This is a genomic window from Thermococcus indicus (genome assembly GCF_006274605.1).
Classification (GTDB): Archaea; Methanobacteriota_B; Thermococci; order Thermococcales; family Thermococcaceae; genus Thermococcus; species Thermococcus indicus.
Map to the genome: position 1 here is coordinate 1,988,438 of NZ_CP040846.1, position 54,036 is coordinate 2,042,473.

Consider the following 54,036-nt stretch of genomic DNA (forward strand, 5'->3'; position numbering starts at 1 on the left):
AAAAAGCTGGAGAAGTACTTCAAAATAAAACTCATCGAGACCGAAGGTGGGGAGGTTCTGGAGAAGAAGAGCATTCCAAGGGACTACGAGCCGACGCTCGGGGATATAGCCAACATTAGGATACGAAAGCGGAAGAAGAAGTGAAAGTTTAAATCTCCTTTCGTTTTAATTCTTCCTAGGTGGTCTCATGGGCGAGATAGTCGTGAAGGTTCCCCCTTGGATGGAGCGAATCCTCAGGAGGAAAATTGAGATTCTGGTCGAGAGGGAGCCCGGAAAAGGGCTGAAAAGGGATGTTTTCTCCAAGTACCTCGGCAGATTCAAGGGGGATGTAAATAAAGAAGAGTGGTACCTCCAATGAGTTAATCTTCGTGGATTCATCCCTTTTAATTGAGGGCCTGAAAGGTAATCCCCTGGCGGTCTCCTCTTTGAGGAGATTTTAAACAATGGTATGGTTCCCCTCATTAACGATATAGTCTTCAACGAGTTCCTTTTTCATTACATCGCCCTTAAGACCGGACGTTCGCCGTTTACAATCAAAAAGCGCGGGGAAATAAGCGCTGTGATACTTTCCGACGAGCCAAGAGATTTCATTGAACAGTTTCACATACTGCCTGCAGATGACGAGTTCTTGGACTCTCCTATGAGCTGATGCGAAAGCACAACCTACTTCCAAACGACGCTATAATCCTCGCTACATGCATTGTTTATGGGGTTGATACTCTGGGAACATTAGATGATGACCTTAAAAACGCTGGAGAAAAGGAGGGTCTAATGATCCTTCCCTAAAACTCCTCCAATCCTTCGTTCTCCATCTCTTTCTCGCGCTTCTTCCTTAGCTCCTCCGCCCGGGCCCTCTTTGGAGGGTGGAAGCCTTTGAGCTTCTCAAAAGTTCCCCAGAGCCGCATTATCTCTTCCCAGACTTCGGTATCGGGGGGAATCACGAGAACGTGCGCGGGTGGATGTATGTCCATGAGCCTTCCTATCGCCTTCGCTGGCGCGAGGTCTATCTGGGCGATCACGTGGGCCCTGAAGCGTCTCCTCGGCCTCTCACCGCTTATCTTCTCAAAGGCCCAGTCGGAGAGGGCGGGGGGAATAATCCTCGGGTCGCCGCGTATCTGCATTCCTCCGTAGCGCACCAGGTCAGCCAGAGCGATGCTGGCCTTCTGAAAGTTGTCGGTCCTTACTAAAACCATCGTGTTTCTCATGGTCTCACCACCCCCAGCTCTGCCCAACACCTTTTAAGCCTTCTTGATTTTTAGTTACCCTCTCTTAAGAAAGTTCCGACTCCTGCCTGAACACTTGTGTGCATTTTCTCCGCTCCCCCGGCCATCGTGACCTAAACCTTTAAAAACTCAACCCGCCTCATTTATAAAGGGTTTTTAAACCCACCATCTGGAGGTGTAAGCCTTGGTCGACATGAGCAATGTAAAGCTCAGGATTGAGAACATCGTCGCTTCTGTGGACTTGTTCACCCAGCTCAACCTTGAGAAGGTCATTGAAATCTGCCCCAACTCCAAGTACAACCCCGAGGAGTTCCCCGGCATAATCTGCCGCTTCGAGGAGCCCAAGGTGGCGCTCCTTATATTCAGCTCCGGCAAGCTCGTCGTCACCGGCGCCAAGAGCGTCGAGGACATAGAGCGCGCCGTCAACAAGCTCATTCAGATGCTCAAGAAGATTGGAGCAAAATTCGGCCGCGCCCCGCAGATAGACATCCAGAACATGGTCTTCAGCGGCGACATCGGCATGGAGTTCAACCTCGATGCCGTTGCCCTCAGTCTGCCAAACTGTGAGTACGAACCCGAGCAGTTCCCCGGCGTCATCTACCGCGTCAAGGAGCCGAGGGCGGTTATACTGCTCTTCTCCTCCGGAAAGATAGTCTGCTCCGGAGCGAAGAGCGAGCACGACGCCTGGGAGGCCGTCAGAAAGCTCCTCCGCGAGCTGGAGAAGTACGGCCTCATCGAGGAAGAGGAAGAGTGGTGAAACCCTCTTGTCCCTCAGAATCTTTTACTCCCCTTTTTGGGTCCATCTTAGAAACACGTTGGTTGATCGCCTGGTTTCTGGGCCTTCTGCATTTCTGGAACACTGTGGATCTGAGGGATGTTGGCTTACCCGGGGGTAAGGAGCTTACCCCGGGGTAAGTTATAAGGGTTTTGGCGGATGTTCGAAAAGGGTTGTCAAGAAAGTGCACTCAGAATAGTTAAAAATAGGGGCATCAGAGCCCCAGCATCTCTTTTGCGGCCTGGACACCGAGGTCGAAGGCCTTCATGTTCACATCGACGGCCTTCGGCGGGACGCTGACGCGGATGACCTCCTTGACGTGCTCCGCCGAGAGCGGGAAGCCGGGCGTCTGGGTCAGCGCGCCTATGAGGACGACGTTGGTCGTTATCACGTGGCCGGCCTTCATGGCCAGCTCCTCGGCGTCGAAGGCCATGAACTTGGCCTGGAAGTCCTCCTCGACGACCTTCTTTATCTCATCGAGGCTCGGATAGCTGGCCAGGCCCATCGAAACCTGAACCGGCGGTATCGGCCTCGCGTTGGTGAAGACCAGCCCGCCCTTCTTGAGGTAGTTGATGTAGCGGAGCGCCTCGACCGGCTCGAAGGAGAGGATGACGTCGGCCTTTCCCTCGGGAACCATCGCGCCGTAAACCTCCTCCCCAAAGCGGACGTAGGCGATGACCGAACCAAAGCGCTGGCTCATTCCGTGGACCTCTCCCATCCTGACCTTGTGGCCGGCGCGGAGGGCGGCCCAGCCGAGAAGGTTGGCGGCGGTGAGGATTCCCTGGCCGCCAACTCCGGTGATAACGATGTTGTACTCCTTCATATCTCTCCCTCCCTGACCTTCTCAAAGGCGTCGAACGGACAGACCTGCGCACATCCGCCGCAGCCCCAGCACATGAGCTCGTCTATCTTGGCCTTTCCGGTCTCGGCGTCCCAGTAGATTGCCGGACAGCCGTAGGCGTTGATACATATCTTACAGCCGGTACACTTCTCCTCGTTGACCTGGTAGAGCGGCCACTGTATCCTGGCCCTCCTGAGCTCGCCTATCCTGTGGAGGGCACAGACGCGCCTGGTGACGACAACGCTCACTCCTTCGACCTGGAGGGCCCTCTTCATGGTCTCGACGGTCGCCTTGATGTCGTACGGGTCGACGACCTCGACGAAGTCCGCACCGAGGGCCTTCGCAACTTCCTCGATCTTTATCTGCTTGCCGGGTCCGTGCGGTGTATCACCGGTTCCCGGGTTCGGCTGGTCGCCGGTCATTGCAGTGACGAGGTTGTCGACGACGACTATGAGTACGTTGGAGCGGTTGTAGATGGCGTTGGCCAGAGCCGGGAGTCCCGTGTGGAAGAACGTCGAGTCGCCTATCGTTGCCACGATGACCTTCTTCTCCTTGCCGGTCTTTCTCTGCTCCTCCGCAACGGAACCGTTCAGGGCTATGCTGAGGCCGTGGGCAACTCCGATTGAACCGCCCATCGCGACGGTCGTGTCAACGGCCTTGAGCGGCGGGAGGACACCGAGGGTGTAACAGCCTATGTCGCTCGGGAATATGGCGCGCGGCGTGGCGGCCTTCTTTATGGCGTAGAAGGTGTTCCTGTGCGGGCAGGCCGGACAGAGGCTCGGCGGCCTCGGCGGGACCATCCCCTTGACCTTCTCGTACTTCTCGTCGAGCTCCCCGAAGTCTATCGGGGTCTCAAGGCCGAGGAACTTTGCTACGGCCTCGACGGCCCTCCTGGTGGTCATCTCGTAAACCCTCGGCACGAGGTCCTTTCCGTGGATCGGGATCTTCAGGCCCCTGTCGTAGGCCCAGGTCTTGACCTGCTCCTCGACGACCGGCTCGAGCTCCTCAACGATGAGAACCTTCTCGAGACCGTCGAGGAACTTCTCAAGCAGGCCGTACGGGAGGGGGAACGGGGTTCCGAGCTTGAGGACCTTTACGTTCTCGACGCCGAGCCAGTGGAGGGCCTCCTTCACGTAGGAGTATGCCAGTCCCGGGGCGATGATACCGACCTTGGCGCTCTCGTCGCCCTCTATCCAGTTGAACGGGCACTCGTTGAGCTCCTCGCGTATCTTCTCTATCTTCTCTAGTATCTGCGGGTGGAAGCGCCTCGAGTTGGCGGGTATGTCGACGAACCTGCTCGGGTCCTTCTTGAAGTTTCCGAACTTCCTCTTGCCCTGCTTTATCTCCTCGGGCAGCTCTCCTAGGATGATGTCTCCCCTGGCGTGCGACGTTCTCGTGGTAGTCCTCAGGATGACGAAGTGCTTGAACTTCTCGCTCAGCTCGAAGGCGTACTTCGTCATCTCCTTGGCTTCCATCGGGTCGCTGGGTTCGAGAACCGGGACGTTGGCGAACTTCGCGTAAACCCTGGTGTCCTGCTCGTTCTGGCTGCTCCACATGCTCGGGTCGTCGGCGACCATTATGACGAATCCGCCCTCAACGCCCATTCCGACGGCGCTCATGAAGGTGTCTGCTGCGACGTTCAGTCCAACGTGCTTCATGGCCGTCATGGCCCTGAGGCCGCTCCATGCCGCCGAAAGGGCGGTTTCAAAGGCGACCTTCTCGTTGGTGGAGTACTCCATGTAAACGCCGGCCTTCTTCGCCACCATCGCCATCGTATCAGTGAGCTCTGAACTCGGGGTTCCAGGGTAGGCCGCGTAAACCGCTATGTTGGCCTCCAAAGCGCCACGCGCTATGGCCTGGTTGCCGAGGAGTATGACCTTCTCCCCGGGCTTGTCCCACAAAACCATGTCCGTAACCTTCGCCATCCAAAATCACCTCATTCCTCCTTCAAAACTCCCTTAGCCTTTGCAAACTCAACGAGGGCATAAGCCGCGGCGGCCGCGTCCTCCGGCCTCTCGTAGCTCGGAATGCCTGCCTTTTCGAGGACCTCCTTCGCGGGCTCGCTCACGTAGCCTGCCATGAACAGGCCGAGAACCGGCTTGCCGTTGTTGACCTCCTTAACCGCCCTCACGACGCCCTCCGCGTGCTCGGTTGGCGTCATACCCGCGAAGGTCGGAACGACACAGATGCTTATGAGCATGTCAACGTTGGGGTCCTTAAGGAGAAGCTTTGCGGTCTTGTAGTAGTCTTCCCCGCGAGCACTCGCGATCATGTCAACAGGGTTCTTGACTGCCGCCATCGGCGGAAGGAACGAGCGGAGTCCCTCGATGGTCTCTTCCTCGAGGTTGGCCAGCTTCAGCCCGCGCTTGTCTATCTCGTCCGCGGTGAGGACTCCCGGTCCACCGGCGTTGGTCATTATGGCGACGCGGGTTCCCTTCGGAAGGGGCTGTGTGAATGCCCTCGCCATGCTGAGCATGTCGTCTATCGTGTCCGCGACGATTATGCCGCTCTGCTTGAATGCCGCCTCGTATATCTTGTATGAGCCTGCTAGGGAGCCCGTGTGGCTCGAAGCCGCCCTCGCCCCGCTCTCGCTCTTGCCTGCCTTGAGAACTATGACGGGCTTCTTCTTGGTAACGCGCTTGGCTATCTCCATGAAGGCCCTTCCGTTCTTCAGACCCTCTATGTAGAGCGCGATTGCCTTGTCCTCCTCGGTGTCTGCCAGGTATTCCATGAACTCGGCGAAGTCCACATCCGCCATGTTACCGATGCTCACGAACTTGGAGAAGCCTATTCCTTCCTTGACGGTCTTGTAGATTATTCCTGCCCCGAGGGCGCCGCTCTGGCTTATGAAGGCTATATCGCCCTTCTTCGCGTCCATCACGAAGGTGGCGTTCATGTCGTTGTGGGTGTTCATTATTCCTACGCAGTTGGGGCCGACTATTCTCATACCGTACCTGTGGGCTATCTCGACGAGCTCGCGCTCCTCCCTCTTGCCCTCCTCGCCGACCTCACCGAAGCCTGCCGTAATCAGGATTATTCCCTTGACGCCCTTCTCGCCGCAGTCCACTATGGTGCCCTTGACGAAGCGCTTCGGAACGACGACGACGGCCAGGTCGACCTCGTCCGGGATGTCCTTCACGTTCTTGTAGGCCTTGACGCCCTGAACGACCTCGTCCTTGACGTTCACAGGATAAACCTTGCCGTCCTTGTAATCCTTGAGGTTCTTGAAGACCTCATAGCCAAGCTTGAGCGGGTCGTTGGATGCTCCGATAACCGCTATAGCCTTTGGCTTGAAGAAGTAATCAAACGTCATCACATCACCGGCCTAAACTCGGCGGAATTCTATATAAGCTTTCCTAAAAAGGACAGCGAGGTAAATATGGGCATGGTGGGGGAAAAGTAAAGCCCCGATGGGCTAAAAAGGACATCAATGGATAAAAACAAAACTCAGGCGGTGGTGGCTGCCTCCTTGGGTTTAAGGGCGTAGGTCGCTATCACCGCAACAACCGCCGTCACGATGAAGGTCATGAGCCTTGCCGAGACGACCTTCTCAAGCCCCGAGCTGATCCAGAAGATTGTGAACAGCAGCCCCGTTACGATGGTCGGCGGGACGGCCCTTCCGTGGAACCTCTTCCAGAACAGCGTCATTATGACTATCACCGAGAAGGTGTCGCCTATTCCTGCCCAGGTGTAGCCGACGATGGTGTAGATGAGCTTTGACGGCACGAGGTAGGCGGTAACGAGTGCTATGACACCCAGGGCGACGGTGGTGATTCTCGAAAGCTTGAGGCTCCTCTTGGGGTCGAATTCCTCCTTGTAGACGAAGGGCTTGAGCAGGTTCTCCGAGAGCTCGGTGGCGGAGAGTATGAGAAGTGAATCAGCCGTCGAGAGCATGGCCGCTATCGCACCGGTTATGAATATCGCGGCTATGAATGGTGGGAACAGCTTCAGCATAACCTGGGGCATCACCGCTTCCTGGTCCTCGAGGCCGGTCGGGCCGAAGATGGCTATTCCAATCCACCCTATGAGGAGGGCACCGATGTATGCCAGTATGGTCCAGCTGACGCCGACGTTCCTGGCGAGTTTGGCGTTCTTCTCGTCCTTGATTGCCATGAACCTGATGCTGAGCTGGGGCATTCCACCGAGGTAGCCGAAGAACCAGGAGAACTCGGCTATGACAAAGACGAACGCCGCACCACCAACGAGGCCGCCGAGGATCGTGGAGTACTCTGGCCCGGACATCTCTAGGGCGCTGGAAACGGAGTGGGCGAAAACATCCGGGTGGTTGGCGATGTATATGAGACCCACTATCGGGGCTATGGTGAGGGTGAGTATCATGACTATCGCCTGGACGGTGTCGGTGTAGGCGACGCTCTTGAGGCCTCCGAGGACGGTGTAGGGCAGGATTATCACCGCGGTTATCAGCATTCCTATCTTTGGATCAACGCCGAAGAGGGCGTTCAGCGTCTTTCCGCCGCCGAGGAACTGGGCACCGACGTAGAAGAAAAAGAAGAACACCACGGTAACGCTGCCGAGGATTCTTATCCACTTCTCGGCGTCGGAGTGGCGCCTGGCGATGTAGTCGATGAACGTTGTCGCGTCGTACTTCTCGGCCTCCCTCCTGAGCCTTCCGGCGAAGACTGTCCAGGCTACGATGATACCGGCCACACATCCAACCGCGACCCATATCGCTGAGAGACCGGCGGCGTAGGCGAAGCCGGGAAGTCCCAGGAGAGCCCAAGCGGATTCACCGGTGGCGCGTTCTGATAGCGCCGCTATCCAGCCCGGAAGCTGCCTGCCTGCGATGGCAAAGTCCTTGCCGCTCTTTGCCTTCCTTCCCTGATAAACTCCGAACCCTATCAAAAACGAAAGGTACAGAACCAGAACGATCAGTATTTGAGTCTGGCCCTCCACTATTGAATCACCGCTCATATTCAACACTGTTCATGTTTATAAACCTTGCCCTTTTTTGTACAGGAATGCATTTTTATGTCCTATTAAAGCGCGTTCTGTTACATTGTACTTCAGTTACTACCATTACAATTATACTCTCCAGTCCTCGTAATTTGAGATGAGGGGGAGTGGTCGTACCGTTTGGTGATGTTTGTTCCGGCCACAACCCGAAAGACTTAAGTTAGTCCGGGTTATTATATCCGCGGGGGTGGTTTCATGGTGAAGGTGAGGTTTCTGGGCCACGCTGCCTTTCTGATAGAGGGGAGCAAGAGGATTCTGATAGACCCGTTCCTGACGGGCAACCCGAAGGCCGCGGCGAAGCCGGAAGAGCTTGAGGCGGACCTGATACTCGTGACCCACGCACACGGCGATCACATCGGCGATGCGGCGGCGATAGCCAGGAGAACCGGGGCGAAGATAGTCGCCATGTACGACATAGCCAACTACCTCGTTGAGAGCGAGAGCGGCATAACGACCATCGGCATGAACTACGGTCCGACGGAGGTTGACGGGGTCAAGATCGTCCAGGTTCCGGCCTGGCACTCCAGCAGCGACGGCAAATACAGCATAGGAAGCGCTTGCGGTTACATAATAGAGCTCGATGGGGTTAAGATATACCACGCCGGCGACACATTCGTCTTCAGGGACATGGAGCTCTTCGCCGAGCTCTACGGGCCGATAGACGTTGCCCTGCTTCCCATAGGCGGCCACTTCACGATGGGACCGCGCGAGGCGGCTAAGGCGGTGGAGTTCCTGAGGCCGAAGAAGGTCGTGCCGATGCACTACAACACCTGGCCCCCGATTTCAGCCGACCCCGAGGAGTTCAGGAGGCTGGTCGGGGACAAAGCGGAGGTCGTAATCCTCGAACCCGGCGAAACCCTGGAGCTTTGAAAAACCTTTTAAGGGCCTTTTCCTACCCTTTTTTCAGGTGATGGAATGGTTAAACGGGCCGTTGCTCTGACGCTCATCCTGCTGGTGTTCTCATCCTTCATGCTTCCGCTCTCCTCCGCACAGGATACGAAGGAGGGGCCAAAGTACGACCTTATAATAGTGAGAAACGATGATTTAATCGATTATATCATCGCTCTACCCTACGCCAAGATGCTGGACGTCCCGATACTGCCCGTGAACCGCGAGGAACTCGATCCCGGAACAATCGCCCAGCTCCAGAGCTACGCCCAGTTCGGCTGGAACCACGTCCTTATAATCGGTGACTCCCAGGCCATCAGCGACAAGGTTCAGGATGAGCTCCTTGAGATGGGCTTCATAGTCGAGAGGATAGGCGGTGCGGTTAGGACTGAAACGGCGGCAAAGCTGGCGCTGCACTTCTATCCCAACGGACACGACACGGTCGTCGTCGCCAGCTCCAGCGACTACGGCTCCGCTTTGGCGGCCGCGAGGTGGGCCATGATATACGGATACCCCTTCCTCCTGACCCAGGAGGATGCCCTCTCTGACTCAACCGCCGACGCCATACGGAAGCTCCACCCGGATCTCGTCGAGCTCATGGGCGCCGGCATGTCCAAGGACGTCCAGAAGAAGATAGAGGCGATGGGATACCAGACCTACTGGGTCCGTGAGAACCTTGAGATAGAGATACCCGCCCAGCCCAAGGAGACCAACTGGGTGATGATAGCGGCCGCGGTGCTGCTCTCACTGGCCGTGGCGGTTCCGGTTTCGCTCTACTACGCCAAGAAGAAGTGGTCCGCCAACAGGGTGCCCATTGAGGTGCTGACCGAGAAGGAGCGCATAGTCGTGAACGCCATACTCGAGAAGGGCGGTACGGTCAAGCAGGAGGAGCTGCCGGAGCTGACGGGCTACTCGAGGCCGACGATAAGCAGGATCATCCAGGAGCTGGAGAAAAAGCAGCTGGTCGAGAGGGAGAAGGTGGGGAAGACCTTCATCGTGAAGCTCACGAAGGAAATAATAATCCGGGATTAGCGGTCGGAAAGCCCTACCGCTCATCACTTTTTTCAGCCCTGGCCGTTCTCCTCATCCCGCGGGATGTTAAAGAACCGAAACTGGGGAAAATGGCGGGAGAATAGGAGATCACTTCCGGAACAGGTGCCCGTGGGCCCTGTTCACGTGCCTTGTGTAGTCCTTGGATGTTCTGAAGAGCATTCCACAGCGCGGGCAGCGGTAGTAGCGGGTGCCGTCGCGGTCGTGGAATATAACCGCCTTCAGCTCCGCCACTTCCACCACCTCCAGACCTAGGTGAGAAAAGTCCTTTTAAAATTTTACGGAGGGATAGGGGAGGAGAGGGGAATCAGACCCATATCCTGTTGCCCTTCACCTTCAGGTAGCCGAGGCTCTGGAGCTCCTTGAGGAAATCCTCTATGGCATCTTCGTCGAAGTATATGTTCACCCTCTCGCGCTCGCCCTCAACGACTATCGGCTCCCTCTCCATTATGGCATCCATCAGTTCGTTCTTGCGCCTGTGCCTCTCGGCCAGCTCGAGTATGACGTCCGCCAGAACCGAGCGGGCTATGCCGTCGAACATCGCCTCGACAACGCTTTCCTCCGTGGCGTACTCCTCCGCTATCTCAAGCGCCGCCTCGACCAGCTCCCTATCGACCTCAATAACCTCGACGAAGTACCTCTTTTCGAGGGTGTACTCCGTCACCATGCCCGTTTTGAAGCGCTCCTCGATGTCCTCCAGGTACTCCTCGATATCGTCTATGGGGAAGCGCAGCTCCACCTTGAGGACGTCCAGGGGCACCGTTTCGTTCAGAACGAGCGTTCCGTCTTCCTCGGCAACGGCCCCGGCTTCCATAAGGGCAGTGACCACTATCAGCTTTCCGAGGTCCGACTCATCAAAGAGCCTCTCCAGGCTCTTCTTCTCCCCCACATTCCAGTCCCTGGTTATCTCTTCGTACGCGAATCTGAGCTCATCCAGGGCGGCCTCAACGGGCTCTATCCCCTCCGCTTTCTCAAGGAGCTCGGCGTAGGTTCCCTCTATGACGACGTAGTGTGATATCTGGGGGGAAACCTCCTCCCGGGTTCTGTTCATTATTCCCGCCCTGCTCAGCTCCCTGGAGAGGGCGTTCATATCCTCCCTGCTAAGGACTTCCAGCCTCAATCGCCTCACCGGAGGTAAAAACGGTGGAGGAGGTTATATATTTTCCTCCGAAAAGCCGATTAACTCCCCACCAGCCCCGACAGGAGCGCCCTGAGCGGCCGGTTGTTCAGTCTTTCGAGGGTTTCCCTCACCTCGTCTTCGAGCTCCGGGGAGTAGTTTGAGTAGAGGTAGAGTGCGTAGGCCATGAGCTTCGGGTCTCCCTCGGCCATCTCCTCCACAGAGCCCGCAAGAACCGGGTTGTTCAGTAGCTGCTCGGCTATGGCCCGCATCATCTCCCGATCATCCCTTTCGACGGCCTCCCTCAGCGGCCGGTAGAACAGCGTTAGAACGTCCCTTGCGAGCCGCTCCCTCTCCTCAAACTCCTCCATCGGGGTTTTCGGCTTCTCCCTCCCGCTCCATAGCAGGTACACCGCGGGCGCGGCCAGGAGGACCAGGGCGATGACGATGTAGGGGAGCAGGGGGACGTTGAAGTAGTAGGGGAGGCGGTTCCTCATGAGGAGCAGAGCCAGAGTTCCAATGAGCATCCAGACCCCCATGAAGATAAGGTAGTACACCGTGTAGTCCTTCCTCTGGAGGGCGCGGTACCTCACGGGAGCGCCTATCTCCTCCAGGTATCTAATCCTGTCCTCTGCCATTTGAATTTCCGCTTCGAGGCGCTTTATGCGCCTGTCTATCTCGGCGAGGACTTCTTCCTTCCCCATTATCATTCACCCACCAGCAGGCGGGCTATCTTCTCGCTCACCACGCTGAGTATGGCCTCCCGTTCTGGTTATCCGCTACTTTTGGAACTTGCGAACCAATCGTAGCGGATAACCTTCCCCACTCCCATCTTCATCGTGGGGCTTTCGGGGGGAACGGGGACTCCCCACATCTTCAGGGCTCTCAAGCGGATATTCCAAGAGCCGATAACGTCCCTATCGGCCTCAAAACCACACTTCGAACACTTCAAAACCCTGCCCCCATTCGGGCTTAACTTACCCCCACATACCGGGCACAGGGAAGAAGTAAAAGCCGGATTAACGAAAACAACCCTCACACCCCTCAGTTTAGCCCTGTATTCTATAATGCTCTGAAGCTTCCGAAAACTCCAGCGGTGAAGTCTCCCATTCATCTCAGTCGAATACCTGATTGACTCCCTGATTTCCGTTAAATCTTCAAGGGCAAGACCACCGTATTTTTCCGCCAGCTCAACGATTTTATTAGCTAATTTGTGATAAAGGTCGTTAAGCCTGTTCCTCTCACGCCCACCGTATTTTTCGAGAAGTTCTTTTCTCCTCCCTCCAGCCCTAAGTTTCTTCTGGATTTTCCTCCTCTTCACGAAGTATCCAGTCCTAATCTCCCGCTCGTGGGTAATGATTTGAACGAATTCCCCGTTTGGAAGGGAGAGGGTAACGTTATTCTCGTTCAAATCCACGCCGACGAAGGTTTTAGGCTCGCCAACTTCAACTTCTCTCGAAAAAACAACGTTGAGGAAAATTCCCTTTGGCGTTCTAACTAACCACGCTTGCCCAACCTTCCAGTCCTTGAACTTCTCGTGGTATTTGGCCGGGTAAAACTCTAACTGAACTCTTCCTCTAGGAGTGGAGAGTTTTGAGGTTTTGCTCTCCAAATCGAGTTTGAACAGGTGGTCGTCGAGCATAATGACTTCCTTCTTAAAAACAGGCTTCCCCTTGGCTTTTCCCTTCTTCTTCCGCTTTCTGAAACTTTTGAAGATTGATGTAGCCATCTGGCAAGCCGTGTAAAGGTAATGGCTTGGCAGTTCTGGATACTCCCTCCGAAGGCTCTTGTAAGTCTCCCTCTTCAGCCGGTAAAAGCTGGTAACGTTGTTCTCGAAAGCGTAAGTGATGAGGAAGTTCACAATCTCCCGATAAGTGGAGAAAAGGTCGCCTAACCCTTCGGGTGTTTCCTTGAGTTTGAATCTTGCTGTGAGTTTGATGGTTTCACTCGGCATTTTCCAGCTCCTTTTTTGTTTTCTTAATCCAATCCTTGATTGCCTCTTCAATTGCAACGCTTAAAACTCCTCTTTTATCCCCATAACGTTTTTTAGCGAGTTTTTTGAACTCTTCAAGGGTTTCTTCACTTATGACGAAAGTTGCTTTAGGCATTACTAACCACCATCAAAGGAATACTAAGTGAGAATATTTAAACCTTGTGCCAACAAAACCAACAAAAGTTACGAAAGTTACCAACTAAGAAACAGCCCCTTCTCGGCGGTGGCGAGGGACGGGTCGTCGTTCACCCCGTCGGGGAACAGCTCCAGACCGATGTCCCTCTTTATGCGCCTTACCTTTGATTTGCTCTTCCCTCCTGTGGCCCGCTCCATCTTCACGAGCTCCGGCCTTACCGCCAGGATGACGGAGGTCTCGTCCTGGCCAGCGTGCCCCTGGCTGGAGCATATCGAAAGAACGTCCTCCCTGAAGTCTATCCACCAGTTGATGAGCCAGACCTCAACATCGGGAAACTCCTCGGCCACCTCCTCCGCCGCCAGAACCAGCGGCGAGTAGTTGCCGCCGTGCCCGTTGAGGAGGACTATCCTTCTAAACCCCTCGGCCGCGAACTCGCGCATTATTCCGTGCATGTATGCTTTGAAGGCGTCGCCCCCCACGTTTATCGTTCCGGGGTAAACGTTGAGAACGAACGTGTGTCCATACCAGACTGGGGGGGCTATCAGAACCTCGCGGCCAAGCTCTCTGACCCTCTCGTCCACGCGCTTCGCTATCTCGAGCGGGGCGAAGGTGTCGGTCCCCAGAGGGAGGTGTCTCCCGTGGGCTTCAACGCTCCCGACGGGGATAACAACCGTATCAACCCGTCGTTTAACCTCGTCAAAATCCGGCCAGGTGAGTTCTTCGAGCCTCATTTCCATCCCCTACAGGTTTTGCATCACGCTCTCATAAGCCTTTTCTATACCCTCGGTGACCCGCTTCCATGAGTAGCGCTCCTCGACGGCCCTCCTGCCGTTGTTTCCGAGCCATCTTCTGAGGCTTTCGTCAAGGAGGAGCTTTTGAATGGCGTTTCTCAGCTCGAGTTCGTTGCCGGGGGAAACCAGAAGCCCGCTCTCGCTGTTCCTGATTATCTCCGGGATTCCCCCAACGTCCGTGGCGACCACTGGAACCCCCGCGGCCATGGCCTCCAGGATGACTATCCCGAAGGCCTCCGCCGTGGTGGAGGGAAGGACGAAAACGTCGGCCATGCCAAAGAGCCTCGGGAGGAGGGAGTCATCGACGTAGCCAAGGAAGCGAACCCGGTCTTCTATCCCGAGAAACTTCGCCTGCGCCCTCAGGAACGGAAGCATCTCCCCCGAACCCGCCATGACGAGCGTTGCGTCGGTTATCCCCGAGAAGGCGTTTAGGAGGACGTGGGGGCCCTTTCTCGGCGACATCCTGCTCACGTAGAGGACAACGTCTCCCTCGATGCCGAGCTCCTTCTTAAGGCACTCCTTTTCCCCCTCGTTCAGGGGCCTGAAGACGTCATCGTCCACCCCGTTGGGGATGATCCTCACTGGAGCGTCCGTGAAGTGCCTTATGAACGCCTCCGCCGCCCTGCTGACGGCTATTATCTCGTGGGGATACTTCAGGTACCTGCCGAAGAGGGGGAACGTCAGGCCGAGGGCCTGCCAGAGGCGGGACTCGTGGGAAAACGAGATGCTGTGCGTAGTTAGAAGGGTCGCCTTCCCCAGCTCCCTGCCGGCTTTGACCGCCTTGAGGGCCAGCGGGGTGAAGGCGTGGTGCGAGTGGATAACGTCGAAGTCCTCAAGGAACCCGTTGAGCTCCCTGGTGGATTTCAGGCTGTACGAGAGGTTCACCTCAAGGACCGGGCTGATGACCCCAGGGATTTTCACGAGTTCGATTCCTTTCTTCTCCAGCTCTTCTTCCTTCCCCGTTTTCCTGTCGTTCGTGACCACGGCAACCTCGTATCCCCTCTCCCTGAGCTTCAGGGCCAGGTGGTGCATGTGACTCGCAACGCCACCCACCTTCGGGTAGTACCAGTCGCTCACCAGTGCGATACGCAATCACATCACCCCTGATGCCCTGAGGAGCAGGGTCGTGACCATCGCGGCGTCAATGAGCCGGTAATTGGTGCGGAGGCCGTAGACGGCGATTCCGAGGAGGCCCAGGGAGGGCTGTGCTCCCGCGAGGACCAGCCCCACCGCCCCAGCCGAGAAGACAAGGACGAGGGTCTCCGAGAGTCCCCTGCCGATGACTATCGGCGTCGTCCTGAGGCCGGCTTTGAGGTCGCTCTCGTAGTCCTCCAGGTGGTTTCTGAGCTCGAGGGCCAGGGAGTAGAGGAACACCGCGGCGGCGATGCTCCACTCTTCCATTGTGATTGAGCCGTCAAGATAAGCCCCGTAGAGGAAGGGCAGGGCGCCGAAGAATGCCCCGTGGGAGAGCACGTCAATCACCGGCCGCGCCTTGATCCTCGGCGGGGCCGAGTAGACGGTCGCCAGCAGGGTCATCGACAGGTACATTACCAGCTCCCCCGTTCCGAGGGTGGCCGCGAGCATCAGCCCCAGCAGTGCCATGGCGAGGGAAGAGGCAAGCCCTGCCCCAAAGCCCAGCTCACCGCTGGCGACGGGGTTTTTCTTCCTCTTTCTCGGGTTTATCGAGTCGGTATCTGCGTCGAAGCAGTTGTTTATCGCGAAGGCATAGGCCACGTAGAGGACGAGTGAAACCAGGAACATGAGCACACGGGTGACATCGGGGATGGTTCCCAAACTGAATGCGAGACCCAGGAGGCCCATGCCTATGAACGCCCTCCCATCGAGGATTCGAGCGTTTCTGATAACCGCGCGGAGCATGGCGGTACCTCCAAAAAGTTTTAGAAAAGCCGTCAGGCCCTCTCAAGGAGGTCCCTGACGTACTTGGGCATCTGGAAGAGGGTCTCGTGCCTCTCCGGGTCGTAGTAGTAGAGCTCGAGCTCTCTTCCCCTCTCGACGTCGACCTTCCTGAAATCGATGTCGCCCTTCACGCCGACCAGGAAGCTCCAGGGCGATGCGTAGCCTATCACCGGGAAGCTGAAGTAGTAAACCCTGTCGAAGACCTTCTTCATGGCTTTATATGCGTCGAGGAGCTCGTTCGTGAAGAGGTAGACGCTTCCCGCCTGGGTGATGTAGAGGCCCCTCTCGTTGAGCTTCTCGTAGGCTGAGCGGTAGAATTCCTCGCTGAATAGAAGCTTCGCCGGGCCAACGGGGTCCGTGGAGTCGACTATTATGACGTCGAAGCGCTCGTCGGCTTCCCTCAGGTACTTAACGCCGTCGCCAATGATGAGCTCCCCCCTGGGCTCCCCCTTCTTTATGAGCCTGTCCAGGAGCTCGGAGGCAACGTCGAGGTAGAGGTAGGAGGCCTCGACGACGCCCTCGTCTATCTCCACCATCGTGGCCTTTTCAACCGTTTTGTGCCTGAGGACTTCCCTCAACGTGCCGCCGTCGCCTCCTCCTATGACGAGCACTCTCCTCGGGTTCGGGTGGGCGAGCATGACTGGGTGGACTAGAACCTCGTGGTAGCTCTCCTCACCAACCTCGACGAGCTGAACCGTCCCGTCGAGGACGAGCAGCTTGCCGAAACCCTCCGTTTCATAAATTTCGAGGCGCTGGTACTCCGTCTGCGTCTCAAAGAGTCTCTCCTTGACCTTGAAGCCAACGCCGTAACCGCGAGGGTACCATTCGATGAAAGCCCTTTCCTTCTCGTTGTATCCCATGAGTCTCACCGCCCTTAGGTAGGGCACGGGGTTTTAAAGCTTGAGGTTTTCCCCGCCGAAGAAATTTTTATCTTATCGGGCGGGAAGACTCCTTCCGGAAGGGAGGGGATGAAAGCCCGAAAGTCTTAAATGCAAGGCCTATTAAAAAATAATAGGTGGTTTTCAACGTACCTCACCCAGAAGAACCACCTCAGGGTTGACAAGAAGATTTACAAAATCCTTCGGACGCTAACCCACCTATCCAAAAGCCTCTACAACCTAACTCTCTACGCGGTTAAACAACACTACAAGCTGAACGGCACTTTTCTCCCCTACGCCAAAGCCTACCACCTCGTGAAGGACAGTGAGCCTTACAAACTCCTGCCGAGTCAGGCGGCACAGCAAACGATGAAAATCGTGGAGAGGAACTTCCGCTCCTTCTTCCACGTCCTCAACGAGCGGAAAAAAGGCAACTACAACCGCCCGGTAAGACCGCCGAAATACCTCCCCAAGGACGGCCACTTCGTCCTCATCTTCCCATACCAATCCTTCAGGATTAAAGGAGACAAAATAATCCTGTCCCTCGGCAGGAACTTCGCCAGAAAATACGGGGTTAAACACCTCGAATTCGCCCTCCCAAAGAATGTTAAGGGCCACAGGATTAAGGAAGTCCGTATCCTGCCGAGATACAATGCGTTATGGTTCGAAATCGAGTACGTTTACGAGGTTGAACCCGAGAAGAGGGAGCTGGACTACTCAAAATACCTCGCCATCGATTTGGGTGTTAACAACTTTGCCACCTGTGTTTCCACCATCGGGACGGCCTTCATCATCGAAGGCCGGGGGTTGAAGAGCTTTAACCGGTGGTGGAACAAGGAGAAAGCCCGCCTCCAGAGTCAATACGACAGGCAGGGCGTAAAGTTCGGAAAGAAGATGGCTTGGCTTTTGAGGAAGAGAAGGAACGTGGTTAACGACTTTATGGACAAGGCTGTAAGCCACATCGTGAACTACTGCCTCGAAAACGGAATTGGCAACATTGTCATTGGAGAACTGAAGGGGATAAAGCAGAACGCCAACCTTGGAGATAAGAACAACCAGAATTTCCAGTACATTCCGTTCGGTCTTTTCAAGCGGAAGCTGAAAGCCAAGTGCGAGCGTTACGGGATTAACTACGTTGAGGTTGACGAGGCCTACACGAGTAAGGTTGATGCTCTCGCTTTGGAGCCGATTGAGAAAAGGGGGAAATACCTCGGGAGGCGGGTGAAGAGAGGGTTGTTCCAGTCCTCGACCGGAGTGCTGATTAACGCTGACGTGAACGGTGCGTTGAATATTTTGAGGAAGGTAGCCGGCGATTCGCCCGTTCGGGCGATAGCCGGTAGTGGCCGTGTGAACCGGCCCGTGAGGGTGAGGCTACCTTGGGGTGGTCTCACTCCTCACGAAACCCCGTCCGCGAGGGCAGGGTAGTTCACAAGAGCCCACCTGGAGACCACGGGTGATGAATCCGAGAACAAGGCGTGAGCTGGCCCAAAAACTTGAGATGGCGAGGGATGAAATCGAGGAGGGGTTCAGGTACGGCGTTCCCCACCTGGTGGGTGAGATCAGGGATGCCCGGGATAGCAACGATGGTTCTCCCAGCCTGACTCTCTCCGTGGTGGTCTTTGAGAACGCGAGGCACAGCTTTGTCATCCGGGAGGATGGAAGCACCTTCTTCATGTATCCCGCCGAAAATTCGAACCACCGGAGGCTGTTCTTCAACATATGGCGCTTTCTAGAGGGCAAGGGCCACAGTGAGAGCCACTTTGAGCCGGGGATGCATATTCGGGGAATACTGAGAAGTGCCATCCAGCGAGCGGGGTTCGAGGTTCTGTGGATGAACGTCCGCCCGGCCGGCAGGGGGGAGTACATCGACGTCTGGGCCACTAAGGATGGTGCCAGGTACAGCATGCTTTTCGAGAAAATATCCTCCGGGGAATACGTTCTCCTGGAAATTGAGAAAGTATGAAAAAAGTTCAGTACGGGAACATCACCACGACGGCCAGTGCCGCGGCGGGCTTGTCCTTGACGGTTATGCTCGCGCTCGCGACCTTGAACTCCGCCAGCTTCCAGCCGCGGACGGCGAAGCCCTCCTCAACCATCTTCCTTACCATCTCTTCGGCCTCTTCCTTCGTGCAGTAGCCACTGTACTCGTAGATGAGACCGCCCTCGTTGTTCTCGCTGATGCCGATTCCGAGGGCAGCGCTTATGGTCATCCCGGGTTCGTCGCTCTCGATGTGGGCGTAGACCGTCGGGAGGAGCATGCCTATCGGCACGTCGTGAACCTCGTCGATCCACTCTATGTGCGCCGGAATGACGCTGCTCAGCCTGACGAGGTTAACGTTCCCTATGCCCAGCTTGAGGAGCGCGTTGTCAAATGCGTTCAGCTTGGTTCCGCCCTCCGCGGCGGCGGCACCTATAAAAGCCCTCTTGGGGGTTGTCCAGCTCATCTCAGCTTCCTCCTTTCTTCTCTCACTTATATGGCGATTATACGGCAAAGCAACGGTTCACTTACTCGCTACTCTGCGGGCGGCTTAAAAACGTTTCGCTATATCTGAAAGGACCTCTGATGGCCCGCCTCGCGGCTAGACCTCAGAGGTGAAGCAGGATTGAGCACTATGCGGCACTGCTGGCCCTCTTTTTCTGGTGGTGGTTCACCGCCCTTCCCAGCGTTGCGGAGGCGAATATGCCAAGCACGCTGGCGAGGGATGCCATGGCGTACATGTGCTCGCTCAGAACTCCCGAGACGAAGCCAATCTCGCCCATGAGGAGGCCAAGAACGCCGAAGCTCGCTATTCCGGCGCCCCTGACGAGGCTCGTGGGGATACCTTCCTTCCTTACTGCGAGGGCCGAAAGGGCCAGTCTGACGGTGTAGATGATCGCGAAAAACTCTATCACCACCAGAGACAGCTCGGTCTCGAAGTTAAGCCCGCGCCAGGCGAAGAATATCGGAGCGAAGATTCCATAGGTGACCCCGCTGACTATCGTGGTCAGCCTGTCGTACTGCTTGGTGCCGACGAGGTCGCTGTGCATCATTAAACCGGCGAGGAAGCCGCCTATGCTGAAGTGCATTCCTATCTCCTCGCTGATGAAGGCGAGTGAGGTCGAGAACACCATGAAAAGGCCAAACACTGCCTCGTCGCTCCTGAGCCTGCGGAGGAAGCGTATTATGCGGACCTTCTGCTTTATGCCGAGGAGGTAGTTGATGTAGAGCAGGGTCCCCACGAAGACGAGGTCCTTCAGCACGCTCGACAGTATAGGCCCGTAGTCGCCGGGGCTCTCGTGGAACCTTATGACCATGTAAACGAGGAACAGCCCGAATATCTCGCTTATCACCGCGTAGGAGAGGGCCACATGGAGGAAGTCGCTCCCGAAGAACCTCTTGAGCCTGAGCACTATCGGGGCCGAGGCCGTCGAGAGTATTGCCGCGGATATGATGTTGTCCGAGCTAATGATCCAGCCAGTGAAGGGGATGGTGACGAGGAACATAACCCCGTAGGTTAGGATGTACAGGGGCAGGGTTCTCTTTCCCGCGTAGTGGAGCTCCTCTGGAGTTACCTCCAGGCCCGCGGATATCATGAGGAAGAACAGGCCCAGCTCCGCCAGAAGGGCCATCTGGTCCCTGGGCATGTCTATCAGGATCGCGCTCAGTATCATTCCCGCGGTGATTTCACCGAGAAAGCCCGGGTAGCCCAGCCTCTCGAATCCCTCGGCCAGAAGCCTCGCGAAGGCTATGATTACGAAGACGTACCCTATGATTTCCATGGGCGTACATTATGCGCCGTGTATTAATAACCTTTCTGCGGGCAACACTTTTATTTCCGCGCGGGAAGTTTCAATCATGAGACACTACGAGATAGTCAGGATCAGGGAGAACGGCAAGGTGGAGCTGCCCAGGGATTACGCCTACGAGCTTGGCGTGGTGGAGGGCGCGTATTTCCTCCTCGAGATAGACACTGACCTCAAGGAGGTTCACATGGAAAGGGTGGCCCTGCCCGGAAAGAAGCTCGTAGAGGTTGAGCTCGTTGTGGAGGACCGCCCGGGGGTTCTGGCCAGGATCAGCGGCCTCTTCGGCAGGCACGGGGTTAATATACTCTTCAGCGAGTCTGAGGAGCTCGGCGCCATCGGACTGGCTGGCATTGTCGCGGTGGTGGACGTGAGTGGGATGAGCACAACCCTGGACGGCCTGAAAAATGAACTCGCCTCCCTCTCCGAGGTGAAGGAGGTTCATCTAAACCCCTTGGAGTAGAATCATGACTATTGTCACCATCACGAAGACCGCGGTGAGGACGTTCACATCCCTCCCGATTTCCCTGGGGCCGGCCCTTGGGCTCCAGCCGAGAACCCCGAGCCGCTTCAGGAGCGCAAAGAGGAGGAGCGCGGAGGATAGATACAGGACGTCCCTGGGGTTTACGCCTGCTCCAAGGTAAACGCCGGTTAAGAGCGCCGCCAGTGCCAGGCCGAGCGACGACAGCTTCCATGCCGCGGGCATTCCCGGGGCCTCACCCCGTTTCAGATGGTGGTTCAGTTTTGCGAAGGAAGTGAGGGTTCCTATGCTTCCCAACGGGACGGCGAGCTTCCAGGGGCCCGACAGGCTTTCGTAGAGCAGTTCCTTGCCGTATGCCCCCACCAATGGCCCTATCCCTCCTATCGCGAGGCTGAGGGCGAGGACCGAAAGGGCCATAACGGGCGCGTTGCTATAGCCAAACTCCCCGAGCTTTCTGCTCTCCCTCCCGAGCGAACCCACCGCAAGGAACAGGCCTCCCTTGAATATGGAGTGTGCCATCGCGTAGTACGCCGCTCCTGTGAAGTTGAGGCTCCCAACGCCGAGGAGGACGTAGCCCATCTGGGAGATGGTGTGGTATGCGAGCAGCCTCTTTGCATCCCTTTGGAGAAGCGCCCCCGCAATGCCGAAGAATATCGACGCCACCGCCACCCCCATGGCGGCCGCCCTGAATGTCTCCCCTGAGGGGAGGGCAGAGAGGAGGAGTATCATCCCGTAGGCGGGGGCCTTGACCACTGCACCGCTCAGAACCGCGCTCACGGGAGTCGGCGCGCTCGAGTGGGCGTCCGGAAGCCAGGAATGGAGCGGGAAGATGCCCGCCTTGAGGAGGAGCGAGGTAAACGCCAGTGCCAGGGCGGTGTTGAGTTCCCTGCCCGGAACCGTGTTTTTCCCGATGAGCTCCACGTTGAGATAGCCGGTCTCCATGTAGATTATTCCCATTGCAAAGACGAAGAGGTACGATGCCAGCAGGGAGAGCATGAGGTACCTGAACGCGGCCCTCTTGGAGCCCTTTTCGTCCGAGAAGGCCACGAGCGCAAAGGCCGATACCGAGGCGATTTCCATGTAGATGTAGAAGTTGAAGAAATCCCTCGCTATGAACGCCCCCATAAGCCCCGCGTGGAGGAGCAGGAGGAGCGCGAGAACCTTCGGCGTCTTCTTGTCCCTGAAATCGAAGTAGTACAGGGAGTACAGGGCGACGAAGATGAAGAGCACGAGCTCACCCGCGATAAAGGGCAGGTTCGTCCCAGTTAGCGCGACCTCTATCCCCGCTTCCCGCGCCCAGCCCCCGACCACCTCCGAACCGGGCCAGTTTAAGAGGACTACCGGAACCGGCAGGAGGGCCCCGAGCAGAAAAACTCCTTTGATTGCGGTCCGTTTGACCTTAAGCACATCAAGGAATACCACGAGGAAAGCTGTCAGCAGGGGCAGCGCGGCCATCAGGGGTATCATTCGCCGTCACCCCCCATCCGCATTATAACCGCGAGGGCGAGGGAGGTTATCGCGACGTCCACGACGAGTGTTGTCAGCATGAGCGTTGCCGGGAGCGGGTCAACGGGGTCCGCTGGCATTATCGGCACGTCCTTTCCCGGGGAGTAGGCGAGGCCGACGAAGAACAGCACCAAGCCCAGGGAAACCACGTTTATGGAGAGCACTAACTTTATCGGCTCCCTCTTGGCCATCAGACCGTAGATTCCAACGAGCATTATCAGGATTCCAGCCTGCTCAGGACTAATCACTTTCGACCCACCTCAGCAGGATGTAGAAGACGAACGTGAAAGCCGCACCGACCTCCAGGCCCACGATCACGTTGAAAGGCAGGATTATCCCTCCCTCCGTCGGGAGGAAATTGGAGTAGAACGCCCCGAAGGCCAGCCCTGCGATTCCGAGGAGCACCAGCAGTGCACCGGCTGAACTCTCTATCAAACTCGCCCAGTTGAAGTGGAACCTCCTCCGGACTTTGCCGTAGCCGTGCGAGGTGATGAGCAGTATCACCGCCACCGCCAGGATAACCCCTCCCTGGAAGCCGCCACCGGGACTTACGTGGCCGTAGAGCATCAGATAGGCCGCGTAGGTGACGAGGAACGGGCTCACCATTTTGGTCGTCGTCCTCACAACGGTGCTCATCTTCACTTCTTCTTCCCCCCGAGGAGGACGTAAAAGCCGATGACGGCCGTGAAGAGCAGGCTCGCCTCGCCGAGGCTGTCGTAGGCCCTCCATCCTGCCAGGATGGCCGACACCAGGTTGGGGACGTTTATTTCAGTCCAGTGGGTGACGTAGTACGTGTAGCTCCCCCCGTAGGGCGGCGAGTAGCTCAGCGAGAGGAGCAGGGCACCCAGTGCGATAGCCAGGAGCAGGGCTATGGCCCTCACCGCTTCACCCCCTTTATCGTGAAGAGGAACACCCCTATGACTATCGCCCCCACCACTATTGCCGAGAGTGCCACGTCTGGTGCCTTAAGCTCGAAGAGTGCCAGGATGAAGAGCAGGCTGAGGAGGGAGTATTTAACGACCGCGCTAACCAGGTCCCTCTCCTCAACCACTGCAACGGCAAGGACCACCATCGCCACGAACACCACGTCAAGGATTGTCCCAAGCATACATGTCCACCACGACTCTTGGCTTGACACCGTACTTGTAAGCTCCCCTCGCGAGGGCGTGGCTCACCATGGGGTTCATCATGGCTATGAGGAACGCCAGCACGAGGAGTTTGGCCCTCACCAGCGCCGGCGCGTCCATGGTGATTATTAGGTAGAGGATTATGCTCATCGCCCCGCCGGTGTCGCACTTGCTCGCCGCGTGGAGCCTGGTGTAAACGTCGGGAAACCTGAGTATCCCCAGGGCCCCGAAGAGCATCACGGCTTCCCCGAAGATGAGGAGCAGAACCTCAAGCACGGCTCATCCTCTCCATGTACTTCGCCAGGATCAGTCCCCCGACCGAGTTCACCATGAGCAGGACTATCGCGAGGTCTATCAGGTAGTACTCGCCCCTCATGACGGAGACGAGCGCTATTATCACCACCACCTTCGTCGTTATGGTGTTCAGGCCCACTATCCTGTCGGGAAGGGTCGGTCCTCTAAGCACGCGGTATGTTATCAGCACCGCAGTAAAGACGAGCAGGTAGAACGCGCTCACCAGAAGACCTTCTTGAGCCATTCCTCTATGTCCCCCTTTATCTTTTCCCCGGCCTTCTCCCGGTTGAGGGTTTCCAGGTCTATCCAGTGAACGTAGAGGTAGGTCTCGTCGAGCTTTTTCTTAACGTCCAGTGTAAGTGTGCCGGGCGTCAGGGTTATGGAGTTCGCGAGTATAGTCACGCCGGTGTCAGAGTGGAGATCGGTCCTTATCTTGACTATTCCCGGGTTGATGTCCATGAAAATAACGTTCTTTGCAACCTTCAGGTTGCTCTCCAGCAGGCGGAAGGCCATTATCACCAGGTACTGGGGCAGGTAGATGAGGGTGAAGTAGAGGATTTTCTCGACTACGTGGCCGCTCCTTCTCACGTCCCCGGTCAGGAGGTCGCGCATGAAGAGCGACACAAGGAGGGTAACGGCGGCTCCGGCGATGAGGTCCCTCGGCTCCACGCTGGAGGTTATGACGACCCAGAACGCCATCAGGGCGAGCCAGGTCAGGGCCACCCTTTCCCAGGGCGGCAGGCCGGACGTCCCCGAGGTTTCGTGGAGAACCCTCTCGTTCAGTCTCTCAAGCCTCTCCTTTAGGTAGAAGGGGACGCGGCTCATGTGGTGGTATAGGGTACGAGGGGTTATAACGCTTTTGCAGTGAAACAAAAATATTTGGGGAACCGGCCTAAAGCCGGCGCCTCAGGGCAATAATGGGTAGCAAAGCGAGCAGGGCAAAAACCCCAGGACCGCATATGCCACCGGACCCCTTATCTGACTTTTCTTTGTTGGCTCCTCCCGTTTCCGTGCTCGTCGGAGACTTCTGACTACTGGTTTCAGTCCGTGTTTTTTCCTCCTCGTAGTGGGCGTAGGCCCTGAAGTAGACGTTGGTTGAAATCCATTCCTTGTCATAACTTCCGAGGAGGGCGAAGGTCAGGTTCTTAGAGCCGGTCATGGTGAACTTGAATGAGGAGTAGCTATCCTCAACGGCCTCCGCATCTTCCGGAAGTATCAGGTTGCCCCTCGCTGAGTCCTCCGCAACGGTTCCGACGACGGTGACCTGGCCGGGGTAGTCCGTTTTGAAGTTGCACTTGACAACTATGCCCTCCCTCCACGAGCCGTTGACCTTTATCTTTGCGTCAAGGTAGTCACAGGAGGTCTCGAATTCGCTATCCATATCCTGCAATGTTCCGGAGCCACCGCTGGATGTTATCATTTCCTCAACTCTGTACTCGTGGCCCCCAACCTTGGGAACCTCCTTGGGATAGATTACCTCGACTGAGGAAGACACCTTGACGCCTATTGCCTGATACTCCACCTTCTCTTCCTTGATGTCGGCATCTCTTGCCTCCAACTCCACGTCAGTTGCCTTTACGCCGGCGTCCTTGGCCATGATTTCCCTGCCATCAACGTTGGGGCGGTTTGTCAAGTCTATTCCGGAGAAGCCACCCTGGGTAGGAATGTAGAGGGTTCCGTCACTTACCCAGCCCCTCCTTGAGTTGTAGCCGGAGGATACGATGCCCTCAGTCCACTCAACGTTCCCGTTTTCATCCACGCCAACGATTCCCTGGCTCGTCAGGAGAACAGCCCTACCGCCGCTGGCAACGATTCCCCTCGGTTCCACCTCGAATACGTCATTGTAGTAGAGCTTTGCCCATATCGGGTCAAGCTTCTCGTCGAGCTTAACGAGCACGGTCTTTTCCTCGGAGCTGTACTCACTAACGGAGACGGCAAATAACGCGTAGTAGAAGTCCCCCACCTTGACGACTCCCGTCGGGTATGCATAAGCGTAGTCAAAGCCAAAGTCGAACTTGTAGCCCTTGGATGCCACGACGTTGCCGTCGAGGTCAACCAGTATGAGTCCGGCGAGGCCCAGTTTAAAGAAATCTGCCCCCAGAACAAACCCATCCCCTACGTAAGAAGCGGCAAGCTTTGACGGGGCCGCAAAAGCTATTCCTGTGTTGTCGGTGAATGTTACAATCTCGGACTCACTCTCGTAGGTCTTGGCCCACAGAACGTTGCCGTCCCTGTCCAGCATCATAACTCCCGGACGCAGATGGGAATAGGACAATCCGATGCCTCCCAGCACCGCGAGGTTGCCGTTGACGTTTCTGATAAGGGAAGGCGATATTGCCATGTTGCCGTAGCCGCTCATCCAGACGACCTTTCCATCCTGCGAGAACTTTGTCAAAATCATCGGCGGTATTGAATATTTCACGTTGCTGAACCCCTTTCCGAGGGCGTAGACGTTGCCTTCCTCGTCTTCGGTAACCGAGACGTAGCCTCCAGTTCCGCCGCCTAGTTTCCCTATCAGAACGCCCCATTCGGGATTGTAGTTCTCGTCGAGCTTCACTATCCAGGGTTTTGCCTTTGTCCCGGAATCGTGGGTTCCTACGAGGACGAAGCCGTCGTTGATTACCATGTCCGTCGGCTCAAACGTCTGCGAGATGTACCATTGGTCCTCCGGTGTTCCCTTGACTTTGACGGTCCAGTACTGTGGCTCCGCTGAGACGGCCCCGGCAACAAGAACTGCCAGGAACACAGCCATTAGAAAGTACATCTTTCTTCTCATCTCAATATTCCTCCTTAATCATAGGTGGGGGTAGTATGAGGGGGGCAATATAAGCGTTTCGAGAAAAGGTTTAAATGCTCAAACCAGTTACCATGGACGGTGATGTTCATGATTGAAGTCGGAGAATACAGGGTTAAGGAGGGCCTTTACTACACGAAGGACCACGAGTGGGTCCAGGTTCTTGAGGACGGGACCGTTCTCGTCGGAATAAGCGACTACGCCCAGAAGGAGCTCGGCGACCTGGCCTACGTCGAGCTTCCGGACGTCGGCTCCGAGCTCAGCAAGGGCGACGTTCTCTGCGAGCTTGAGAGCGTCAAGGCCGTTTCCGAGGTCTATGCCCCGGTGGGCGGCGAGGTCGTTGAGGTCAACGAGGAGCTCGAGGACAGCCCCGAGGTTCTTAACGAGGACCCCTACGAGAACTGGATAGTCAAGCTCAAGCCGAGCAACCTCGACGAGGAGCTCAAAGAGCTTATGGACGCCAAGGCCTACGCCGAGTACCTTGAGAGCCTCTGAGCAAGGCTTTAATACTTTTCTACTCTATTCCCCCTGGTGTTTGGCCATGAAGGTTCTCAAGGAGTGGGATGTGAAGGTAAAGCTCGTAAGGACGAAGAGGGGCGCTGTTCTGCACATGATCGAGCTTGAGCCGGGCCATTTCTACCTCGAGCAGAACCCACTTAAGGACTCGAAATACGGTGTCGCCTACAGGAAGATAAAGGAGAACTTCCCGGAGTTCTACATGTTCTGGGAGATAAAGAACAACCGCTATACCGGCAAGCTCCTCGCCGGAGCGATCTTGGAGAAGAAGGAGATAGACGAGTTCGTCACCCTGCTCGCTAAGACGGAGGACTTCAAGAAGTTTGAGGAGATCCTCGAGGAAATCGAGGAGATGGAGGAGGAGTGAGCTCAGGCTTTGACCATCATCACCGCTGCGCGAGGCGCAGTCTCAGATACCCTAGAGGTCTTCATCGCTCGTTCAATGTTTTCCAGGGGAAAGTTAAAAACCCAGCGGCTCGGCCAGTATGCCCCTCGTCACCCTTCGGCTATCGTGAGGCTCCTCATCGCCGGGAGGATTTTGGTGTCCCCTTTAATAAACCTCTCGAAACCCTTATAACTTCTGCCCCAGTAGTTAACTACTGGGGTGGTAGTTGTGTACTTTGACATCAGACCGAAGAGGAAGCGCGAGGATTTGTACAACCGAGAAGAGGAGCTGAAGGAGTTCGAGAAGTCCTTAAAGTCTGGTAATCCCCTAACGGTTATCACTGGTATAAGACGGCTTGGAAAAACTTCCCTTCTTGTGGTGGGCCTCAATGAGCTCGCCGTCCCCTACGTTCTCGTAGATTTCAGAGGTGTAAACCCCAACTCCCGCATGGACGTTTACAAAAGAATAGAAAGCTCCATCAATGAATTCTTCCGCGAAAACCGTAACCTCTGGGAGGAGATTAAAACCGAACTCAAAAACATAGTCGGTCTTCGGGTTCTTAGCCTTGGGGTGAGCTTTTCCTGGAGAGAGGAGAGAACAGACCTCATTGCGCTCTTCCGTGAGCTGGAAAAGTACGACGTCGTCCTGGCGTTTGATGAGGTCCAGTACCTCCGCGGGCCGGTTGGGAGCGAGTTTGCCGGTTTAATCGCCCACCTCTATGATTACTCCGACCTCAGAATGGTCATGACGGGTTCGGAGGTTGGCCTGCTTCATGACTATCTGGGAGCTGATGACCCCAAGGCTCCCCTCTACGGCAGGTACTTCCACGAGATTTCCCTACAAAGATTCACACCCGAACAGAGCAGGGATTTTCTCTATAAGGGCTTTGAACAGGTTGGATTGGCACCCAAAGAGGAGCTCATAAGTCTGGCAGTTGAGAGACTCGATGGAATAGTGGGCTGGCTCGTTCTCTTCGGCAGGAAGGCTATGGAAAAGGGGCTCTCCGAGAAGCTCATTGACGATGTTTTCGACGAGGCGAAGGCCCTTGCCATGGATGAATTCGAGAACTTTCTCTCAAAGAGGCCTGCCGCGAGAAATAGATACATCGAGATAATGAGGGCTATCGCCGAGGGCAAGAGAACATGGGAGGAAATAAAGGAGCACCTTGAGAGAAAGGAGGGAAAAAGTGTAGCGGACAGTGTACTGGCAAGGCTTTTAAAGGCTCTCGTTGATTCATCGTTCCTTGAGAAAGTTAAAGAGGGCAGAAACGTCCGCTATCGCATTCCCGACCCCATATTTGAGGCGTGCTTTAAAGAGAAATAAAGGAAGTTCACGCGTTCCTGTTTTCCCTCTTCTTCGTGAGGTACTCGTGTATGGCCTTTGCGGCCATCCTTCCGTCCCCCATGGCGAGGATAACCGTTGCCTCTCCCCTTATCGCGTCTCCGCCGGCGAAGACGCCTGGGATGCTGGTCATGAGGTTCTCGTCAACGACTATCCTTCCGCGCTCGACCTTGAGGCCCGGCGTGTTGACGATGAGCCTGTTGGGGTGCTTTCCGATTGCTATGATGACGGTGTCGGCTTCGAGGGTCACGTACTCGCCGGTTCCGACTATCTTCCTCTTGCCCCTGCTGTCCCTCTCGTCGAGGGCCTTCATCTTCTCGAACTTAACCGCCTTAACCTTGCCGTTCTCATCGCCGATGAACTCCACCGGGTTGATGTAGAACTCGAACTTTATGCCCTCTTCCTTGGCGTGGTGGACCTCCTCAACCCTGGCGGAGACGTCCTCCGGGCCGCGGCGGTAGGCGATTGTAACCTCGGCACCGAAGCGCCTCGCGCTCCTCGCGGCGTCCATGGCGGTGTTTCCGGCACCGATGACTACAACGCGCTTCCCGACCTTGACGGGGGTGTCGTACTCGGGGAACAGGTAGGCCTTCATGAGGTTCACGCGCGTGAGGAACTCGTTGGCGGTGTAGATTCCGTTGAGGTTTATTCCAGGAGCGTTGATGAGCCTCGGGGTTCCCGCACCGGAGCCTATGAAGACGGCGTCGTACTCCTCCAGGAGCTCCTCGATGGTGACGGTTCTTCCAACGACGTGGTCGGTGAGTATCTTAACACCGAGCTTCCTGAGCTTGTCAATCTCGCTCTCGACGATGCTCTTGGGCAGCCTGAACTCGGGGATGCCGTACATGAGCACTCCGCCCGCCTCGTGGAGGGCCTCGTAGATGGTAACGTCGTAACCGAGCTTGGCGAGCTCGCCGGCGGCGGTGAGTCCTGCCGGCCCGGCTCCGATGATGGCCACGCTCTGGCCCTTCTTCTCGATCTTCGGGATTATCTCGAAGAGGAGCTCCTCGTCTATGCCCTTCTCGCGGGCGTAGTCGGCAACGAAGCGCTCGAGCTTGCCGATGTTTATCTTGTCACCGACCTTGCCCATGACACAGTTCATCTCACACTGGTCTTCCTGCGGGCAGACCCTTCCGGTGGTGGCGGGAAGGGAGTTGCAGGCCCAGATAACGTTGAGGGCCTCCTTAACGGCCTTGTCAGGATCGTCGCGGTACTGGACGAGCTTGCTTATGAAGCCCGGAATGTCGATGTGAACCGGACAGCCCTTTATACAGGGTGCGTAGTTGTAGGGGCACTGGAGGCAGCGCTCGGCCTCCTTAACGGCAAGCTCGAAGGTGTAACCGAGGTTAACCTCCGCGAAGCTCTTAATACGCTCCTCCGCCGGCATCTCCGGCGTTGGAACGCGCTCCTTGATGATCTTCCTTTTAACCGCCATTACTGCTCACCCCCCTGGAGGGCCTTCATGTACTCCTGCATGGCCCTCTGCTCCATATCCGTGTAGTAGCCGCTCCTTGCGATGAGTTCGTCCCAATTCACCTGGTACGCGTCGAACTCCGGCCCGTCTATGCAGGCGAACTTAACCTCGCCGCCGACGGTGACACGGCAGGCGCCGCACATTCCGGTTCCATCCACCATTATCGGATGGAGGTCGGACTTCATGGGGATGCCGAACTCCTTGACTACGTTGAAAACGGCCCTCTGGTCTCCGGCGGGGCCGACCATGAAGACCATGTCGTACTCCTCCTTCTCGAGGAGTTCCCTGACCTTCTCGGTCAGCCTCTTGGTGACGTTCTTCATGTTGGTCGGGAAGTCGAGGTTCGGGTCGATCGGGACGGTCTCAAGGATGTGCCTGCCGACGGCTTCCTCGAGCTCGTCCTTGAGGACGACCATCGGCTCGAAGGTGACGTGGAGCGTGGTTACCTCGTTCCCGAGCTCCTGCCAGGCCTTGGCTATGGGGTAAACCTCGACTATTCCGGTGTAAGCACCGATGGCGAGTATCTTTCCGAACTTCTCCATCTCGGCCGGGTTTCCGAGCGGGCCGGCGATGTTCAGTATCTCATCGCCCGGCTTCAGCTCGTTGGCCATCCTCATGGTGGTCCTTCCCCTGATGAACGTTATGAGCACAATCCAGCCCTCATCCCTGTCCCACATGACGGGTGTGAGCGGGATCCTCTCCCCGTTTTTGAAGGCCCTGACTATGACGAACTGTCCCGGCTGGACCTTCTTCGCCACGTGGGGCGCGTGGATCCTGTACCAGATGTTGCGCATGGCGATCTCTTTCTTCTCAAGTATCTTGTATGGCACAATGAACACCTCCGTACACAGGTTCAAACTTGGTCATCTAAAGGTTTGCAACCCGTGGTGTTTATAAAGATGTTGCCAACCAAAGGTTTACGTCGCGGAAGGATCCTCGGAGCGGGGAGGGAAAGATTAAAAAACGTTCGCAAAAAGGGCCCTTGGGGGTAACGCTATGAAGCGGCTCGTTTATTACGTATCAATACTGCTGGCGGCGGTTGCGCTCTTCTGGCCGGTGATCTACGGCAACGTTCCGGCCCTGAGGGTGCTCCCGGGGAACCCCGTGGTTCAGGGCATCGTGGGGCTCGTGCTCTTTGGAGGACTTGCCTACATGACTTTCGACGAGACCGCAGAAGAGGGCAGGGAGATTGGAGAAAAGGAAGAGCTCACAGCTTCCTGATGAAGGTTATGTATCCCGTATGGGCCAGCATGGTCGTCTTCGGCCTCATGCACTCCTTCTTTACCTCCTGCTCCCTGACGAGGACCTCAACGACCCTCGGTTTGTAGAAGTGCTCCCTGTACTCCTGAAACGCCTGGAAGAAGCGGTGGACCTGGTTCGTGCACGGGGTGTAGGCCACGAAGTAGCCGCCGGGTCTGAGAACCTCAACCGCGTGGGGGAGGACGTTCTCTGGCTGGGGCAGGTCTAGGACTATGTGGTCGGCGTACTCTTCATCTATGCCCTCGTAGATGTTCTTGAGCTTTATGGTTACCCTGTCAGAGAGTCCAGCCAGCTCGATGTTCTTCTGGGCTATCCTCGCGAAGTCCTCGCGGCGTTCGTAGCTGATAACCCTTCCGTTTGGCCCTACGGCGTTGGCGAGGAATATCGTGAGCGCGCCGCTCCCGACGCCCGCCTCTATCACCGTATCGCCGGGCGAGATCCCTGCGTAGGCGAGGATTATGCCGGCGTCCTTGGGGTGGACTATCTGCGGTCCGCGCTTCATCTTGGCTATTATGTCGTTTATGTCGGGTTTGAGGACCCTGAACTCCTCGTTTCGGTGGCTGATTATCGTCTCGCCGTACTCCTTCCCCACGAGCTCGCCGAGCTTGAGTATTCCCAGATCTGTGTGGAACTCCCTCTCCGATACCGTCACCAGGTAGCGCTTGCCCCTCCTATCGATGAGCAGAACCTTATCCCCTTCCCTGATCAATCGCTCCACCTTCCTTTTTTACTTTCAGACCGTCCCGTGATACGCAAAACACCATCGAGGCGATCTCCTCGAGTATCGCGAGGTGTTCACCTCTCAGAACGCCCGTGTTTATAAAGTGTATCCCCACCCAGTCCTCCAGGGGTATCGTGCTGATGCCGGTTAGTATGGCCTTTATCGCCTCGTCCCCACCGAAGTGTATGTAGTGGCCGAGCCCGAAGGTGACGAAGTACTCCGGCTTTGTGGGGGAATGACTCATCCTGCTGACGATGGCGTAGTAGTTCTTCAGGAACGTGTGCGAATCGTAGGCCGGAACCACCTCCCCGATGACATCGCCGTAGCTGGCGGAGCCGGGGCCGATCTTCACGACCTTTATTTTTTTAATGAGTTCTATTACCCTCGAGTACTCCCTCCCGGAAACCTTCCGGATGTAGTTCCTGAAGAGAATCCCTCCAATGCCGAAGAAATCCGCCACGACGACCCCGTCTCTCTCAAGGAGCGCTGGCATGAGGACTCCCCACGAGAATTCCTCCACAGGATACGTGGGGTCGTACTCGAGCAGAATAACGTCTCCCCGATTGGCCTTGCCAAAGAGGTACTTCTCGAAGATGGGGGTGTCCATAGGACTCACCAAAAGGGTTTTTAATGGCACTTCTTTTAAACCTTGTTAGGTGGGAAGATGAGAAAGTTCGTGGTGTGGCCCAGCGAGCTCGATGCAAGGCTCAGCAGGCGCTACGGAAGGGCCGTGGGCAGGGAGTTCGCCGTCGATAAGCCAGGGATACATGAGATAGCCGATGCCGCGCTGGCCCTCGGGATGAAGGTAGTGGAGCTCGATGAGGGGAAACTCAACCCCCGGCTGGCCGCTCTCGACGATGAGTACAGGCTCAGGGGAATGCTCCGAATCGAGAGCAGGCATCCGAAGGGCAAATCCCTGAGGATGCTCGGACAGAAGATCAGGGAAATCAGAAAGACCCAGGCCAGGTCCCAGGGCAAGAAGAAACGCAAATCCGGGAAGAAAAAGAGGTGATCACTCCTCTTCTTCCATTTCTACGACTATGGCGGTAGTGGTATCGATAACGCCGTCGATGTTGTGTATGTCGTGGAGTATCTTCCTGGTGAGCTCGCCGAGGTCCTTCGCCTCGATGTGGACTATAGCGTCGTAGGGGCCGGTGACGGCGTCGGCCTTGGTAACGCCCGGAATCTGTTTGAGCGCCTCTATGACGCTCTCAACTTTTCCAATCTCAACGGTCAGTAAAACGTACGACCTAACCATTTTTCATCACCGCGGAAAGGCTTTACGTCTCTATCTAGCCCTCCAACTCATTTAAGCTTTTCGTAGTTTTTTCGGGTATCCCCGGAAGGTTGCACTCTGAGAACGCTGCTTATAAGTAACCAATAGTGCGCCTAAAGGGCCTTTATGGCACTGGTGGTGGTATCGAAAGGTTTATTACCCCATCCGTCCTATTGTTCATGCCCTTAATGTACAGGGGTGGGTATTAATGAAGGCCAAAGGTTCAATAGCCCTGTTAGTGGTTTTTTTGGTGGTTTTTTCTGTTGCAGCCAGCGGCTGTATAGGCGGAAATAAGGGTGAGACGACCACAATTCCGCAGAGCCCCACTACAAGCCCGACGGGTACCCAGACCACGTCTTCTGAGGCGACTTCCGGCGGTACCACCACGACCTCAAGTCAGTCGGCCACCCAGACGCAGACCCCCGCGGAGGTAAAGCCCGGGATACTGGAGATGGGTGACGTCTACGTTGTCGTTACCGACAAGAGCGTCGTGGTCGTCGGCCCGAAGGGTGCCAGCCCGACAGTTGACATCCCGAGCGACAGGAAGGTCATAAAGGTCGAGTACGAGGTTGACACCGCCAACACCCCGGACGTCAAGACCCTCATGGAGAAGGGTCAGGGATTCGGTGCCATCGATCCGGCCTTCTTCCGCGATGAGCACGTCGATGCCCTCGTTGTGGCCGCCAGGCGCCAGACCGACCCGACCATAAGAACCGAGCTCTTCAAGGCCATCTACATGCTCGGAAACAAGCTTGCCCCCGAGGTTATCCTCGGCCAGAACAAGCAGCTCCGTGTGTACTGGGACTGGGTTAAGGGACGCTACTACCACCCGACCCTCGCGGAGCGCTATGACCTCCTGAGCGAGGACCAGAACGCTCCCTCCGTCAAGATCGGTATTAAGGACTACAAGAACGACCCCGAGACCTACACCATAGCTACCATCGGCTGGCCGGAGAGCTTTGACCCGGCCATGACCTACGAGACCTTCGGATGGGAGATTTGGCACGAGGTCGGTGACACCCTCGTCACCTACTGGAAGGAGGAGACCGAGGAGGTCAGCCCGGACCTCGCCGTTGCCTGGGCCCACAACGAGGACGGCACCGAGTGGTACTTCCTCATCCGCGGCGGTGTCCAGGCCTACGACCCGTGGGACGACAAGACCTACCCGATCGACGCCACCGACGTTGCCTTCACCTTCCTCCGCGTTGAGAGGCTCGGTCACAGCGTCAGCTGGATGGTTGACAGCTTCATAGACGTTAACAACTCCGCCGCCATCACCGAGGACGAGTTCGACCAGTACCTCAAGGAGCACCCGCTCATCGCCGAGTTCAACGGCAAGAGCACCGAGGTCAAGAGCCTCGACGAGCTCAAGCAGTTCTTCGGCTACAGCGGCGACACCGCTGGAGTCTTCAAGCTCGTTCTCCCGGCCCCGTACGCTCCGGTCCTTGGAATACTCGCCGACCCGTTCCTCAGCGTCGTCCCGATGGAGTACCTCCTCGGCGACAAGTACGAGGAGGCCCTCCAAGCGAGCGACAACGGCCACAACCCGAGCGCCTGGTGGAGCTACCTGAGCGAGGGCAAGAGCGACCCGACCCACCAGCTCATGCACAACAAGCCCGTCGGAACCGGACCGTTCTACATTGCCGACTACCAGAAGGACGCCTACATAGTCCTCGAGTACAACCCGCACTACTGGAACGCCACCGCCAACCCAGGCCACAAGAGGGTCATCTACGTCATCAACAGCGACGCTATGGCCAGGATCAACCTGTTCAAGACCGGCACCGCCGATGTCGTTGCCATACCGCCCGAGAAGATGGACACGGTTAAGGGCCTCGAGCTCCAGGGCTTCAAGTCCGTCGTTAAGACCGACATCCTCCAGCCGATACTGACCTTCCTCGTCTTCAACACCCAGAAGGAGCCCTTCAACGACCCGCTCGTCAGGGAGGCCATGGCCTACGCCGTTCCGTACGACCAGATCTCCCAGGTCGTTTACCAGGGACTCCTCGCCAGGAACTACGGTCCGATACCGAAGCCGTGGCCGGGCTACACCGAGGAGGGAATAACCAAGTACAAATACAACCTCGCCAAGGCCAAGCAGCTCCTCAACCAGGCGGGCGTCGACCCGACCAAGTACAAGATCGAGCTCATCTACAACGAGGGCAACAGCGCCCGTGAGAAGATCATGACCCTCCTGCAGAACGTCTGGAGCCAGCTCGGCTTCCAGGTCACCATCAACAGCTACAACTGGCCGACCTACCTCGACAAGACCGAGCACGGCGAGTACGACGTTTACGTCGTCGGCTGGGTCCCGGACTACCTCGACTCCGACAACTGGGTTGGCCCGTTCCTCTACGGTGCCACCGAGTTCACGAGCGTCGAGGTAAGCGTTAGCTGATTCTGATCTTTCTTTTTTTCTGTTCGTGTTTTTGACGGAGATCTAAAGGATAAAGTCAACGGCACAGGGGGGAATCGGATTGGCAAACCTGAAGAAGTTCCTAATAAGAAGGCTCCTCACGTTTATCCCCACCCTCATCGGAGTCACCCTCATAGTCTTTCTGATCGCCTACGTCATTCCTGCGGACGTTGCCAGGGCATGGGCTGGCGGTGAGAAGGCGAGTCAGGCGTACATGGAGCAGATAAAGAAGGAGTATCACCTCGACGAGCCCTGGTACGACCAGTACTGGTTCCTCGTGAGCGGACTGGCGCGGAACAACATAATCGACCCGAGGACGTCCAACTACGTCCTTGATGATATAAGGGACCGCTTCCCCGTGACGTTTGAGCTGGCGCTGGTGGCGTTCTTCTTCATCCTGATAATAGGTATTCCCCTCGGTATAATCTCGGCCCTTAAGAGGAACACGTGGGTAGACACCGTTATCAGGTTCTTCGCCCTCACGGGCGTTTCCATGCCGGTCTTCTGGCTGGGCTACCTTCTCATATACGTGTTCTTCGTCGAGGTTCACTGGATAACGCTCGCCGGCTTCCCGGCCCCGCCCGAGCACCAGATAACCCACATCCCGATGATAGACGCCCTCCTCACCGGGGACCTCTCAACCTTCAGCCAGCACCTCCACAGGCTCTGGCTCCCCGGTTTCACGCTGGGATTCATGGGTGCCGGTGTTCTCGCCAGGTTCGTCAGGAACAGCTTCCTTGAGGCCATAGGCAGCGACTACGTTGGGTTCCTCAAGGCCAAGGGCGTTCCCAAGAGGGGAATCTACCGCCACGCCCTCAAGAACGCCATGGTTCCGATAGTCACCGTTCTCGGCCTTCAGTTCGGAGGCCTCCTCGGCGGAACTCCGATCACCGAGACGGTGTTCGGCCTCCCGGGAATGGGTTCCTACGTCATCGACTCAATCAGGAACCTCGACTTCCCCGCGGTCGTGGCCATAACCATGATCTTCGCCCTGATATTCCTCATAACGAACCTCGTCGTGGACATACTCTACGCCCTGATAGACCCGAGGGTGAGGTACTGAGAGCGCAGGGGTGATAAAATGGGCAGGGAAGAGTACAAATCAAACATTCTTGACAAGCTCTCTGACAAGCTCGTCGAGGGATTTGGAAGCTTCATAAGCCTGTTCAAGAAGGACTGGAAGAAGAAAAACCGCTCCAAGATGGAAGAATGGAAGCTCATGCTCTACGCCCTCAACCGCTCCCCGCCGGGCCTCATAGGACTGGCGCTCGTGCTGATGTTCGTGCTCCTCGGCATATTCGGCCCCAGCCTCGCCACGTGGAACTACAGGTTCTTCCCGACCAACTACAACATGAGCACCTACCTCGCCCCGCCCGGCTCGACGTACTTCCTGAACGTTACCGAGCTCCAGGGGGACAACATCATTCAGTACACCACGAACATCCACTACACGCTCGGTGCGGACAACTTCGGTAGGGACCTCGTCAGTCTCATCCTCTACGGAGCCAGGGTCTCCCTGGTGATATCGATAGTCGTCATAGTCCTCGGTGTGCCCCTGGGCATTATCCTGGGTCTCGTCGCAGGGTACTACGGCGGCAAGGTTGACGAGCTCGTCATGCGTATCACCGATGTGTTCCTGGCCTTCCCGGCGCTCATCCTCGCCATGGCCTTTTCCGCCGTGCTCCCGCAGAGGCTTCAGAACTTCATCTCCACCCATGAGTCCGTCCAGAGCTTCGTGCTGTGGCTCTTCGCGCTTGAACCTCAGGACGCCGGCAACCTCGGAAAGCTCCTCGCCGTCATACTCGCCATGATCATAGTCTGGTGGCCGGCCTACGCCAGAATAACACGCGGTTCGACCCTCACCGAGAGGGAGAGCCTCTACGTTGAAGCCGCCCGCGCCATAGGACTCAGCTCCAGAACGATAATGTTCAGGCACATCCTGCCCAACATCATCGGCCCGATACTGGTTTACATAACCCTCGACTTTGGAGGCGTCATCCTCATGGAGGCCGGCCTGAGCTTCCTCGGCCTCGGTGCAACGCCGCCAATAGCCGACTGGGGTAGGATAGTCTACGACGGCTCCCAGTACTTCCCGGAGCACTGGTGGCTCGTTACGTTCTCGGGCTTCATGATCATGCTCGTGGCCCTCGGATGGAACCTCCTCGGTGACACGATGAGGGACATCCTCGACCCGAAGACGAGGAGGAGCATAGAGTTCAAGGTTAAGAAGGCCAAGAAGGAGGGTGAGAGCAATGCCTGAGCCGATCCTTGAGGTTCGCGACCTGACCGTCCACTTTTACACCTACGCTGGAATAGTCAAGGCCATCGAAAGGGTTTCCTTCGACGTCTACAGGGGCGAGACCTTCGCGCTCGTCGGTGAAACCGGCTGTGGAAAGAGCGTCACCTCGCGCGCCCTCACCCAGCTCATCGAGAGCCCCGGAAAGATCGTGGAGGGCAGCGTGATCTACCACAGAGAGGATGGTTCGACCGTCGATCTCCTCAAGCTGGGCCCCGAGGAGATACGCGATATCCGCGGCAAGGAGATAGCATACATCTTCCAGGACCCCCACGCCTCCCTCGACCCGCTCTACACGGTGGGGTATCAGATAGCCGAGGGAATGGTGGTTCACAACACAGTCAAGGACTGGAAAGAGGGCTTTAAGAAGGCCGTTGATATTCTCCGCCGTGTTCTCATCCCCGACCCGGAGAACAGGGTAAAGAACTACCCCCACGAGATGAGCGGAGGAATGAAACAGCGTGTCGTCATCGGAACGGGCGTTGCCAACAACCCCAAGATACTCATCGCCGACGAGCCGACGACCGCCCTCGACGTCACGGTCCAGGCCCAGATACTCGAGCTGATGAACAAGCTCAAGCGCGAGTACAACACCACCGTGATACTCCTCACCCACAACATGGGAGTGGTCGCCGAGATGGCCGACCGTGTGGCGGTCATGTACGCGGGTAAAATAGTCGAGATAGGCTCCGTTGACCAGATATTCAAGAACCCGCTTCACCCGTACACGCAGGGTCTCCTCAGGGCAGTTCCCAACCCGCTGGCCAAGATAGACCGGCTCGAGACCATCCCGGGAACGGTTCCCAACCTGATAGAGCCGCCCGGGGGATGCCGCTTCCACCCGAGGTGCCCGAGGGTCATGGGCGTCTGCAAGGATAGGGTCCCCGAGCTGAAGGAGATAGAACCCGGTCACTTCGTGGCGTGCCACCTTTACTGAGGTGATACCATGAGCGAGCCGATACTCGAAGTTAAAAACCTCAAGAAGTATTTCCCCATTAGGGGCCTTTTCAGAACTGAGGGCTACGTCAAGGCCGTTGACGACGTCAGCTTCACGATAAACCGGGGTGAAACCTTCGGTCTCGTCGGAGAGAGCGGCTGTGGAAAAACCACCACCGGAAGGACCATCCTCCGCCTCATCGAACCCACCAGCGGTCAAATCATCTTCCAGGGCAAGGACGTCACGAAGCTCAAGGGCGAGGAGATGAAGTGGTTCCGCAGGAAGGCCCAGATCATGTTCCAGGATCCCTACTCCTCACTCAACCCCAGGCAGACGGTCTTCGAGGTCATCATGGAGCCCGTCCGCTTCCACAGGATACCCGTCGATGACCCCGAGGAGTTCGTGATAAAGCTCCTGGAGAGCGTCGGCCTCAACGAGATGCACCTCTACCGCTATCCCCACGAGTTCAGCGGCGGTCAGAGGCAGAGAATAGCCCTCGCCAGACTGCTGGCCCTCAGGCCGGAGTTCATAGTCCTCGATGAGCCCACCTCGGCCCTCGACGTTTCGGTTCAGGCCAACATCCTCAACACCCTCAAGGACCTCCAGAGGGAGTTCGGCTTCACGTACCTGTTCATCAGCCACGACCTTGGCGTCGTCAAGTACATGAGCCACAGGATGGGCGTTATGTACCTTGGAAAGCTCGTTGAGGTCGGGCCGGCGGAAGAGATCTTCGAAAACCCCCTCCACCCGTACACCAAGTTCCTGCTGTCCGCCATACCCGTTCCCGACCCGGAGCTGTCAAGGGAGCTCAAAGCGAAGCGCATGAAGGTTGAGGGGGAGCCGCCGAGCCCAATAAACCCGCCCCAGGGATGCCGCTTCCACCCGAGATGTCCGTTTGCCAAGGCAGGACTCTGCGACAAGAAAGAGCCCCCGCTGGTGGAGGTCGAGAACGGCCACTACGTCGCCTGCTGGCTCTACGGAAAGGCATGATTTTTTATTCTATCTTTTCCGTTCTCAGCCATTGGAGTGCCATTCCTGCGTTGGAGTCTATTTTGAACAGTTCCCTGTAAACGGGGTCGCCGACTTCCCCGCCGTTCACTTCGAACTCGAGGACTGCATAGCCCCGGGGTTTTACCACAGTTTCCCCCAGCTCCGCGGGACTCTTTATCCCGAGGACCTTCCTCATTATCGCCAGGGCCAGCAGGGCTTCCCGGTTCTTCTTGGCCAGCTCCTCGTCCCTGTCCACGTGCCGCTGGTGGCCGGTTGGTATGCCGATGATCCTCCAGATGTTCCAGCGCCTCATGTGCCGTGCCCTCTCGTTGAACCTCTCGCCGCTGAGGTCGTAGAGGGTCACGAAGAGGGAAGTCAGGTAGTTCCTCAGGGAGCCCTCTTCCAGCAGGGCCCCTTGGGGTCTGGCCTCGAGCCGCTGGAGGTTTTCGGCCTTTCTTATCAGCGTTGCACGCCTCTCGGGTTTCTCCACCCTCAGCGAAAAGTACGCGTCCACGCCGTATATCCCGGTCCTTGTCTCGAAGAGCACGTAGGGAACCCTCAGCCTCATGCCTCTCCCCCCGTTGAGTACGTGGGATAAGCATATAAAACCGCCGGAGGAATAGTCCCGGAGCTGAGGGCTATGAGGGTTGATGAGCTTCCAGTGGACGAGAGGATAAAGAGGATAATCCGTGAGAGGGGAATAGAGGAACTGTACCCGCCGCAGGCGGAGGCCCTGATGAGCGGCGTCCTAGAGGGAAAAAACCTCGTTTTAGCTATTCCCACGGCGAGCGGAAAGACCCTTGTGAGCGAGATAGTCATGGTCAACAGGCTCCTCCGCGATGGGGGTAAGGCGGTCTATCTCGTCCCCCTGAAGGCCCTTGCGGAGGAGAAGTACCGCGAGTTCAAGGAATGGGAGGTTCTGGGTCTCCGCGTGGCTGCAACGACCGGTGACTACGACTCCACCGATGAGTGGCTCGGGCGTTATGATGTAATCATCGCCACCGCCGAGAAGTTCGACTCCCTCCTGAGGCACGGCTCCAACTGGATTGAAGACGTCAAACTGGTCGTGGCGGACGAGGTCCACCTCATAGGCTCCTACGACAGGGGGGCCACGCTCGAGATGATACTCAGCCACATGCTGGGCAGGGCGCAGATCCTGGCTTTGAGTGCCACCGTTGGAAACGCCGAGGAGCTCGCCGAGTGGCTCGATGCCGCGCTGGTTATGAGCGACTGGCGCCCGGTTCAGCTCAGGAAGGGGGTATTTCACATCGGGCGGCTCTTCTGGGAGGACGGCAAAATAGACCGCTACCCTGAGAACTGGGAGAGTCTGGCAATTGACGCGGTCAAGAGGGGCAAGCAGGCGCTGGTGTTCGTCAACACCCGCCGCTCTGCCGAGAAGGAGGCCCTCTCGCTGTCCTCCAAGATAGCCCGTCTTCTCACGAAGCCGGAGACCAGGCAGCTAGACGAGCTGGTTTCCTCTATCGAGGACAACCCTACGACGGAGAAGCTCAAGAGGGCGCTGCGGGGCGGTGTCGCCTTCCACCACGCGGGCCTGAGCAGGGCTGAGAGGACCATGATAGAGGACGCCTTCAGGGAGGGGTTGGTTAAGGTAATAACGGCCACCCCAACGCTGTGCATGCATCCAGAGACCCCGGTAATCACAAAAAACGGCGTTAAAAAAGTAAGCGAGCTTGAAGAAGGGGATGAAGTTCTGACTCACAGCGGCCATTTTAAGAAAGCCATAACACCGCTAAGAAGGTCCCACAGCGGTAAAATGCTCGTAATCAAAGCGAGGGGAACCGTTCCGGTGAGGGTAACGCCCGAACACATGGTGTGGGTCGTTAAGAGAATCCGCCATAAGTCCCATTACTCGGATGGTAGACAGGTAATCTGGTGGGAGTTCAAAGGACCAGAGTGGATAACCGTTCAGGAACTCAAGGAACTTGTTGAAACCAATAAGGACGAAAAGGTATCCTATATGCTCCTTCAGCCGATTCCACAGCCAAAAGTTACAGTAGACAGAATCCCTCTGCGGGAACCAATCTATGTTTCAAATCAGTTCGGAACAACAGATAAATTACACCCCTCTATAAGGAGAACACCAGAATTCTTGCCTCTAAACTTTGAAACCGCAAGGTTGTTGGGCCTGTGGATTGCTGAGGGGTCTACCTCAAAAACAGGGGCCGTAAACTTCGCCATTGGCTCCCATGAAAACCAGATTACAGAATTCCTTGTACAAACTATCAAAAAGTATTTCCCACACGCTAACGTCGTTGTGAAGGACCACGAGCGGAACAGGAGAGTCGTCCGCTTCTGCAACAAGAGATTTGCCGAATGGCTCAGAGGGAACATCGGTCACAGGGCATACGAGAAAAGGATTCCCGATGTTCTTCTCTTCAACGAGAACAGGGAAGTCCGGCTTGGACTTTTAAGAGGTCTTGTTGAGGGAGATGGTTATATACGAAGAGACAATAGCAGTAGGGCCAACTATGTAAGTTACACCACGGTCTCGCCCACCTTGGCCTATCAACTTCAGCTTCTCCTTGGCTCTCTTGGATATGTATCGTCGATTTCGAGAAGCGTGAGGAAGTCTGGAATTGGAAAAAGCAGGAAGCCAATCTACGAAGTTAAAATCAGCGGACGCTCGTACTATGAGTTGCTCGAAGAACTCGGTCTTAAGGTTCCTCCGAAAGGAAATAGAACCTACAACGTGAACACGATCTGGAACGGCTATCTTCTCGTTAAGGTTCGCTCCGTTGAGGAGGAATTCTACGAGGGTGACGTCTATAATCTTGAGGTCGAGGACGACGAGAGTTACAGCGTTGGCTTCATAGTCCACAACTCGGCTGGTGTGAATTTGCCCTCGTTCAGAGTAATAATCCGCGACACCAAGCGCTACGCCGGCTTCGGCTGGACGGACATACCGGTTCTCGAGATACAGCAGATGATGGGAAGGGCAGGAAGGCCGAAGTACGACAAAGTCGGAGAGGCGATAATCGTCGCAAGGACGGAGGAACCGAGAAGGCTGATGGAGAAATACATCCACGGAAAGCCCGAGAAACTGTTCTCGATGCTCGCCAACGAGCAGGCCTTCAGGAGCCAGATTCTGGCGCTCGTGACCAACTTCGGAATAGGTAACTTCCGTGAGCTGGTTTCTTTCCTTGAGAGGACTTTCTACGCCCACCAGCGCGGGGATATAGCCTCTCTTGAGTACAAGGCCAAGAACGTCGTCTACTTCCTCATCGAAAACGGGTTCATCGACATGGACATGAACGACCGCTTCATGCCCCTGCCCTTTGGAAAGCGCACCTCCCAGCTCTACATAGACCCCCTCACGGCGAAGAAATTCAAGGACGCCTTTCCGGCAATTGAGAACAACCCCAACCCCTTCGGAATCTTCCAGCTGATGGCATCGACGCCGGACATGGGGGTTTTGAACGCCAGGAAAAGGGAGATGGAGGACTACCTCGACCTGGCCTATGAGATGGAGGATAAGCTTTACACGAACATCCCCTACTACGAGGACTCGCGCTTCCAGGGCTTTTTGGGCCAGATAAAAACGGCAAAGGTGCTTCTCGACTGGATAAACGAGGTTCCGGAGACGAGGATATACGAGACCTACAACATAGACCCCGGGGACCTCTACAGAATTCTGGAGCTCGCGGACTGGCTGATGTATTCGCTCATCGAACTCTACAAGCTCTTCGAGCCGGAGGAAGAAGTGCTGAACTACCTGAAAGACCTGCACCTCCGCCTGCGTCATGGCGTTCGCGAGGAGCTCCTCGAGCTGGTTAAGCTCCCCAACATCGGAAGGAAGAGGGCGAGGGCGCTCTACAACGCCGGCTTCAGGACACAGGAGGATATAATGCGCGCCAAGGTGAGGGACCTCCTGGAGGTCGAGGGCATCGGAATGAAGGTGGTTGAAGGTTTGTTCCGACACTTCGGCGTGGAGATGCCGAAGGGTGCTAAAAAGGACTCCAAAAAGGCAGAAAAAGCGCGGAAGGGAACCCTCGATGCTTTCCTGAAGTAGGGCCAATCTTTTTAAATCCCCCTATTTTACTCGGGCGTGGGCACTATGATAATCATCGTGACTGGAATGCCCGGTTCGGGAAAGAGCAGGATCGTCAAGGAGTTCGAGAGTAGAGGCTTTCCGAGCGTTTCTATGGGAGACGTCGTGAGGGAGGAGACCGTAAAGCGCGGGCTGGAGCTGACCAAGGAGAACGTCGCCAAGGTGAGCATAAGGCTGAGGCAGGAGCTGGGCCAGAACGCCGTCGCAAAGCTGACGGTCGAGAAGGTGAGGCGCCTCCTTGAGAACAGCAGGGTCGTCGTTATAGACGGCGTCCGCTCCCTCGACGAGGTCGGGACCTTCAGGAGCGCTTTTCCAGACGAGGAGATAATAATACTGGCCGTTCACACGCCACCGCACATGCGCTTCGATAGGCTCAAGGCCCGCGGAAGGCACGACGACCCCAAAAGCTGGGAGGACTTTGAGGAGCGCGACTGGAAGGAGCTGAAGTTCGGCATAGGCAACGTCATCGCGATGGCCGACCACATGATAGTGAACGACTGCAGCAGGGGCGAGTACGAGGAGAGGGTGAGGAAGCTCGTTGACAGGATTCTAGCCGAGCATTGAGTCGAGGAACAGCATCACGTAGAAGCCCAGGAAAAACCCCAGGGTTATCAGCGTGTCACTGTTTTCTCCCCTGTATATTTCCGGTATCATCTCCTTCACGGTCACGTAGAGCATCGCCCCGCCGGCCAGACCGAGGCCGTACGGCAGGAGCCAGGCGAAGAGGGTGAAGAAATACGCCCCGAGGAGCACCATGGCCATCTCCGCGAAGCCGCTCAGCACGCCCATCGCTATCGGCTGGAGGCGCTTCTTCTGTATCGTTGCGAGGGGCAGGGAAACGACGGTTCCCTCGGGAAAATCCTGGATGCCTATGGCTATGGTGGTGACGAGGCCCACCTCCAGGTTGTAGACGAGCGAGGTTCCAACCGCTAAGCCCTCCGGTAGGTTGTGGATTATCACCGCTATGACGAGAAGCCAGACCTTCCTCAGCTTGTCCTTCATGGATTTAGGGCCCTCGTAGCCCTTGACGAGGTGTTCATGTGGGAGGAAGCGGTCTATGGCGTAGATGAGCAGCACTCCAAGGGCTATCCCGATTCCGGCCGGTGCGAAGGAGCCGGTGCTCTCTATCGCCGGCAGGATGAGGCTCGTGAAGGCCGCCACTATCATCACACCGGCGGCGAAGCTGAGGGCAAAATCAACTCCTCCCTCTGGGAGGCTCTTGGCGAATATCGCCACCATGGCACCGAGGGAAGTCATGAGAGCGACGAAAAGCCCGGCGTAGAAAGCAACCCACATGATTTCGCCGTTCGAGATGCTCAGTATCCACTCCGCGAGATTGGCCACGAAATTCTCTAACACTATTAGGCCACCCTAACTATTTGGGCGGTTGGGTTTATAAGCCTTCCCGCGAGCTTCTTCTGGGTGAGAAGATGGAGCTCTTTGAGGAAGTTGAGGTTGAGGCTTACGTTTATCCGACCGAGGACATCGAGAAGGTCAAGAGAGCTATGCTGAACCTTGTCCGTGACCTGGAGTTCGAGGCGTTCGATAGGGGCGATTACGTCATTCTGACCGGCAAAACGAAGAGCAGAAAAGCCCTTAGCAGGCTCTACGAGCTCTTCCGCGGACAGGCCATACTCGACACCGCGCGCTCCTTCCTCGAGGAGGGCTACTTCGGCGAGGAGATAATCATCAGGGTCAACAAGCAGGCCGCTTATGCCGGCGTCGTCAACTTCAACGAGGAGTCGCCGCTGGGCCCTATAACGATAATCATCAGAACCCGGGACCCGGGGAAGCTAATGAAGTGGCTCGCACCGAGGACAAAGGACGGGGTGCCGATAGAGTAAAAAGGAAAGCTCATTCGGCCGCTTTCTTCTTCCTCCTGCCCCAGCTTATCTGGGCCGTCAGGATTCTCTCGGAGGAAAACAGCCTTGCCGTGGCGTAGAGTATAACCACCGCTATGGCGGCCAGGTAGATGGCACTGACCGCTATTGCCCTGTAGTTCTCCACCAGCACGTATCTGTAGTCGAGTATCGGATGGGTGAAGGGTATCGCTTTAAGGACGTACTGAAAGACCACTGGAAGGTCCCCGATGTCGGTGTACATAAGTATGAAAGCCGGAAACGCCAGGGGCAGGATTACCGCGCTGACCAGCGTTGTCGCGCTCTGGACGTCTTCGGCGAAGGTTGCCACTATCATGGCTAAGCTGAGGGCGATTATTATCGTCAGGAACACCACAAGGGCGAATAAAGCGGCGCCCGTCGGCGTTACCACGAGGCCGAGGTCCCCAAGACTGACCCCCAGGTCTCCCCCCATGAAGGAGCCCATGTACTGCCGCATTCCTATCATGTACGCCACCGCCGCGACCAGGCCCATCATGGCGGTTCCGAATATCTTGGCCCCGACTATGTGGGTTCTGGGAACCGGAAGTGTCAGCAACGTTTCCAGCGTTTTGTTTTCCTTTTCACTCGCTATGGCTCCAGCGGCCATCTGGGAGGTTATCATGACCATAAGGAAGATTATCAGGGGTATCGTGAATGCCTGGGACGCTATTACTCCCGAGACAACCCCCGGTGGAACATCGACCACCCTGTCGTTTATGTAAGACCTGCTCTGCACGGTTATAGGATGCAGAACCGCGTCCGGATTTTCGGCACCCAGTGCGGTCACCTTAAGGCGCGCTATCTCCTCGCTCAGTATCCCTATGACGGCACTTATCCTGCCCTCACTGACGCTCTCTTTCATTCCCGTCCCCACGCTCAGAAAGATGCCGTATATCTCGACCGTGGCCGTTTCGTTCGCCGTCAGCTTGGCGGAGAAGTCCCCGGGGATAACCACAAGAACGTTCTGTTTATTCTCCACCGCCCATTGAAGCGCTCCTTCGAGCGTCGTGGCGTTTACAAGGGTTACGCTGGTGTTGGGGGCCGTCTTGAGCGCATCCACGAGAGCCTTTCCGTAACGTCCCTCGTCAAAGTTCACTATCGTCACGTGAGTCGTCCCGGTTGCCTGCTCCATTCCCACCTGTATGAACTTCCCCATCATGGGGTAGATTATCAGGGGAACTATTATGAGGCCGAAGAGCAGCTTTCTGTCCCTGAATAGGTTCTTGAGCTCCTTCTTGGCCATCACCCAGAAGTCGCTCATGCCCCCTCACCTCCGACCGGCTCGTTCGCTTCCGCCCCCACTGCCCTCATGAAGACCTCCTCGAGGTTCTCTGCCCCGTACTTGTCCTTCAGCTCCCCGGGGGTTCCAAGCTCAACTATCCTCCCTCCTGCTATCATCGCCACCCTGTCGCAGAGGAACTCCACCTCGAGCATGTTGTGGCTTGAGAGCAGGAACGTGACTCCTTCACTCCTTGCAAAGCGCCTTATCGTCTGCCGTATTTCGTACGCGTTGACTATGTCCAGCCCGCTCGCCGGTTCGTCCAGTATTGCCAGCTTCGGCTTCACCATGAGCGCCCTCGCTATGAGGAGCTTCCTCGTCATTCCCTTGGAGTACGTCGACACCTTGTCGTGCAGCCTTTCCCCAAGCCCGCTGAGTTCAACGCCCAGCTCGAGCATCTCCCTTGCCCTCTCATCATCTTTGGAGTAGAGCCGCGCCATGAATTGCAGGTATTCATAGCCGGTGAGGTTCTTATAGGCTCCCGCCTCCTCCGGCAGGTAGCTGATGATCTCCCTGACCCTGTCGGCTTCCCTCACCACGTCGTGGCCGTCTATCTTCGCGCTCCCGCCCGTCGGCTTGAGGAGCGTCGAGAGTATCTTGAGAGTCGTGCTCTTTCCGGCGCCGTTGGGCCCGATGAGCCCGAAGATTTCACCCTCGTTGATGGAGAAGCTTATCCCCTTGAGGGCCTTCACCTTTCCGTAGTCCTTCTCCAGATTCAGAACTTCAGCCATGGGCATGTTTGACCCTCCCCACCTTGTAAACGAGCAGTCCAAGGGTGGCGAGCGAAACTCCAAAGAGAAAAACCACCCAGATTCCCGAGTATCCCCCGACGAATGCCGTTCCAAGCCCGATAGCAACTCCAAGCCAGCCATTGAGCTCGTGGGGGTTTTTAAACCCGTGACCGAGCCCCATCAGCAGGGCGCCGGCCATGATAAAGCCAAGCTCGACGGCGAGCAGGGGCATGTTTATTCCCGTGCATGCCTCCCCGCTCGGTATTTTCATGCACGCCAGCCTTTCAATCGGTGGCCTCAAAAACCCGAGGGCCAGGCCCAGGAGGTATAGGAACCCCCCAAAGGCCTTCTTAACGTTCATCTCCATCACCCCCGTAGATGAAGACATCCTCGATTTTAACGCCGAAGAAGCGGGCTATCTTGAAGGCGAGCCTGAGCGAGGGGTCGTAGCGGCCCTTCTCAATCGCTATTATCGTCTGCCTGGTCACGCCAAGGGCTTTTGCCAGCTCCTCCTGGGTTATGCCCAGCTCCTCCCTCAGCTCGCGCAGGCGGTTCTTCATCACATCACCCTCGCGTAATGGTGCTTCAGGCACAGTTTTAGGGCCGAGGTCAGAACCATCAAACTGAGGGCCAGGTAATAGGCACTCCTCAGGTTTGGGTCCTTCTCGGAGAGAACAGAAAGCACCACGACAGCAAAGGCCAACGCCAGAACCACCACCTGGAGGGTTCTCCGTGAGGCCATTTCCTCGATGCGGAGCGTCCTCTCGTCGCTTATAATCTCTCCTCGTTTTTTGAGCCAGTCTGCGTAGAGGAACGAAACAGCCACCGTTGCCACCAGAACGCCGAAGGCCAGCGCAACGTTTCCCATCCAGAGCGCCACGGCCAGTAAAGAGGCCGCTGTTGCGGGGATTGCGTAACCTAAAATTCTCCACCGTTCCATGCTCCCACCATGTAAAGTTTCCTTTACGTAAAGCTTCCTTTACATCCATATAAGCCTTTCCCCTCAAAGTTTTTAAAGCGCCGGGGAGAAGTTCAATCCGCGCGGGGGTAGCCGAGCCTGGCCAAAGGCGCGGGATTTAGGGTCCCGTCCCGCAGGGGTTCGCGGGTTCAAATCCCGTCCCCCGCACCACAACAGCCATTGCCTGCACAAAGTTTGATCGGAGAGGTTTAACTGTTCAGAAAGGAGCGGTCAAAAGTGGACATGCTTCTTCAAAACACGCTTTGAATTGCCAGTTTAGAAGTCAAACACCCAAAGAGCCAGCACAAAAGCATACCAAACTTTGATGAAACTTTGCCCAGCAAAGTTTCTGTGGCGGGCCGGGCGGGATTTGAACCCGCGACCTTCGGCTCCGGAGGCTCCTTTTGATGATTGTGAGCCTCTCAAGAGGCTGTTTTTGGAAAAAGAACGACTACTATCAAAATGGGCGATTTGGGCAGAAAAGCAGCTCACAAAAAGAGTTGCCAGAGCGTATTTGAACGCACTCACAAAAGCGCAAACCTTCAATGATTTACTGCAGATGAGAGAAGGCTCCAAAACACAAAGATTGGCTCTCAGAAGCTTCGCAAAATACACGTACGAGTCGAGAATCATCACGAAGGAAGAATACGAGGCGATAAAGAGGTGCGTCAAGCTCAAAAGAACGAACAACATCGATACGAGAGTCTATAGCGACGAAGACATCACCAACATACTCCGCCAACTCACCAACAAAAAACACCACCTCTTCCTCCGGCTCGTCGTGGAAAGCGGTCTCCGTCGCTCTCACGCTATTTCAGCATGGAACAAACTCAGAAAAGGAGAATACACAACGATGGGAGAATTTGCGTACACAGAACTCAACATTCGGAACAAGACAAAACAAGCATTCGTCTGCTTCTGCTCCAAAGAGCTCGCAGATGCCATATACAAGATGAACGAGCCAGTATCCTACAACATCGCAGAAAACGTCGGCAAACGACAGAGAATACTCTACAACGGCATACGGAAATGGTGGTACACCACAGCGCTTGACGTGGGAATGGACTCCAACGTTGCCGACTTTCTCCAGGGAAGAGCCCCAACCTCTATCGGAGCTCGTCATTACCTCGATGCGCTCAGACTCGCAAAGAAGCAGTATCCCAAGCTTTTACAGGCCATCAAAGAGCGCATTTACTCGAACCTGTAACCTCCACTCTTTTCAACCTTTATTACTTTTGTAAGTAGTATGAATCGGGCCCTTCAGGGCCCCCGTGAATAACGTATGGTACGGAGGTGAAAAAGGTGAACACGTGGGAACTCAAAGAACTCATCAAACAGAAAGAGGACGAGCTCTTTTGGAAGCGATTGAACCCAGAAGCCGTACTACGGGGAGAAACGGACAAACTGGAAGGAGAAATCAAAGTCCTCAAAGAACTGTACTGGGAGATGATTCAAAGATGAGAATACGAACCTCAGACCTCTTCACAATCGCCGACGCACTTGTAGTGCTCAGGGACCCAGAGATTGACATTACCTACCGCATGAGAATCGCGGACAAACTGGAGAGCCTCTACTGGAGGGCGTTGAAGGCATGGAAAGAGCAACACTCATCATAGAGAAGAGTATCCCTCCAACAGCGAAAGCAGAAGTCAGGGAATTGTTCCAGAACATCGATACCGGACGCTTCAAGTACATAGTGGTTGCATGGCTCGCATACTGGCATTACAGGAACTACAAACCGCCCCTCGTTCCCCTGAGTGTCAGTCTTGCCGCCGGATTGTTCAAGAAAAGGCCAAAAGAATTCCAAAGTGATGAATTTGAGGTTTATCCTCCGTGATTTGCCCCGCCAAATGGCGGGGCCATCTTTCTCCCCCACGAACGAGACCAGCCTTTCAGAGAAAAGACCTTTGGAACTCAACCCACCTTCCCGTCTCACTCTTGCTTTATCTTCCGCTCCAAGCCCTTTATCATGCCATAGAGCTTATTCAGGTACTTACTCTTGTACTGCCTCCCCTCCTCATCGTAAACGACGTCCAGAATCTTTTCGATTACCTTGATTCTTGCCTCATGATCCTCGAACTGATCCTCAGCCCACTCCATATCCCCCTTCAAGGAGGCGACATCTCTCCGAAGTTTGGCAATCTCTCGCCTGAGATCCTCGAGTTCTTCACGGATTTCCTCATCCCTCACCGCCTATCACCTCCTTGAGCTTTTTCCTGTCAATCCTGACCACCTTGAGCTCACTCAAAGCCCCTGCTTCCCTGAGCCTCCTGAGGGCCCTACTCACTGTACTCGGACTCACATTGAGAATACCTGCGATTTTGCGGGCAGAGAATCCCTTCTGATACAGTTCAACCACAGTAACCAGCTTTCCTTCGTCCAACACAGGCGGCCTCCCCAACCGCTTACCCTTCCCCCTCGCACGCATCAAGCCCTCCCTTGTCCTCTTCCGGATGAACTCGCGCTCGAGGTCGGCAAAAAGGGCCAACAGAGTCGTCATTATCTTGAACTGCATGGCATCGGAAGTACTATCCAGACCCTCCTTGACGGCGACAACGCGAACTCCCTTCTCCGTCAGTTCATTGAGGGTCAATATGACATCGCCGAGCGAACGTCCCAGCCGAGTCAGCTCGGAAACCACGAGAATATCACCTTCCCGAGCCATTTCCAGTATTTTTGAGAAGCCCGGACGCTTCTTGGCAGGTATACCACCAGAAACCCCCTCATCCTTGATGATTTCAAACTCCTCAATCCCCTTCTCAGAAAGCCAGCCCTTTACGCTTTCCATTTGACTGTCTATGTCCTGCTCGTCCGTGCTCACTCGGAGGTACACGTACACCGTCATCTGGCACACCCAAGTATGTATCATAAACATCGATATAAACTTTTGCACTATTGTACCAAAAATCTCAAAATGATAGATTTGACGTTTCAAAAATCTGCGCATCAACAGTTATGAAACATAAAGCCAGAACCGAGCCAATTTGACACAACCGAACCAACAAAGCTCCCGCAACTCTTTTATCCACCCAGATAGAAATCCCCAACAGGTTGGTAGGAATGAACGGGAGGATAAAACCAGGCTACATCCTCAAGAGTACGAAATGGAAGGAGCCTTTTCTCGTCGAGATTGTGAACGAAAGTGGAGACACAATCATGGTGGGAGGCCACTACCTCAACTCCCGCAAGGCCGACCTCTACATACTGACAAAAGCCGACCTTGAGGAGATTGAAATCATCACAAATCCCCTCGACTTCAAAGGAGACCCAGAAGCAGTTGCCCTCGCAATCGAGGGAGAACGGTACCATTTCGCCTCACTCTATGACCCAATACTCGCGGTCAGCGTCTCGAAAATAGCACCCCTTCCATTCCAGATCGACGCGGTCTACAACCACATCCTCAGGAACCCCGAGATACGCTTCCTCCTCGCGGACGACCCCGGTGCCGGAAAAACCATCATGGCGGGCCTTGTGATAAAGGAGCTCAAGCTCAGAGGCTTGGCGGAGAGAATCCTCATAGTCGTTCCCGGCCATCTCGTACCCCAGTGGAAGAGGGAGATGAAGGAGAAGTTCCAGGAAGAGTTCACTATCGTCAACAGGGAGATTTTCCGGACGACAACCGACGTTTGGAGACGTGAAAAACAGGTAATTGCCTCAATAGACTTCCTCAAGCGGGAGGACATTCTGAAAAGCCTTGAGAACGTTGATTGGGACCTCGTGATAGTGGATGAAGCCCACAAGATGGCCGCATACCGCTTCGGGAAGAAGATCTACCGCACGAAGAGGTACAAAGTGGGTGAAGTGCTCTCAAGGAACTCCACCCACATGCTCTTTCTTACGGCCACACCACACAAGGGAGACCCGGAAAACTTCCGTCTCCTCCTTGACCTCCTTGTTCCGGGCCTTTTCAGCGACAAAGAGATACTCCTTGAGGCGATAAGAAGAAACGAAAACCCCATATTCCTCAGGAGAATGAAAGAAGACCTTGTAGACTTTGAGGGAAAGAAGATATTCAAGCCCAGGTACTCTCACACGGTGAACTTCAACCTCACTGACAAGGAGATCAGGCTCTATAACGACCTATCCCTCTACATCCACGACCAGTACACGGTTCTCGAAGGGAGCAGGCGGAGCATAGTCTTCCCGCTCGTGATACTCCAGAGAAGGTTCGCATCGAGCACGTACGCACTTCTCCAGTCCCTCAGGCGCAGAAAAGCACGCCTCAAGGAGTACCTTGAGAGCGGAGAGCTTGAGAACAAGGGTGTGCAACTCGACTTTGAGGACCTCCTTGAGCTCGAGGATGAGGAAGAGAGGGAAAGGTGGAAGGCCGAGCTGAGGCTCGAAGGCCTCCCCATAGTGAGAAAGAGGAAGCTCATAGAGGCCGAGATAAAGACTCTCGACAAGCTCATAAGGATGAGCGAGGAGCTGATAGCATCGGAGGAAGAGACGAAGCTCAAGAAGCTCAGAGAGACGCTGGACTTCATAGCGAGGGAGCACGGCGAGAAAGAGAAGATCCTCATCTTCACGGAGTTCAAGGACACCCTTGAGTACCTCGTGAACAAGCTCCAAGAGTGGGGCTACACGGTCACCTTCATCCACGGCGAGATGGACATGGAGACGAGGCTCCAACGCGAAAAGGACTTCAGGGAGTGGGCTCAGGTCATGGTGGCCACCGAGGCGGCCGGAGAGGGTATCAACCTCCAGTTCTGCCACCTGCTCATAAACTACGACATCCCCTGGAACCCCAACCGGCTTGAGCAGAGGATAGGAAGGGTGCACCGCTACGGTCAGAGGTATCCGGTTCACATCTTCAATTTCGTGGCCAAAAACACAAGAGAAGGCATGGTACTTGAGAGGCTTCTCCACAAGATAGAGGAGATAAGGAAGGCCCTCGGGGATAAGGTCTTCGACGTTATCGGAGAACTCCTCGATGGGGAGAACC

The 54,036-nt window shown here is 56.0% G+C and carries 64 protein-coding genes, 1 tRNA gene and 3 pseudogenes (2 of these 68 only partly in view); 29 read left to right on the forward strand and 39 right to left on the reverse strand.

Annotated elements, in window-relative coordinates:
* From FH039_RS10800 to FH039_RS12450, 3 genes are all read left to right on the forward strand, one after another.
* Positions 1-144, forward strand: the end of a protein-coding gene (locus tag FH039_RS10800; RefSeq protein ID WP_139681840.1) for a multiprotein bridging factor aMBF1. Its footprint begins 396 nt before the window's first position; the window shows 144 of its 540 coding nt (coding positions 397-540); the start codon falls outside the window, past its left edge; the stop codon is at positions 142-144.
* Positions 145-187: 43 nt separating this feature from the next.
* On the forward strand, positions 188-358 hold the full coding sequence (locus FH039_RS12210; protein ID WP_168188406.1) for a hypothetical protein: 171 nt from the start codon (positions 188-190) through the stop codon (positions 356-358).
* Between the two features lie 290 nt (positions 359-648).
* On the forward strand, positions 649-786 hold the full coding sequence (locus FH039_RS12450; RefSeq protein ID WP_240703222.1) for a PIN domain-containing protein: 138 nt from the start codon (positions 649-651) through the stop codon (positions 784-786).
* Here FH039_RS12450 and FH039_RS10810 read toward each other — a convergent pair.
* Positions 783-1,205 (reverse strand): DUF356 domain-containing protein, encoded by a 423-nt coding sequence (locus FH039_RS10810; protein WP_139681323.1) that lies wholly within the window; start codon positions 1,203-1,205, stop codon positions 783-785. The two genes, FH039_RS12450 and FH039_RS10810, sit on opposite strands and share 4 nt — an antisense overlap.
* Positions 1,206-1,407: 202 nt before the next feature.
* Here FH039_RS10810 and FH039_RS10815 point away from each other — a divergent pair, with 202 nt between their 5' ends.
* Positions 1,408-1,980, forward strand: a complete 573-nt coding sequence (locus FH039_RS10815) for a TATA-box-binding protein (protein WP_048152114.1) — start codon at positions 1,408-1,410, stop codon at positions 1,978-1,980.
* A gap of 232 nt (positions 1,981-2,212) precedes the next feature.
* Here FH039_RS10815 and FH039_RS10820 read toward each other — a convergent pair whose 3' ends face one another.
* The 4 genes from FH039_RS10820 to FH039_RS10835 form a co-directional block, all read right to left on the reverse strand.
* Entirely contained in the window at positions 2,213-2,821 is a 609-nt protein-coding gene (locus tag FH039_RS10820) for an indolepyruvate oxidoreductase subunit beta (protein WP_139681324.1), read from the reverse strand.
* A complete protein-coding gene (gene iorA / locus FH039_RS10825) occupies positions 2,818-4,764 on the reverse strand; it encodes an indolepyruvate ferredoxin oxidoreductase subunit alpha (protein ID WP_139681325.1) in 1,947 nt (648 codons plus the stop codon). Before iorA ends, FH039_RS10820 begins: the two co-directional genes overlap by 4 nt.
* Before the next feature lie 11 nt (positions 4,765-4,775).
* Positions 4,776-6,152, reverse strand: coding sequence for an acetate--CoA ligase family protein (locus tag FH039_RS10830; protein WP_139681841.1), 1,377 nt, complete (start codon positions 6,150-6,152; stop codon positions 4,776-4,778).
* A 134-nt stretch (positions 6,153-6,286) separates the two neighbouring features.
* Entirely contained in the window at positions 6,287-7,771 is a 1,485-nt protein-coding gene (locus FH039_RS10835; RefSeq protein ID WP_240703223.1) for a sodium/proline symporter, read from the reverse strand.
* Positions 7,772-8,008: 237 nt separating this feature from the next.
* Between FH039_RS10835 and FH039_RS10840 the strand changes: the two genes are divergently transcribed.
* Together FH039_RS10840 and FH039_RS10845 are read left to right on the forward strand one after the other, a co-directional pair.
* Positions 8,009-8,683 carry a metal-dependent hydrolase gene (locus FH039_RS10840; RefSeq protein ID WP_139681326.1) on the forward strand — a complete coding sequence of 225 codons (675 nt, stop codon included), beginning with the start codon at positions 8,009-8,011 and terminating at the stop codon, positions 8,681-8,683.
* Positions 8,684-8,728: 45 nt separating this feature from the next.
* Complete coding sequence (locus FH039_RS10845) at positions 8,729-9,733, forward strand: cell wall-binding repeat-containing protein (protein ID WP_139681327.1); 1,005 nt, start codon at positions 8,729-8,731, stop codon at positions 9,731-9,733.
* A gap of 108 nt (positions 9,734-9,841) precedes the next feature.
* Here FH039_RS10845 and FH039_RS10850 read toward each other — a convergent pair whose 3' ends face one another.
* From FH039_RS10850 to speE, 9 genes are all read right to left on the reverse strand, one after another.
* Complete coding sequence (locus FH039_RS10850; RefSeq protein ID WP_240703224.1) at positions 9,842-9,994, reverse strand: DUF7128 family protein; 153 nt, start codon at positions 9,992-9,994, stop codon at positions 9,842-9,844.
* A gap of 64 nt (positions 9,995-10,058) precedes the next feature.
* Positions 10,059-10,871, reverse strand: a complete 813-nt coding sequence (locus FH039_RS10855) for a PIN domain-containing protein (RefSeq protein WP_139681843.1) — start codon at positions 10,869-10,871, stop codon at positions 10,059-10,061.
* 59 nt (positions 10,872-10,930) lie between these two features.
* On the reverse strand, positions 10,931-11,578 hold the full coding sequence (locus FH039_RS10860; RefSeq protein ID WP_139681328.1) for a hypothetical protein: 648 nt from the start codon (positions 11,576-11,578) through the stop codon (positions 10,931-10,933).
* A gap of 62 nt (positions 11,579-11,640) precedes the next feature.
* Positions 11,641-12,822, reverse strand: coding sequence for an RNA-guided endonuclease InsQ/TnpB family protein (locus FH039_RS10865; protein ID WP_139681329.1), 1,182 nt, complete (start codon positions 12,820-12,822; stop codon positions 11,641-11,643).
* Positions 12,812-12,976 carry a hypothetical protein gene (locus tag FH039_RS12215; protein ID WP_162840167.1) on the reverse strand — a complete coding sequence of 55 codons (165 nt, stop codon included), beginning with the start codon at positions 12,974-12,976 and terminating at the stop codon, positions 12,812-12,814. Before FH039_RS12215 ends, FH039_RS10865 begins: the two co-directional genes overlap by 11 nt.
* A gap of 77 nt (positions 12,977-13,053) precedes the next feature.
* Positions 13,054-13,728 carry a creatininase family protein gene (locus FH039_RS10870; RefSeq protein WP_139681330.1) on the reverse strand — a complete coding sequence of 225 codons (675 nt, stop codon included), beginning with the start codon at positions 13,726-13,728 and terminating at the stop codon, positions 13,054-13,056.
* Between the two features lie 9 nt (positions 13,729-13,737).
* A complete protein-coding gene (locus FH039_RS10875; protein WP_139681331.1) occupies positions 13,738-14,880 on the reverse strand; it encodes a glycosyltransferase family 4 protein in 1,143 nt (380 codons plus the stop codon).
* Positions 14,881-15,666: a UbiA prenyltransferase family protein gene (locus FH039_RS10880; protein WP_139681332.1), complete on the reverse strand. Its 786-nt coding sequence runs from the start codon at positions 15,664-15,666 to the stop codon at positions 14,881-14,883. It abuts the gene before it with no gap.
* 32 nt (positions 15,667-15,698) lie between these two features.
* Positions 15,699-16,565 (reverse strand): polyamine aminopropyltransferase, encoded by an 867-nt coding sequence (speE, locus tag FH039_RS10885; protein WP_139681844.1) that lies wholly within the window; start codon positions 16,563-16,565, stop codon positions 15,699-15,701.
* 129 nt (positions 16,566-16,694) lie between these two features.
* Here speE and FH039_RS10890 point away from each other — a divergent pair, with 129 nt between their 5' ends.
* The gene (locus FH039_RS10890) at positions 16,695-18,008 is read left to right on the forward strand and encodes an RNA-guided endonuclease InsQ/TnpB family protein (RefSeq protein ID WP_168188407.1); all 1,314 of its coding nucleotides are present in this window, start codon (positions 16,695-16,697) and stop codon (positions 18,006-18,008) included.
* A gap of 31 nt (positions 18,009-18,039) precedes the next feature.
* Positions 18,040-18,546 (forward strand): hypothetical protein, encoded by a 507-nt coding sequence (locus tag FH039_RS10895; RefSeq protein ID WP_139681333.1) that lies wholly within the window; start codon positions 18,040-18,042, stop codon positions 18,544-18,546.
* 7 nt (positions 18,547-18,553) lie between these two features.
* Here FH039_RS10895 and FH039_RS10900 read toward each other — a convergent pair whose 3' ends face one another.
* Together FH039_RS10900 and FH039_RS10905 are read right to left on the reverse strand one after the other, a co-directional pair.
* A complete protein-coding gene (locus tag FH039_RS10900; protein ID WP_014013405.1) occupies positions 18,554-19,027 on the reverse strand; it encodes a pyruvoyl-dependent arginine decarboxylase in 474 nt (157 codons plus the stop codon).
* Positions 19,028-19,193: 166 nt separating this feature from the next.
* Positions 19,194-20,342, reverse strand: a complete 1,149-nt coding sequence (locus FH039_RS10905; RefSeq protein WP_139681334.1) for a cation:proton antiporter — start codon at positions 20,340-20,342, stop codon at positions 19,194-19,196.
* 76 nt (positions 20,343-20,418) lie between these two features.
* Between FH039_RS10905 and FH039_RS10910 the strand changes: the two genes are divergently transcribed.
* Positions 20,419-20,826, forward strand: coding sequence for an ACT domain-containing protein (locus FH039_RS10910; protein ID WP_139681335.1), 408 nt, complete (start codon positions 20,419-20,421; stop codon positions 20,824-20,826).
* Here the strand turns inward: FH039_RS10910 and FH039_RS10915 are convergent.
* The 9 genes from FH039_RS10915 to FH039_RS10955 form a co-directional block, all read right to left on the reverse strand.
* Positions 20,809-22,311, reverse strand: a complete 1,503-nt coding sequence (locus FH039_RS10915) for a proton-conducting transporter transmembrane domain-containing protein (RefSeq protein ID WP_139681336.1) — start codon at positions 22,309-22,311, stop codon at positions 20,809-20,811. The genes FH039_RS10910 and FH039_RS10915 overlap by 18 nt on opposite strands.
* The gene (locus FH039_RS10920; RefSeq protein ID WP_139681337.1) at positions 22,308-22,598 is read right to left on the reverse strand and encodes a cation:proton antiporter subunit C; all 291 of its coding nucleotides are present in this window, start codon (positions 22,596-22,598) and stop codon (positions 22,308-22,310) included. Before FH039_RS10920 ends, FH039_RS10915 begins: the two co-directional genes overlap by 4 nt.
* On the reverse strand, positions 22,591-22,992 hold the full coding sequence (locus tag FH039_RS10925; protein ID WP_139681338.1) for a Na(+)/H(+) antiporter subunit B: 402 nt from the start codon (positions 22,990-22,992) through the stop codon (positions 22,591-22,593). The genes FH039_RS10920 and FH039_RS10925 overlap by 8 nt, the downstream gene beginning before the upstream one ends.
* Entirely contained in the window at positions 22,989-23,231 is a 243-nt protein-coding gene (locus FH039_RS10930; RefSeq protein WP_139681339.1) for a hypothetical protein, read from the reverse strand. The genes FH039_RS10925 and FH039_RS10930 overlap by 4 nt, the downstream gene beginning before the upstream one ends.
* Positions 23,228-23,458, reverse strand: coding sequence for a hydrogenase subunit MbhD domain-containing protein (locus FH039_RS10935; RefSeq protein ID WP_139681340.1), 231 nt, complete (start codon positions 23,456-23,458; stop codon positions 23,228-23,230). Before FH039_RS10935 ends, FH039_RS10930 begins: the two co-directional genes overlap by 4 nt.
* A complete protein-coding gene (mnhG, locus tag FH039_RS10940; RefSeq protein ID WP_139681341.1) occupies positions 23,439-23,753 on the reverse strand; it encodes a monovalent cation/H(+) antiporter subunit G in 315 nt (104 codons plus the stop codon). Before mnhG ends, FH039_RS10935 begins: the two co-directional genes overlap by 20 nt.
* On the reverse strand, positions 23,746-24,015 hold the full coding sequence (locus FH039_RS10945) for a monovalent cation/H+ antiporter complex subunit F (protein WP_139681342.1): 270 nt from the start codon (positions 24,013-24,015) through the stop codon (positions 23,746-23,748). Before FH039_RS10945 ends, mnhG begins: the two co-directional genes overlap by 8 nt.
* Positions 23,991-24,596, reverse strand: coding sequence for a Na+/H+ antiporter subunit E (locus tag FH039_RS10950; RefSeq protein ID WP_139681343.1), 606 nt, complete (start codon positions 24,594-24,596; stop codon positions 23,991-23,993). Before FH039_RS10950 ends, FH039_RS10945 begins: the two co-directional genes overlap by 25 nt.
* 67 nt (positions 24,597-24,663) lie before the next feature.
* Positions 24,664-26,547 (reverse strand): CGP-CTERM sorting domain-containing protein, encoded by a 1,884-nt coding sequence (locus FH039_RS10955; RefSeq protein WP_139681344.1) that lies wholly within the window; start codon positions 26,545-26,547, stop codon positions 24,664-24,666.
* Positions 26,548-26,655: 108 nt separating this feature from the next.
* Between FH039_RS10955 and gcvH the strand changes: the two genes are divergently transcribed.
* The 3 genes from gcvH (at position 26,656) to FH039_RS10970 (ending at position 28,789) form a co-directional block, all read left to right on the forward strand.
* On the forward strand, positions 26,656-27,060 hold the full coding sequence (gcvH, locus tag FH039_RS10960) for a glycine cleavage system protein GcvH (protein WP_139681846.1): 405 nt from the start codon (positions 26,656-26,658) through the stop codon (positions 27,058-27,060).
* 46 nt (positions 27,061-27,106) lie between these two features.
* Positions 27,107-27,448: a DUF7132 family protein gene (locus FH039_RS10965; RefSeq protein WP_139681345.1), complete on the forward strand. Its 342-nt coding sequence runs from the start codon at positions 27,107-27,109 to the stop codon at positions 27,446-27,448.
* A gap of 237 nt (positions 27,449-27,685) precedes the next feature.
* Positions 27,686-28,789, forward strand: a complete 1,104-nt coding sequence (locus tag FH039_RS10970) for an AAA family ATPase (protein WP_338064601.1) — start codon at positions 27,686-27,688, stop codon at positions 28,787-28,789.
* A gap of 7 nt (positions 28,790-28,796) precedes the next feature.
* Here FH039_RS10970 and gltA read toward each other — a convergent pair whose 3' ends face one another.
* Together gltA and FH039_RS10980 are read right to left on the reverse strand one after the other, a co-directional pair.
* On the reverse strand, positions 28,797-30,242 hold the full coding sequence (gene gltA / locus FH039_RS10975; RefSeq protein WP_139681346.1) for an NADPH-dependent glutamate synthase: 1,446 nt from the start codon (positions 30,240-30,242) through the stop codon (positions 28,797-28,799).
* Positions 30,242-31,075, reverse strand: coding sequence for a sulfide/dihydroorotate dehydrogenase-like FAD/NAD-binding protein (locus tag FH039_RS10980; protein ID WP_240703317.1), 834 nt, complete (start codon positions 31,073-31,075; stop codon positions 30,242-30,244). Before FH039_RS10980 ends, gltA begins: the two co-directional genes overlap by 1 nt.
* A gap of 202 nt (positions 31,076-31,277) precedes the next feature.
* Between FH039_RS10980 and FH039_RS10985 the strand changes: the two genes are divergently transcribed.
* Positions 31,278-31,502: a hypothetical protein gene (locus FH039_RS10985; RefSeq protein WP_139681348.1), complete on the forward strand. Its 225-nt coding sequence runs from the start codon at positions 31,278-31,280 to the stop codon at positions 31,500-31,502.
* Here FH039_RS10985 and FH039_RS10990 read toward each other — a convergent pair.
* Together FH039_RS10990 and FH039_RS10995 are read right to left on the reverse strand one after the other, a co-directional pair.
* Positions 31,489-32,250 carry a tRNA (adenine-N1)-methyltransferase gene (locus FH039_RS10990; RefSeq protein ID WP_139681349.1) on the reverse strand — a complete coding sequence of 254 codons (762 nt, stop codon included), beginning with the start codon at positions 32,248-32,250 and terminating at the stop codon, positions 31,489-31,491. The two genes, FH039_RS10985 and FH039_RS10990, sit on opposite strands and share 14 nt — an antisense overlap.
* Complete coding sequence (locus FH039_RS10995) at positions 32,231-32,869, reverse strand: DUF257 family protein (RefSeq protein WP_139681848.1); 639 nt, start codon at positions 32,867-32,869, stop codon at positions 32,231-32,233. The genes FH039_RS10990 and FH039_RS10995 overlap by 20 nt, the downstream gene beginning before the upstream one ends.
* A 57-nt stretch (positions 32,870-32,926) precedes the next feature.
* On the opposite strand from FH039_RS10995, the gene FH039_RS11000 reads away from it, so the two are divergent.
* Entirely contained in the window at positions 32,927-33,274 is a 348-nt protein-coding gene (locus FH039_RS11000) for a signal recognition particle protein Srp19 (RefSeq protein ID WP_139681350.1), read from the forward strand.
* Here FH039_RS11000 and FH039_RS11005 read toward each other — a convergent pair whose 3' ends face one another.
* Entirely contained in the window at positions 33,275-33,520 is a 246-nt protein-coding gene (locus FH039_RS11005; RefSeq protein ID WP_014789277.1) for an Lrp/AsnC family transcriptional regulator, read from the reverse strand.
* A 226-nt stretch (positions 33,521-33,746) separates the two neighbouring features.
* Here FH039_RS11005 and FH039_RS11010 point away from each other — a divergent pair, with 226 nt between their 5' ends.
* From FH039_RS11010 to FH039_RS11030, 5 genes are all read left to right on the forward strand, one after another.
* Entirely contained in the window at positions 33,747-35,936 is a 2,190-nt protein-coding gene (locus FH039_RS11010) for an ABC transporter substrate-binding protein (RefSeq protein ID WP_139681351.1), read from the forward strand.
* A 79-nt stretch (positions 35,937-36,015) separates the two neighbouring features.
* Positions 36,016-37,017: an ABC transporter permease gene (locus tag FH039_RS11015; RefSeq protein WP_139681352.1), complete on the forward strand. Its 1,002-nt coding sequence runs from the start codon at positions 36,016-36,018 to the stop codon at positions 37,015-37,017.
* A gap of 18 nt (positions 37,018-37,035) precedes the next feature.
* Positions 37,036-38,214: an ABC transporter permease gene (locus tag FH039_RS11020; protein ID WP_139681353.1), complete on the forward strand. Its 1,179-nt coding sequence runs from the start codon at positions 37,036-37,038 to the stop codon at positions 38,212-38,214.
* Positions 38,207-39,187, forward strand: coding sequence for an ABC transporter ATP-binding protein (locus FH039_RS11025; RefSeq protein WP_139681354.1), 981 nt, complete (start codon positions 38,207-38,209; stop codon positions 39,185-39,187). Before FH039_RS11020 ends, FH039_RS11025 begins: the two co-directional genes overlap by 8 nt.
* A 9-nt stretch (positions 39,188-39,196) precedes the next feature.
* A complete protein-coding gene (locus tag FH039_RS11030) occupies positions 39,197-40,177 on the forward strand; it encodes an ABC transporter ATP-binding protein (RefSeq protein ID WP_139681355.1) in 981 nt (326 codons plus the stop codon).
* A gap of 4 nt (positions 40,178-40,181) precedes the next feature.
* On the opposite strand, the gene FH039_RS11035 is transcribed toward FH039_RS11030, so the two are convergent.
* A complete protein-coding gene (locus FH039_RS11035) occupies positions 40,182-40,745 on the reverse strand; it encodes a globin family protein (RefSeq protein WP_139681356.1) in 564 nt (187 codons plus the stop codon).
* A gap of 72 nt (positions 40,746-40,817) precedes the next feature.
* Between FH039_RS11035 and FH039_RS12550 the strand changes: the two are divergent.
* The 4 genes and pseudogenes from FH039_RS12550 to FH039_RS11050 all read left to right on the forward strand — a co-directional run.
* Positions 40,818-41,831: pseudogene (locus FH039_RS12550) on the forward strand (DEAD/DEAH box helicase); the annotation flags it as partial.
* A gap of 324 nt (positions 41,832-42,155) precedes the next feature.
* Positions 42,156-42,839 (forward strand): annotated as a pseudogene (locus tag FH039_RS12555) (LAGLIDADG family homing endonuclease); the annotation flags it as partial.
* 180 nt (positions 42,840-43,019) lie between these two features.
* A pseudogene (locus FH039_RS12560) lies at positions 43,020-44,207 on the forward strand (helix-hairpin-helix domain-containing protein); the annotation flags it as partial.
* 45 nt (positions 44,208-44,252) lie between these two features.
* A complete protein-coding gene (locus tag FH039_RS11050; protein ID WP_139681850.1) occupies positions 44,253-44,810 on the forward strand; it encodes a dephospho-CoA kinase in 558 nt (185 codons plus the stop codon).
* Here FH039_RS11050 and FH039_RS11055 read toward each other — a convergent pair.
* Positions 44,796-45,605, reverse strand: a complete 810-nt coding sequence (locus FH039_RS11055) for a ZIP family metal transporter (protein ID WP_139681357.1) — start codon at positions 45,603-45,605, stop codon at positions 44,796-44,798. The genes FH039_RS11050 and FH039_RS11055 overlap by 15 nt on opposite strands.
* Positions 45,606-45,676: 71 nt before the next feature.
* On the opposite strand from FH039_RS11055, the gene FH039_RS11060 reads away from it, so the two are divergent.
* Positions 45,677-46,090: an RNA-binding domain-containing protein gene (locus FH039_RS11060; protein WP_139681358.1), complete on the forward strand. Its 414-nt coding sequence runs from the start codon at positions 45,677-45,679 to the stop codon at positions 46,088-46,090.
* Positions 46,091-46,100: 10 nt separating this feature from the next.
* Here the strand turns inward: FH039_RS11060 and FH039_RS11065 are convergent, their stop codons facing one another.
* The 5 genes from FH039_RS11065 to FH039_RS11085 are packed head-to-tail and all read right to left on the reverse strand — an operon-like array spanning position 46,101 to position 49,076.
* Positions 46,101-47,387, reverse strand: coding sequence for an ABC transporter permease (locus tag FH039_RS11065; RefSeq protein WP_139681359.1), 1,287 nt, complete (start codon positions 47,385-47,387; stop codon positions 46,101-46,103).
* Positions 47,384-48,142, reverse strand: a complete 759-nt coding sequence (locus FH039_RS11070) for an ABC transporter ATP-binding protein (protein ID WP_139681360.1) — start codon at positions 48,140-48,142, stop codon at positions 47,384-47,386. The genes FH039_RS11065 and FH039_RS11070 overlap by 4 nt, the downstream gene beginning before the upstream one ends.
* Positions 48,129-48,503, reverse strand: coding sequence for a hypothetical protein (locus FH039_RS11075; protein WP_338064602.1), 375 nt, complete (start codon positions 48,501-48,503; stop codon positions 48,129-48,131). The genes FH039_RS11070 and FH039_RS11075 overlap by 14 nt, the downstream gene beginning before the upstream one ends.
* Positions 48,487-48,696, reverse strand: coding sequence for a helix-turn-helix transcriptional regulator (locus tag FH039_RS11080; RefSeq protein WP_139681361.1), 210 nt, complete (start codon positions 48,694-48,696; stop codon positions 48,487-48,489). Before FH039_RS11080 ends, FH039_RS11075 begins: the two co-directional genes overlap by 17 nt.
* Positions 48,696-49,076 carry a DUF2178 domain-containing protein gene (locus FH039_RS11085; protein WP_139681362.1) on the reverse strand — a complete coding sequence of 127 codons (381 nt, stop codon included), beginning with the start codon at positions 49,074-49,076 and terminating at the stop codon, positions 48,696-48,698. Before FH039_RS11085 ends, FH039_RS11080 begins: the two co-directional genes overlap by 1 nt.
* A gap of 101 nt (positions 49,077-49,177) precedes the next feature.
* Between FH039_RS11085 and FH039_RS11090 the strand changes: the two genes are divergently transcribed.
* The 4 genes from FH039_RS11090 to FH039_RS11100 all read left to right on the forward strand — a co-directional run bounded on the left by FH039_RS11090 (position 49,178) and on the right by FH039_RS11100 (position 50,931).
* Positions 49,178-49,265 (forward strand) — tRNA-Leu (locus tag FH039_RS11090).
* Between the two features lie 388 nt (positions 49,266-49,653).
* The gene (locus FH039_RS11095) at positions 49,654-50,301 is read left to right on the forward strand and encodes an integrase (protein WP_168188409.1); all 648 of its coding nucleotides are present in this window, start codon (positions 49,654-49,656) and stop codon (positions 50,299-50,301) included.
* Between the two features lie 95 nt (positions 50,302-50,396).
* Complete coding sequence (locus tag FH039_RS12220; protein WP_168188410.1) at positions 50,397-50,555, forward strand: hypothetical protein; 159 nt, start codon at positions 50,397-50,399, stop codon at positions 50,553-50,555.
* Positions 50,556-50,685: 130 nt separating this feature from the next.
* The gene (locus FH039_RS11100) at positions 50,686-50,931 is read left to right on the forward strand and encodes a hypothetical protein (RefSeq protein WP_139681364.1); all 246 of its coding nucleotides are present in this window, start codon (positions 50,686-50,688) and stop codon (positions 50,929-50,931) included.
* Between the two features lie 95 nt (positions 50,932-51,026).
* Here FH039_RS11100 and FH039_RS11105 read toward each other — a convergent pair whose 3' ends face one another.
* Positions 51,027-51,284: an Atg14 domain-containing protein gene (locus tag FH039_RS11105; protein ID WP_139681365.1), complete on the reverse strand. Its 258-nt coding sequence runs from the start codon at positions 51,282-51,284 to the stop codon at positions 51,027-51,029.
* Positions 51,274-51,939 carry a recombinase family protein gene (locus FH039_RS11110; RefSeq protein WP_168188411.1) on the reverse strand — a complete coding sequence of 222 codons (666 nt, stop codon included), beginning with the start codon at positions 51,937-51,939 and terminating at the stop codon, positions 51,274-51,276. The genes FH039_RS11105 and FH039_RS11110 overlap by 11 nt, the downstream gene beginning before the upstream one ends.
* Positions 51,940-52,154: 215 nt before the next feature.
* Between FH039_RS11110 and FH039_RS11115 the strand changes: the two genes are divergently transcribed.
* Positions 52,155-54,036: the 5' portion of a helicase-related protein gene (locus FH039_RS11115; RefSeq protein ID WP_139681852.1), read on the forward strand. The gene runs 1,412 nt beyond the window's last position; the window shows 1,882 of its 3,294 coding nt (coding positions 1-1,882); its start codon is at positions 52,155-52,157; its stop codon lies beyond the right edge, outside the window.

Coding starts and splice junctions, on each gene's coding strand:
- FH039_RS10950 (WP_139681343.1), bottom strand. CDS start 24,596: ATGAGCCGCGTCCCCTTCTACCTAAAGGAGAGGCTTGAGAGACTGAAC.
- FH039_RS11010 (WP_139681351.1), top strand. CDS start 33,747: ATGAAGGCCAAAGGTTCAATAGCCCTGTTAGTGGTTTTTTTGGTGGTT.
- FH039_RS10835 (WP_240703223.1), bottom strand. CDS start 7,771: ATGAGCGGTGATTCAATAGTGGAGGGCCAGACTCAAATACTGATCGTT.
- FH039_RS12450 (WP_240703222.1), top strand. CDS start 649: ATGCGAAAGCACAACCTACTTCCAAACGACGCTATAATCCTCGCTACA.
- FH039_RS10995 (WP_139681848.1), bottom strand. CDS start 32,869: ATGGACACCCCCATCTTCGAGAAGTACCTCTTTGGCAAGGCCAATCGG.
- FH039_RS11080 (WP_139681361.1), bottom strand. CDS start 48,696: ATGAAGAACCGCCTGCGCGAGCTGAGGGAGGAGCTGGGCATAACCCAG.
- FH039_RS11050 (WP_139681850.1), top strand. CDS start 44,253: ATGATAATCATCGTGACTGGAATGCCCGGTTCGGGAAAGAGCAGGATC.
- FH039_RS11030 (WP_139681355.1), top strand. CDS start 39,197: ATGAGCGAGCCGATACTCGAAGTTAAAAACCTCAAGAAGTATTTCCCC.
- FH039_RS11110 (WP_168188411.1), bottom strand. CDS start 51,939: ATGACGGTGTACGTGTACCTCCGAGTGAGCACGGACGAGCAGGACATA.
- FH039_RS10830 (WP_139681841.1), bottom strand. CDS start 6,152: ATGACGTTTGATTACTTCTTCAAGCCAAAGGCTATAGCGGTTATCGGA.
- iorA (WP_139681325.1), bottom strand. CDS start 4,764: ATGGCGAAGGTTACGGACATGGTTTTGTGGGACAAGCCCGGGGAGAAG.
- FH039_RS11035 (WP_139681356.1), bottom strand. CDS start 40,745: ATGAGGCTGAGGGTTCCCTACGTGCTCTTCGAGACAAGGACCGGGATA.
- FH039_RS11065 (WP_139681359.1), bottom strand. CDS start 47,387: ATGAGCGACTTCTGGGTGATGGCCAAGAAGGAGCTCAAGAACCTATTC.
- FH039_RS10910 (WP_139681335.1), top strand. CDS start 20,419: ATGAGACACTACGAGATAGTCAGGATCAGGGAGAACGGCAAGGTGGAG.
- FH039_RS10865 (WP_139681329.1), bottom strand. CDS start 12,822: ATGCCGAGTGAAACCATCAAACTCACAGCAAGATTCAAACTCAAGGAA.
- FH039_RS10900 (WP_014013405.1), bottom strand. CDS start 19,027: ATGAGCTGGACAACCCCCAAGAGGGCTTTTATAGGTGCCGCCGCCGCG.
- FH039_RS10840 (WP_139681326.1), top strand. CDS start 8,009: ATGGTGAAGGTGAGGTTTCTGGGCCACGCTGCCTTTCTGATAGAGGGG.
- FH039_RS11005 (WP_014789277.1), bottom strand. CDS start 33,520: ATGGTTAGGTCGTACGTTTTACTGACCGTTGAGATTGGAAAAGTTGAG.
- FH039_RS10965 (WP_139681345.1), top strand. CDS start 27,107: ATGAAGGTTCTCAAGGAGTGGGATGTGAAGGTAAAGCTCGTAAGGACG.
- FH039_RS10955 (WP_139681344.1), bottom strand. CDS start 26,547: ATGAGAAGAAAGATGTACTTTCTAATGGCTGTGTTCCTGGCAGTTCTT.
- FH039_RS12210 (WP_168188406.1), top strand. CDS start 188: ATGGGCGAGATAGTCGTGAAGGTTCCCCCTTGGATGGAGCGAATCCTC.
- FH039_RS11000 (WP_139681350.1), top strand. CDS start 32,927: ATGAGAAAGTTCGTGGTGTGGCCCAGCGAGCTCGATGCAAGGCTCAGC.
- FH039_RS12215 (WP_162840167.1), bottom strand. CDS start 12,976: ATGCCTAAAGCAACTTTCGTCATAAGTGAAGAAACCCTTGAAGAGTTC.
- FH039_RS10980 (WP_240703317.1), bottom strand. CDS start 31,075: ATGCGCAACATCTGGTACAGGATCCACGCGCCCCACGTGGCGAAGAAG.
- FH039_RS10880 (WP_139681332.1), bottom strand. CDS start 15,666: ATGCTCCGCGCGGTTATCAGAAACGCTCGAATCCTCGATGGGAGGGCG.
- FH039_RS10915 (WP_139681336.1), bottom strand. CDS start 22,311: ATGATACCCCTGATGGCCGCGCTGCCCCTGCTGACAGCTTTCCTCGTG.
- FH039_RS11060 (WP_139681358.1), top strand. CDS start 45,677: ATGGAGCTCTTTGAGGAAGTTGAGGTTGAGGCTTACGTTTATCCGACC.
- FH039_RS10810 (WP_139681323.1), bottom strand. CDS start 1,205: ATGAGAAACACGATGGTTTTAGTAAGGACCGACAACTTTCAGAAGGCC.
- FH039_RS11085 (WP_139681362.1), bottom strand. CDS start 49,076: ATGGAACGGTGGAGAATTTTAGGTTACGCAATCCCCGCAACAGCGGCC.
- FH039_RS11075 (WP_338064602.1), bottom strand. CDS start 48,503: ATGGAGATGAACGTTAAGAAGGCCTTTGGGGGGTTCCTATACCTCCTG.
- FH039_RS11095 (WP_168188409.1), top strand. CDS start 49,654: ATGAGAGAAGGCTCCAAAACACAAAGATTGGCTCTCAGAAGCTTCGCA.
- FH039_RS10905 (WP_139681334.1), bottom strand. CDS start 20,342: ATGGAAATCATAGGGTACGTCTTCGTAATCATAGCCTTCGCGAGGCTT.
- FH039_RS10985 (WP_139681348.1), top strand. CDS start 31,278: ATGAAGCGGCTCGTTTATTACGTATCAATACTGCTGGCGGCGGTTGCG.
- FH039_RS10860 (WP_139681328.1), bottom strand. CDS start 11,578: ATGATAATGGGGAAGGAAGAAGTCCTCGCCGAGATAGACAGGCGCATA.
- FH039_RS10935 (WP_139681340.1), bottom strand. CDS start 23,458: ATGCTTGGGACAATCCTTGACGTGGTGTTCGTGGCGATGGTGGTCCTT.
- FH039_RS10890 (WP_168188407.1), top strand. CDS start 16,695: ATGCAAGGCCTATTAAAAAATAATAGGTGGTTTTCAACGTACCTCACC.
- FH039_RS11025 (WP_139681354.1), top strand. CDS start 38,207: ATGCCTGAGCCGATCCTTGAGGTTCGCGACCTGACCGTCCACTTTTAC.
- gltA (WP_139681346.1), bottom strand. CDS start 30,242: ATGGCGGTTAAAAGGAAGATCATCAAGGAGCGCGTTCCAACGCCGGAG.
- gcvH (WP_139681846.1), top strand. CDS start 26,656: ATGATTGAAGTCGGAGAATACAGGGTTAAGGAGGGCCTTTACTACACG.
- FH039_RS10945 (WP_139681342.1), bottom strand. CDS start 24,015: ATGGCTCAAGAAGGTCTTCTGGTGAGCGCGTTCTACCTGCTCGTCTTT.
- FH039_RS10870 (WP_139681330.1), bottom strand. CDS start 13,728: ATGAGGCTCGAAGAACTCACCTGGCCGGATTTTGACGAGGTTAAACGA.
- FH039_RS10845 (WP_139681327.1), top strand. CDS start 8,729: ATGGTTAAACGGGCCGTTGCTCTGACGCTCATCCTGCTGGTGTTCTCA.
- speE (WP_139681844.1), bottom strand. CDS start 16,565: ATGGGATACAACGAGAAGGAAAGGGCTTTCATCGAATGGTACCCTCGC.
- FH039_RS10895 (WP_139681333.1), top strand. CDS start 18,040: ATGAATCCGAGAACAAGGCGTGAGCTGGCCCAAAAACTTGAGATGGCG.
- FH039_RS11020 (WP_139681353.1), top strand. CDS start 37,036: ATGGGCAGGGAAGAGTACAAATCAAACATTCTTGACAAGCTCTCTGAC.
- FH039_RS11100 (WP_139681364.1), top strand. CDS start 50,686: ATGGAAAGAGCAACACTCATCATAGAGAAGAGTATCCCTCCAACAGCG.
- FH039_RS10820 (WP_139681324.1), bottom strand. CDS start 2,821: ATGAAGGAGTACAACATCGTTATCACCGGAGTTGGCGGCCAGGGAATC.
- FH039_RS11070 (WP_139681360.1), bottom strand. CDS start 48,142: ATGCCCATGGCTGAAGTTCTGAATCTGGAGAAGGACTACGGAAAGGTG.